This is a genomic window from Dyadobacter sp., assembly GCF_039919315.1.
Taxonomy (GTDB): Bacteria; Bacteroidota; Bacteroidia; order Cytophagales; family Spirosomataceae; genus Dyadobacter.
Window position 1 is genome coordinate 1 of the sequence record NZ_JBDSFX010000090.1, and the last position, 56830, is coordinate 56830.

The 56830-nt window shown below is 45.0% G+C and carries 61 protein-coding genes and 1 pseudogene (1 of these 62 cut by a window edge); 36 read left to right on the plus strand and 26 right to left on the minus strand.

Annotation, left to right across the window (positions count from 1 at the left end):
- Together ABIO93_RS25585 and ABIO93_RS25590 are read right to left on the minus strand one after the other, a co-directional pair.
- Positions 1 to 429: pseudogene (locus ABIO93_RS25585) on the minus strand (sensor histidine kinase); the annotation flags it as partial.
- A 9-nt stretch (positions 430 to 438) separates the two neighbouring features.
- Positions 439 to 1140, minus strand: a complete 702-nt coding sequence (locus ABIO93_RS25590) for a response regulator transcription factor (RefSeq protein WP_348072844.1) — start codon at positions 1138 to 1140, stop codon at positions 439 to 441.
- A gap of 140 nt (positions 1141 to 1280) precedes the next feature.
- On the opposite strand from ABIO93_RS25590, the gene ABIO93_RS25595 reads away from it, so the two are divergent.
- Entirely contained in the window at positions 1281 to 2582 is a 1302-nt protein-coding gene (locus tag ABIO93_RS25595; RefSeq protein ID WP_348072845.1) for a spondin domain-containing protein, read from the plus strand.
- A 92-nt stretch (positions 2583 to 2674) separates the two neighbouring features.
- Positions 2675 to 3208, plus strand: a complete 534-nt coding sequence (locus ABIO93_RS25600) for an NmrA family NAD(P)-binding protein (RefSeq protein ID WP_348073102.1) — start codon at positions 2675 to 2677, stop codon at positions 3206 to 3208.
- 257 nt (positions 3209 to 3465) lie between these two features.
- On the opposite strand, the gene ABIO93_RS25605 is transcribed toward ABIO93_RS25600, so the two are convergent.
- Complete coding sequence (locus tag ABIO93_RS25605) at positions 3466 to 4998, minus strand: M57 family metalloprotease (protein ID WP_348072846.1); 1533 nt, start codon at positions 4996 to 4998, stop codon at positions 3466 to 3468.
- A gap of 332 nt (positions 4999 to 5330) precedes the next feature.
- Between ABIO93_RS25605 and ABIO93_RS25610 the strand changes: the two genes are divergently transcribed.
- From ABIO93_RS25610 to ABIO93_RS25630, 5 genes are all read left to right on the plus strand, one after another.
- On the plus strand, positions 5331 to 6617 hold the full coding sequence (locus ABIO93_RS25610) for a hypothetical protein (protein ID WP_348072847.1): 1287 nt from the start codon (positions 5331 to 5333) through the stop codon (positions 6615 to 6617).
- Positions 6618 to 6873: 256 nt separating this feature from the next.
- Complete coding sequence (locus ABIO93_RS25615; protein WP_348072848.1) at positions 6874 to 7236, plus strand: hypothetical protein; 363 nt, start codon at positions 6874 to 6876, stop codon at positions 7234 to 7236.
- A 43-nt stretch (positions 7237 to 7279) separates the two neighbouring features.
- The gene (locus ABIO93_RS25620) at positions 7280 to 8122 is read left to right on the plus strand and encodes a hypothetical protein (RefSeq protein WP_348072849.1); all 843 of its coding nucleotides are present in this window, start codon (positions 7280 to 7282) and stop codon (positions 8120 to 8122) included.
- A 10-nt stretch (positions 8123 to 8132) separates the two neighbouring features.
- The gene (locus ABIO93_RS25625) at positions 8133 to 9170 is read left to right on the plus strand and encodes a S41 family peptidase (RefSeq protein WP_348072850.1); all 1038 of its coding nucleotides are present in this window, start codon (positions 8133 to 8135) and stop codon (positions 9168 to 9170) included.
- Positions 9171 to 9277: 107 nt separating this feature from the next.
- Positions 9278 to 9517: a hypothetical protein gene (locus ABIO93_RS25630; RefSeq protein WP_348072851.1), complete on the plus strand. Its 240-nt coding sequence runs from the start codon at positions 9278 to 9280 to the stop codon at positions 9515 to 9517.
- A gap of 172 nt (positions 9518 to 9689) precedes the next feature.
- Here the strand turns inward: ABIO93_RS25630 and ABIO93_RS25635 are convergent, their stop codons facing one another.
- Both ABIO93_RS25635 and ABIO93_RS25640 read right to left on the minus strand, forming a co-directional pair.
- Entirely contained in the window at positions 9690 to 10460 is a 771-nt protein-coding gene (locus ABIO93_RS25635) for an SDR family NAD(P)-dependent oxidoreductase (RefSeq protein ID WP_348072852.1), read from the minus strand.
- Between the two features lie 177 nt (positions 10461 to 10637).
- On the minus strand, positions 10638 to 10955 hold the full coding sequence (locus ABIO93_RS25640; RefSeq protein WP_348072853.1) for a zinc-binding dehydrogenase: 318 nt from the start codon (positions 10953 to 10955) through the stop codon (positions 10638 to 10640).
- Between the two features lie 103 nt (positions 10956 to 11058).
- Here ABIO93_RS25640 and ABIO93_RS25645 point away from each other — a divergent pair, with 103 nt between their 5' ends.
- A complete protein-coding gene (locus ABIO93_RS25645; protein ID WP_348072854.1) occupies positions 11059 to 11478 on the plus strand; it encodes a helix-turn-helix domain-containing protein in 420 nt (139 codons plus the stop codon).
- Positions 11479 to 11678: 200 nt separating this feature from the next.
- Entirely contained in the window at positions 11679 to 12773 is a 1095-nt protein-coding gene (locus ABIO93_RS25650; RefSeq protein ID WP_348072855.1) for an adenylate/guanylate cyclase domain-containing protein, read from the plus strand.
- Between the two features lie 103 nt (positions 12774 to 12876).
- On the opposite strand, the gene ABIO93_RS25655 is transcribed toward ABIO93_RS25650, so the two are convergent.
- Entirely contained in the window at positions 12877 to 13521 is a 645-nt protein-coding gene (locus ABIO93_RS25655) for a Crp/Fnr family transcriptional regulator (RefSeq protein WP_348072856.1), read from the minus strand.
- A 209-nt stretch (positions 13522 to 13730) separates the two neighbouring features.
- Here ABIO93_RS25655 and ABIO93_RS25660 point away from each other — a divergent pair, with 209 nt between their 5' ends.
- The 13 genes from ABIO93_RS25660 (at position 13731) to ABIO93_RS25720 (ending at position 24638) form a co-directional block, all read left to right on the plus strand.
- Positions 13731 to 14531 carry a sulfite exporter TauE/SafE family protein gene (locus ABIO93_RS25660; RefSeq protein ID WP_348072857.1) on the plus strand — a complete coding sequence of 267 codons (801 nt, stop codon included), beginning with the start codon at positions 13731 to 13733 and terminating at the stop codon, positions 14529 to 14531.
- 140 nt (positions 14532 to 14671) lie between these two features.
- Positions 14672 to 16093: an MBL fold metallo-hydrolase gene (locus ABIO93_RS25665; RefSeq protein ID WP_348072858.1), complete on the plus strand. Its 1422-nt coding sequence runs from the start codon at positions 14672 to 14674 to the stop codon at positions 16091 to 16093.
- Positions 16094 to 16110: 17 nt separating this feature from the next.
- Complete coding sequence (locus ABIO93_RS25670; RefSeq protein ID WP_348072859.1) at positions 16111 to 16683, plus strand: YeeE/YedE thiosulfate transporter family protein; 573 nt, start codon at positions 16111 to 16113, stop codon at positions 16681 to 16683.
- Between the two features lie 4 nt (positions 16684 to 16687).
- A complete protein-coding gene (locus ABIO93_RS25675; protein ID WP_348072860.1) occupies positions 16688 to 17308 on the plus strand; it encodes a class I SAM-dependent methyltransferase in 621 nt (206 codons plus the stop codon).
- A gap of 5 nt (positions 17309 to 17313) precedes the next feature.
- Positions 17314 to 17823 carry a DUF6691 family protein gene (locus tag ABIO93_RS25680; RefSeq protein ID WP_348072861.1) on the plus strand — a complete coding sequence of 170 codons (510 nt, stop codon included), beginning with the start codon at positions 17314 to 17316 and terminating at the stop codon, positions 17821 to 17823.
- 367 nt (positions 17824 to 18190) lie between these two features.
- Positions 18191 to 19069 (plus strand): helix-turn-helix domain-containing protein, encoded by an 879-nt coding sequence (locus ABIO93_RS25685; protein ID WP_348072862.1) that lies wholly within the window; start codon positions 18191 to 18193, stop codon positions 19067 to 19069.
- Between the two features lie 91 nt (positions 19070 to 19160).
- On the plus strand, positions 19161 to 19700 hold the full coding sequence (locus ABIO93_RS25690; protein WP_348072863.1) for a hypothetical protein: 540 nt from the start codon (positions 19161 to 19163) through the stop codon (positions 19698 to 19700).
- 129 nt (positions 19701 to 19829) lie between these two features.
- On the plus strand, positions 19830 to 21011 hold the full coding sequence (locus ABIO93_RS25695; RefSeq protein WP_348072864.1) for an MFS transporter: 1182 nt from the start codon (positions 19830 to 19832) through the stop codon (positions 21009 to 21011).
- Positions 21012 to 21108: 97 nt separating this feature from the next.
- Positions 21109 to 22200, plus strand: a complete 1092-nt coding sequence (locus ABIO93_RS25700) for an alpha/beta hydrolase (RefSeq protein ID WP_348072865.1) — start codon at positions 21109 to 21111, stop codon at positions 22198 to 22200.
- A gap of 40 nt (positions 22201 to 22240) precedes the next feature.
- Positions 22241 to 22756, plus strand: coding sequence for a cyclophilin-like fold protein (locus tag ABIO93_RS25705; protein ID WP_348072866.1), 516 nt, complete (start codon positions 22241 to 22243; stop codon positions 22754 to 22756).
- Positions 22757 to 22852: 96 nt separating this feature from the next.
- Positions 22853 to 23353: a cupin domain-containing protein gene (locus ABIO93_RS25710; RefSeq protein ID WP_348072867.1), complete on the plus strand. Its 501-nt coding sequence runs from the start codon at positions 22853 to 22855 to the stop codon at positions 23351 to 23353.
- Between the two features lie 182 nt (positions 23354 to 23535).
- A complete protein-coding gene (locus tag ABIO93_RS25715) occupies positions 23536 to 23964 on the plus strand; it encodes a cupin domain-containing protein (protein WP_348072868.1) in 429 nt (142 codons plus the stop codon).
- A 254-nt stretch (positions 23965 to 24218) separates the two neighbouring features.
- The gene (locus ABIO93_RS25720) at positions 24219 to 24638 is read left to right on the plus strand and encodes a type II toxin-antitoxin system antitoxin SocA domain-containing protein (RefSeq protein WP_348072869.1); all 420 of its coding nucleotides are present in this window, start codon (positions 24219 to 24221) and stop codon (positions 24636 to 24638) included.
- 558 nt (positions 24639 to 25196) lie between these two features.
- Here the strand turns inward: ABIO93_RS25720 and ABIO93_RS25725 are convergent.
- From ABIO93_RS25725 to ABIO93_RS25735, 3 genes are all read right to left on the minus strand, one after another.
- The gene (locus ABIO93_RS25725) at positions 25197 to 26510 is read right to left on the minus strand and encodes a hypothetical protein (protein WP_348072870.1); all 1314 of its coding nucleotides are present in this window, start codon (positions 26508 to 26510) and stop codon (positions 25197 to 25199) included.
- A 439-nt stretch (positions 26511 to 26949) separates the two neighbouring features.
- Positions 26950 to 27819 carry a HEPN domain-containing protein gene (locus ABIO93_RS25730; RefSeq protein ID WP_348072871.1) on the minus strand — a complete coding sequence of 290 codons (870 nt, stop codon included), beginning with the start codon at positions 27817 to 27819 and terminating at the stop codon, positions 26950 to 26952.
- A gap of 97 nt (positions 27820 to 27916) precedes the next feature.
- The gene (locus tag ABIO93_RS25735; protein ID WP_348072872.1) at positions 27917 to 28816 is read right to left on the minus strand and encodes a helix-turn-helix domain-containing protein; all 900 of its coding nucleotides are present in this window, start codon (positions 28814 to 28816) and stop codon (positions 27917 to 27919) included.
- A 222-nt stretch (positions 28817 to 29038) separates the two neighbouring features.
- Here ABIO93_RS25735 and ABIO93_RS25740 point away from each other — a divergent pair, with 222 nt between their 5' ends.
- The 8 genes from ABIO93_RS25740 to ABIO93_RS25775 all read left to right on the plus strand — a co-directional run bounded on the left by ABIO93_RS25740 (position 29039) and on the right by ABIO93_RS25775 (position 39142).
- Positions 29039 to 30022 carry an aldo/keto reductase gene (locus ABIO93_RS25740; protein ID WP_348072873.1) on the plus strand — a complete coding sequence of 328 codons (984 nt, stop codon included), beginning with the start codon at positions 29039 to 29041 and terminating at the stop codon, positions 30020 to 30022.
- A 79-nt stretch (positions 30023 to 30101) separates the two neighbouring features.
- Positions 30102 to 30845: an SDR family oxidoreductase gene (locus ABIO93_RS25745; RefSeq protein ID WP_348072874.1), complete on the plus strand. Its 744-nt coding sequence runs from the start codon at positions 30102 to 30104 to the stop codon at positions 30843 to 30845.
- Positions 30846 to 31105: 260 nt separating this feature from the next.
- Positions 31106 to 31750, plus strand: a complete 645-nt coding sequence (gene paoA / locus ABIO93_RS25750) for an aldehyde dehydrogenase iron-sulfur subunit PaoA (RefSeq protein WP_348072875.1) — start codon at positions 31106 to 31108, stop codon at positions 31748 to 31750.
- Positions 31751 to 31800: 50 nt separating this feature from the next.
- On the plus strand, positions 31801 to 32751 hold the full coding sequence (locus ABIO93_RS25755) for a xanthine dehydrogenase family protein subunit M (RefSeq protein ID WP_348072876.1): 951 nt from the start codon (positions 31801 to 31803) through the stop codon (positions 32749 to 32751).
- Between the two features lies 1 nt (position 32752).
- Positions 32753 to 34951 carry an aldehyde oxidoreductase molybdenum-binding subunit PaoC gene (paoC, locus tag ABIO93_RS25760; RefSeq protein WP_348072877.1) on the plus strand — a complete coding sequence of 733 codons (2199 nt, stop codon included), beginning with the start codon at positions 32753 to 32755 and terminating at the stop codon, positions 34949 to 34951.
- A gap of 290 nt (positions 34952 to 35241) precedes the next feature.
- The gene (locus ABIO93_RS25765) at positions 35242 to 35874 is read left to right on the plus strand and encodes a 2Fe-2S iron-sulfur cluster-binding protein (protein WP_348073103.1); all 633 of its coding nucleotides are present in this window, start codon (positions 35242 to 35244) and stop codon (positions 35872 to 35874) included.
- Positions 35871 to 36890, plus strand: a complete 1020-nt coding sequence (locus ABIO93_RS25770) for a xanthine dehydrogenase family protein subunit M (RefSeq protein WP_348072878.1) — start codon at positions 35871 to 35873, stop codon at positions 36888 to 36890. The genes ABIO93_RS25765 and ABIO93_RS25770 overlap by 4 nt, the downstream gene beginning before the upstream one ends.
- Before the next feature lie 2 nt (positions 36891 to 36892).
- Entirely contained in the window at positions 36893 to 39142 is a 2250-nt protein-coding gene (locus ABIO93_RS25775) for a xanthine dehydrogenase family protein molybdopterin-binding subunit (RefSeq protein WP_348072879.1), read from the plus strand.
- A gap of 50 nt (positions 39143 to 39192) precedes the next feature.
- Here the strand turns inward: ABIO93_RS25775 and ABIO93_RS25780 are convergent, their stop codons facing one another.
- The 7 genes from ABIO93_RS25780 to ABIO93_RS25810 form a co-directional block, all read right to left on the minus strand.
- Entirely contained in the window at positions 39193 to 39603 is a 411-nt protein-coding gene (locus tag ABIO93_RS25780; protein ID WP_348072880.1) for a hypothetical protein, read from the minus strand.
- Between the two features lie 216 nt (positions 39604 to 39819).
- Entirely contained in the window at positions 39820 to 40374 is a 555-nt protein-coding gene (locus tag ABIO93_RS25785; RefSeq protein ID WP_348072881.1) for a methyltransferase dimerization domain-containing protein, read from the minus strand.
- Between the two features lie 161 nt (positions 40375 to 40535).
- Entirely contained in the window at positions 40536 to 41168 is a 633-nt protein-coding gene (locus ABIO93_RS25790; protein WP_348072882.1) for a cupin domain-containing protein, read from the minus strand.
- Positions 41169 to 41262: 94 nt separating this feature from the next.
- Entirely contained in the window at positions 41263 to 42102 is an 840-nt protein-coding gene (locus ABIO93_RS25795) for a helix-turn-helix domain-containing protein (RefSeq protein WP_348072883.1), read from the minus strand.
- A 67-nt stretch (positions 42103 to 42169) separates the two neighbouring features.
- Positions 42170 to 42562 carry a helix-turn-helix domain-containing protein gene (locus ABIO93_RS25800; RefSeq protein WP_348072884.1) on the minus strand — a complete coding sequence of 131 codons (393 nt, stop codon included), beginning with the start codon at positions 42560 to 42562 and terminating at the stop codon, positions 42170 to 42172.
- A 110-nt stretch (positions 42563 to 42672) separates the two neighbouring features.
- Entirely contained in the window at positions 42673 to 43224 is a 552-nt protein-coding gene (locus ABIO93_RS25805; protein WP_348072885.1) for a cupin domain-containing protein, read from the minus strand.
- An 82-nt stretch (positions 43225 to 43306) separates the two neighbouring features.
- Positions 43307 to 44005 carry a hypothetical protein gene (locus ABIO93_RS25810; protein WP_348072886.1) on the minus strand — a complete coding sequence of 233 codons (699 nt, stop codon included), beginning with the start codon at positions 44003 to 44005 and terminating at the stop codon, positions 43307 to 43309.
- 292 nt (positions 44006 to 44297) lie between these two features.
- Between ABIO93_RS25810 and ABIO93_RS25815 the strand changes: the two genes are divergently transcribed.
- Positions 44298 to 44735, plus strand: coding sequence for a VOC family protein (locus ABIO93_RS25815; RefSeq protein ID WP_348072887.1), 438 nt, complete (start codon positions 44298 to 44300; stop codon positions 44733 to 44735).
- A 39-nt stretch (positions 44736 to 44774) separates the two neighbouring features.
- Here the strand turns inward: ABIO93_RS25815 and ABIO93_RS25820 are convergent, their stop codons facing one another.
- A complete protein-coding gene (locus tag ABIO93_RS25820) occupies positions 44775 to 45593 on the minus strand; it encodes a DUF1080 domain-containing protein (protein ID WP_348072888.1) in 819 nt (272 codons plus the stop codon).
- A gap of 249 nt (positions 45594 to 45842) precedes the next feature.
- On the opposite strand from ABIO93_RS25820, the gene ABIO93_RS25825 reads away from it, so the two are divergent.
- Together ABIO93_RS25825 and ABIO93_RS25830 are read left to right on the plus strand one after the other, a co-directional pair.
- Positions 45843 to 46400, plus strand: a complete 558-nt coding sequence (locus ABIO93_RS25825) for a hypothetical protein (protein WP_348072889.1) — start codon at positions 45843 to 45845, stop codon at positions 46398 to 46400.
- A gap of 2 nt (positions 46401 to 46402) precedes the next feature.
- The gene (locus ABIO93_RS25830) at positions 46403 to 46714 is read left to right on the plus strand and encodes a helix-turn-helix transcriptional regulator (protein WP_348072890.1); all 312 of its coding nucleotides are present in this window, start codon (positions 46403 to 46405) and stop codon (positions 46712 to 46714) included.
- Position 46715: 1 nt separating this feature from the next.
- Here the strand turns inward: ABIO93_RS25830 and ABIO93_RS25835 are convergent, their stop codons facing one another.
- The 5 genes from ABIO93_RS25835 to ABIO93_RS25855 all read right to left on the minus strand — a co-directional run bounded on the left by ABIO93_RS25835 (position 46716) and on the right by ABIO93_RS25855 (position 49906).
- Positions 46716 to 46838, minus strand: coding sequence for a hypothetical protein (locus tag ABIO93_RS25835; RefSeq protein ID WP_348072891.1), 123 nt, complete (start codon positions 46836 to 46838; stop codon positions 46716 to 46718).
- A 202-nt stretch (positions 46839 to 47040) separates the two neighbouring features.
- Complete coding sequence (locus ABIO93_RS25840) at positions 47041 to 47730, minus strand: hypothetical protein (RefSeq protein WP_348072892.1); 690 nt, start codon at positions 47728 to 47730, stop codon at positions 47041 to 47043.
- Positions 47714 to 48778, minus strand: a complete 1065-nt coding sequence (locus ABIO93_RS25845) for an AAA family ATPase (protein WP_348072893.1) — start codon at positions 48776 to 48778, stop codon at positions 47714 to 47716. The genes ABIO93_RS25840 and ABIO93_RS25845 overlap by 17 nt, the downstream gene beginning before the upstream one ends.
- 409 nt (positions 48779 to 49187) lie before the next feature.
- On the minus strand, positions 49188 to 49406 hold the full coding sequence (locus ABIO93_RS25850) for a hypothetical protein (protein ID WP_348072894.1): 219 nt from the start codon (positions 49404 to 49406) through the stop codon (positions 49188 to 49190).
- 83 nt (positions 49407 to 49489) lie between these two features.
- A complete protein-coding gene (locus tag ABIO93_RS25855; protein ID WP_348072895.1) occupies positions 49490 to 49906 on the minus strand; it encodes a helix-turn-helix transcriptional regulator in 417 nt (138 codons plus the stop codon).
- A 291-nt stretch (positions 49907 to 50197) separates the two neighbouring features.
- Between ABIO93_RS25855 and ABIO93_RS25860 the strand changes: the two genes are divergently transcribed.
- A complete protein-coding gene (locus ABIO93_RS25860; RefSeq protein ID WP_348072896.1) occupies positions 50198 to 50563 on the plus strand; it encodes a nuclear transport factor 2 family protein in 366 nt (121 codons plus the stop codon).
- A gap of 11 nt (positions 50564 to 50574) precedes the next feature.
- Positions 50575 to 51114, plus strand: coding sequence for a peptide-methionine (S)-S-oxide reductase (locus ABIO93_RS25865; protein ID WP_348072897.1), 540 nt, complete (start codon positions 50575 to 50577; stop codon positions 51112 to 51114).
- A 23-nt stretch (positions 51115 to 51137) separates the two neighbouring features.
- Here ABIO93_RS25865 and bla read toward each other — a convergent pair whose 3' ends face one another.
- Complete coding sequence (gene bla / locus ABIO93_RS25870; protein ID WP_348072898.1) at positions 51138 to 52013, minus strand: subclass B3 metallo-beta-lactamase; 876 nt, start codon at positions 52011 to 52013, stop codon at positions 51138 to 51140.
- 254 nt (positions 52014 to 52267) lie between these two features.
- Between bla and ABIO93_RS25875 the strand changes: the two genes are divergently transcribed.
- Positions 52268 to 52621, plus strand: coding sequence for a TfoX/Sxy family protein (locus ABIO93_RS25875; RefSeq protein ID WP_348072899.1), 354 nt, complete (start codon positions 52268 to 52270; stop codon positions 52619 to 52621).
- A 19-nt stretch (positions 52622 to 52640) separates the two neighbouring features.
- Here ABIO93_RS25875 and ABIO93_RS25880 read toward each other — a convergent pair whose 3' ends face one another.
- The 3 genes from ABIO93_RS25880 to ABIO93_RS25890 form a co-directional block, all read right to left on the minus strand.
- Complete coding sequence (locus ABIO93_RS25880; protein WP_348072900.1) at positions 52641 to 53825, minus strand: VCBS repeat-containing protein; 1185 nt, start codon at positions 53823 to 53825, stop codon at positions 52641 to 52643.
- A gap of 45 nt (positions 53826 to 53870) precedes the next feature.
- Positions 53871 to 54230, minus strand: a complete 360-nt coding sequence (locus ABIO93_RS25885; RefSeq protein WP_348072901.1) for a DUF4174 domain-containing protein — start codon at positions 54228 to 54230, stop codon at positions 53871 to 53873.
- A 78-nt stretch (positions 54231 to 54308) separates the two neighbouring features.
- A protein-coding gene (locus ABIO93_RS25890; RefSeq protein ID WP_348072902.1) for a VWD domain-containing protein crosses the window boundary here: on the minus strand, positions 54309 to 56830 show its 3' portion. It continues 136 nt past the right edge of the window; only the last 2522 of its 2658 coding nucleotides appear in the window; the start codon falls outside the window, past its right edge — the gene reads right to left on this strand; its stop codon occupies positions 54309 to 54311.

Consider the following 56830-nt stretch of genomic DNA (forward strand, 5'->3'; position numbering starts at 1 on the left):
ACCAGGCTCGTCAGGTTCTTTGGGATTATCGCCGAGTGGACGTTCGCTGCCTTTGGTGCCGAGCCATTGCTTTACTAATGTTATATTGACACGGTGCTGTCGAACCGACTTGTCAGGTACTACATAATCAGTAATGTTACCGGTGGTATCAAGCAAGTACACCTCTACACTTGGATTAGCCACCATAATAGAGTGGATAATATCGTGTGTGACGGTCGTGTCAGGTTTTCCATCTTTCAGCGGATGGGTGAAGGTGGCCAGGTGAGAGGCAATGTTTCCATAAAGCTGCTGATGCGCCGCCGTATAATAAGATCTCGAAAGCCGCGATGCGATGAGAATAAAGACAGTGCCAAGCACGATCAGCAGCGTGAAAAAAACGGCAGTTATTTTCCAGAATAACAGATTGCCGCGAATGGTTTTTACAGACATAACAGGGTATTATAATTCTTCATTAAACCGGTAACCTACGCCCCAAGAGGTCAAAATGTACTTTGGATTTGAAATATCCTCTTCAATTTTTCCCCGAAGCCTGTTTATGTGGGAGTTTACAGTATGCTCATAACCTTCAAAATCATAACCCCACACCAGGCTAAGCAATCGTTTTCTACTATAACTTTTCCCCGGGTTAGCGGCCAGTAACGCAATCAGGTCAAACTCTCGTAGGGTCAGATCAATCCTGCTCTCGTTGAGCATTACACGTCTTTTGTCAATATCAATTTCCAGTTCACCGGCGCGGATCAGTGACGCAGTAATGTCGCTTATAAAAGCGCTGCTTTCCTCCGTTCTGCGAAATATCACCTTCACACGTGCAATGAATTCCCGGATACTGAATGGTTTGGTAAGATAATCGTCTGCGCCTGTTTCCAGGCCGATCACTTTATCAATCTCTTCGGACTTGGCGGACAAAATCAGGATAGGTGTACGACGGTCGTTTTGTCTTATCCTGCGACAGATTTCCATTCCGTTGAGACCTGGCAGCATCAGGTCGAGGATGATCAGGTCAAAAGCCTGTGCCTGCGTGATCGCAAGGCCGGCCTGCCCGTTTCCGACCGAGGAGACATTACATGCCAGATCGTTCAGATGTATTTTCAACAATTCGACAATATTAGGGTCGTCTTCAATAATCAGTACTTTTTGCATGGAAAGGACCTGGTTAAAAGAAATCATCCAAAATTGAGAAAAAAAAGTACACAAACGGCGCCGTGATACTTTTGTTATAATTCCGTCATTTCTCTGAGACACCAATTGCGTTTGTTTGCAAAAACCAAAAAACGAATTCTATGAAACTTCGACAATTTTTCAGAGTACTTTCTGTGCCCGCCATGGTACCAATAATTGTCCTTACTTCTTGCTCTTTGGAAGACCACCCTGTTCAGGTTGAAAGTTCGACCATCACCATTGAAAATGTACTTCAGGCACAGCCGCTGGTCGAATCCGGGACTTTTAAAGGGGCCGGTACGCCTCCGGTTATTCTTCCGGGCGAATCGGTAACCATCCATTTTTCGGCTGCAAAAGGTGAAGCGCTCAGCTTCGCGACGATGTACGGATGGTCTAATGATTTGTTTTTCGCTCCTGAAAATCCCGGCATAGTCGTGTATCAGCCAGACGGCACCCCGATTGAAGGGGATGTTTCAGCGCAGATTAAACTTTGGGACAATGGGACCCGTCTCAACCAGGCACCTGGCGCGGCAGTAATGCACCCAGGCGTGCCTGATCTAAAAAATATCATGGAAGTGGTGGGTACAGACGCGCAGGGTAATGCCTACTTGCCCGTTTCCAAACTGATGAGTGCAACGCTGAAATATGACGGAAGCTCCTATTTTACACTTACTATTAAAAATATTTCCGGAGGTACGGCCAATGAGACTCCATTCAGCCCCGGCGTATGGTCAGTTTCGCATATAGCGGGCGGGAATCTGCTGAATGCAGCGCCCCTTTATAGCAAGGCACAGCCTACCGCCAATGGGCTTACGTCTATTGCTGAAATGGGGGATAATGGCCCCTTAAGTACCTATATAGCAGGTATCACCGGTATTTTTACTCCATTGTCTCCGATACTCGTGGTTGTGTATACCGGAACAGAAAGCCCCATCTTTAAAGACGGGGAAGCCGACCGGGGCGAAGGGTTGACGATGCTGGCACAACGAGGCAATGCTGATCCACTGGCGGCCGCGCTCAAAACCAAACCGAATGTGAAAGAAGTCTATGTTTTGCATGCGGATGGTACCAATGTGCTCCTTCCCTCCATTGGCGGACAGCCCGGTGGTAAGGTTTCCCAGGTGCTGAACCTGACAGCTGGCGACCGCATCGCAGTGGCGACCATGTACGGGTTTTCTAATGACTGGTTTTTTATATCCGAAGGCAATGGCGTGGATGCCGCAATGAAGGGAGATATTTCATCCATGATGGGGCTCTATGATGATGGTACCGCGATCAATCAGTTCCCTGGCGCCGGGATCACGCAATTCAATCTTGCCGGGACACCGCTAATGGAAAGCAAACCGATTGCGCCGGTTCCCAATCCTAACATGTTTACGACACTGCCTCCAGTAAACCAGATGATTAAAGTGACATTGCAATAAGAAATAGTTAATTAGTCCAAAGCATAACCAGCGAAGTGCTCCCGAGTTCGCTGGTTATGCTTTTTGACTAATTATTCTCAATTAGAAGTGGTATTGCATATACCTTCATCAGGCCTTCTTATTTCATGCAAAACCTGACAACGACGAAAAAAAACGACATTATCAAAATGGGCCGGATCGTTTTACCGGCCGGTGATGCACCGTTTTTGTGGGTCGATGTGGCTGATGTGGGGCGGTCCATTGCTATGGTACTCATGAACTTCAAAAGTCACAAAAACAGGGCTTACACCATCACGGGCGGTGAGCTGCTGACTTTGGGACAGATTGTGAACCAGTTATCCTCCCATATTAGGCGTATCATCCGCTACGTAAGCTCCAACTTGCTACGCTTCATTTGGACTAAACGGAAAGAAGGGACAGCTTGGGGATTAATCTCAGTACTGATAATGCTTCACATTTTGCCGAGGGTTCAAACGCCTCCCGCCTCAAACCTTGAACGTGTTTCATTTCGAAGACCTGGGTTCCACGTATTGGTCCGCAAATCTATAGCGGTATTGTTCTATCAGTTAAAAGTGCCCGGTAATGCCGCACCTAAGGTGATCAGGCCTCCGTTACTCCATGATTAATGGCCAATTGGTTGACCAAGAGCTTATCCTGAACCCTTTGATTACTGTAGTGAAGACCCAGCAAGCCAGGAAATTTCCCTGTCTTTGCGTGTAACCCTCGGACGTAAGTCTGATACCCTCGGTTGTATTTGGGTTGGCTGGGAAGCAGGCCTATCCAACAACAATTATTTATTTACGGGTGAAGAAACGCTATCAGACACATCTCAAAAAGCAGGCCTGCTCAGCTTTCGCGAACAGGCCTCGCTTCATCAATGATTCTAATACTCCTGTACAAACCCAAGATTGTCAATAATTACCGGTTGAGTGCCGGTGCCGTGTGCGGAGATAGCTACCCCGCCACCAGCTATTTGTACCCAACAATCTTTTTCAAATTTCTTTATCGAGTAACCTCCGGGAACTGCGGTTAAGCCGATGACGAAGATACTGTTGTTTCTCCCAGCCGCAATGTCTCTTCCAAAACCACCAGTCTCCACCATATTTACTCCGTTATATTGGAGTACTTTGTTAGCGGTGTCGATTACCCAGGCAAAACCATACGAAGATACAGCGATCCGCATTCCGCCTCTTCCCGGGATCTGTTCCCAATTATTGTTTTTCAACTTTTTAATCGCAAAACCACCTGGTGCTGGCGTCATGCTTACAATATATACAGAATTGTCAGCTCCAACGGCGATGTCAAGCGCAGTTCCTGGCAGCATTTGCCACTGGGAATTGACACGTTTAAATATTTGCCCAACGCTATTAACAACCCATGGAATACCATCAGGACCAACGGCTATGCGTACACCTCCCCCAGGAACCTGCGTGAACTTTTTATTAAAATAATCATACTGGTTAATTGTGAATCCGCCGTTGACTGGTACTTTGCTAATCATCCACAACGATCTATCCGATCCGGTTGCTGCGGCTACATCGGTGGCCTGGCTAGGTAAATATTTCCAGTCATGTGCCGGATAAAGGACCTCAGCTGCAATGAAGTCATAATATGTAAATCCATTCCAAGGCCGTACAAATGAGTTCATGACCGAGTATTTATCCATTGCGGGCGTGTTACAAACCTGAAAATCAAAATATGCTAAGAACGGCTCATCCGTGTGGGTGAGGCCAAAAGAGTGGCCCAGTTCGTGAACAATGGCAGACCTTTTTTCAGACATGGATAAAAAGTTCTCACCATTGTAATAAGTGTTGATCGTCATTCCACCACCAGTTGTGCCATCTGAATCCGGAATATGTTGGCGTGCTATCCAGTGGTCCGTGCCCGGCATTGGAAGTTCGAATTTTGTGTTTATAACCACATCGGGGTTGGAGGCAACTAATATTTCGTGAAAATTAACTTTTGTGCCTTCCATGCTGTTCCAGTCTGCAATAGCCTGGCGGATGGCCTTTTTCCAGTCTTCGGTAATATGCGGATAGATAAAAACCTTGATATCTTTAACATGATCGTCGCTTAGTAAAAATAATACCTGTCGTTGGTTCGCCTTGCCTGTCTTCCCGGATTTAAGATATCCTTCGGCAGTGCTTCTGTGAATTTGAATATCGCCATCAACAATGAACATTTTCTCTTCTTTCAAGTATTTGACTTTGTTGATAGGCGCACCTGTGAGCTCTGCTAAATAAGTGGTAAGTGTTTGCATTTGAGCATCGTCTCCACCCTGCTGATCAACTGCGGGCTCGGTTACGATGTCAGGATCTTTACAACCTTGAAACGATATCAGTAAAGCAATGAGCAGTATCGCCCGATACAGGTATGATGATCGCCTAGGCGTACTGGTTGAAAATAGATTTTTCATGGGAATGGCTTAAATTGTTATTAAAAAACGATTGATTTGTTTATGCCTTTTTTGTGAAAGAAACTTCTTGTTGAAGGCGATACAAACGTAGGGCAGATATTCGCAGACAGCAATTTTACGAGGTACACAAAATGTCATCGACCATCAAAAATGACGTGTACAATAGGTGTACATGCGCCAGGTAAGCTGTAAATGAGGTTTTTTTTTTCTATTCAATGTTTAAAGTAAGAAACTAGAAAATGGGATTTATCGGAGAAATGTGATTACTTGCGGACGCACAAATGAGGTAGGAAGCCGACGTACGCCCAGTCACTAAAATTTTCAAAGCGGATATGAGACAATGGATCAACAGGCTGTTTAATCCGGAGAACCCGGCTCCTGCTATCATTAAAAAAGAGGGTAATGTTTATCTGGAAGGCGACAAAGCCATTTACGCGCGCCAAGAAGGTTACCGGAAAACTGTGATTGATCTGGCCCAGCTTCAATACATTTATGTTTATACAACCGAGGGTTCCCAGAATCTCGTCCTTAATAATTACAGCCAGCATTTTGTCCCTTGCTCGGCCACCGGATTTCAAGCTTTTTTTCAGCACTTATCCGATCGGTTCTTACTGGATGAAAAGAAATTCTACGAAATTTTGGCGAGCAGCAAACCCCAGAAAGTGGAACTTTGGCGTGCAGATAGTCCCGACAATTGTAAAATTACGGATCATCCGGATTCAACCGAAAAAGGAAAATGCGAAGGTTTCTGGATCTGTTCGTCACCTCCCCAATGGATCAGCTGGGATATGACTTCGCAGGAATTGGTTGACTCGCCACTTACCACTCAAACTACCAATGAATACGGACTGACAGAGCTGCGATTTCATTTTCCGGTCCAGATCGGCAACATCATTCTTGACGACTGGCGTTACTTATTTCCCGGCCATCTGCGCCTCGATGTTCCGCTGGATGATTTTTATTCAAATGTGCGTATCAGCGGCAACGGCGATCAAAATTACAAATTGTTAAAAAAGGCACTCGAAACGATCTTGGGCGATGCTGAATCCATATACGAAAGAGATGACCAGAACTCCTGCCAATGGATGGTTAACGGAATAAAATTCGCATTGATTTACTGGTCTGACAGCCGCTATTCTTATGAGTCCGGATATGCATATTTCAATGTAAAAAATGAGCGCACATATCCTCATTATTTGACCGACCCTGCCTACGAATCCAACATTGAATTGAGCAAATACCTGTGCCTGGAACACTCATTTAGAATTGGTTCGGGTTTCAGACAATCCCGATATTTTCAGCAAACTCCGCAGAAAGTTGCCAATCAGCTAATCCTTTCTTCCGCCGGTTTTATTTTTTGGCGTGATACGCCTAACGTAAAAGTGGGTTTTGCTAACCGGGAAAATGCGATGATCTTCCCATTGGAAAATCTTGCCAGTTTCCATTGTGAAAATGTGTTTCCCGACCGTAGCAGCGGCGGGGCTTATTTGTCGGCAATCTTGAAAGAAGGTGTCCAGCAGTCCATCCTGATCGGTGATTGCAATTCTTTTGACGCATATATTTCCCATCTCACCGAAATGACCCAACTTCCCGTTACTGTGTCGGCCACCTCCGAGTAATCACTGAACTTCAGATGTATGTCATTTGAGATGATATGAATCGATGGTCAACTTCGGCTAAGTTGATCTTTCTGCCCCCCAAATTGGCCTAAAAACGCGTTTGTTCACCTTTTGTTTACCTCATTTCTGGGGCGAAGTACCTTTTGTACACGCCGGGAGCTTTTTGCTGCAGTTGATCCTCCCTACGTTTGTATCGCCTAACGACAACCCAGTCGAAGGGATCAAATCAGTATCTAAACTAATATTTCGAAACAAAATGTCAAACGTAAAAACAGTAATCGATCAATGGGCCGTAAAAGATCTTGAAGATGGCTCGTCATTAAATATCACAGTAACCGAATGTACAGAACTGGGAAATGGCTCGCTACCCGGGATACAAGTTTCATATATGGGACAAACGATCAATTTCGAGCCTGCTATCACCGAGCGTTGGGCTTATCAGGCCTCAAAATCGGGTGTAACTGATTTACTGTTAACGGATTACTCCTGGATGGTCCATGAAGATCAGTTTATCAAAAATTACCTGGTGGTAGGTGAAACATTAAAAGCAAAAATTGAGGTAAAAAGCCGGAGTTCAAAGGTCATCAGCAAAGAATATGAATTGCCTTTTTCATTCTAAACCCTTTGAGTCTTTTTTATCAAACACATTTTTACCTGCTGCCATGAAAAATAATATAATAAAACTGTGTCTTTCCTTTGCCTTCCTGCTCACTGCGATCCAGGCATATTCTCAGGAAAATGCTGAACCTGAACCTGATAGAAACCAGTTTCGGATAGGGTTAGGCGCCAATTACATCAAAACGCTCGATCTCTTATACTCCCCTTTAATGTATAAGTCGCTCAGAACAGACCTTCAACTGGGTTATTCGAGGAAGTCTGAAAATGGGATTTTTTCGTCTGATCTCAATGTCTTTATGGGTTCGTTAAAACCCAATTCCGGCGGTGCAGTTGTTATATATGCTAACGAAACAGATATTCACGGGGTTGAAACGACGGAGGATATGGTACTTCAAATGGTTCAGATCGGGTTCGACCTGCAAGTGGGGTATTTACGTGAAATGCAGCAGCTGCGGAGTGAATCCAAAGCGATTTACCTGGGTGGAAGTTTGGAAGAAAGTTTAACCTACACACCCGGATTTATGAATGTTGGCGTGATCAACTACAGTTCATTCAATGCCAAAGCGCGATTCGACTATTTTTTAAAAAATGGCAAACCGCTTATTTTTGAACTGGCAGTTCCACTCGTTTCGGTGATCACCCGGCTTCCCCATCATCAGTCGCCCGGCGAACCTGGGAAGTCGGATTTAGGCGCATTTTTTTCAGGAAATAATAAGGTTGCAACGCTCAATCATTTTCAAAATGCCCGATTTTCAATCAAGTATCCATTGCTGGTAAAAAGGCGTATCGCTGTGGAGATCAGGTACGAAGGATCCTGGATGCATTATTACAAACCGCGGCATCTGACGCAGGCAGGCAATCATTTATCCCTTGGTTTAACTTTTTAAAATAGCAATCATGAAAAAGCAAATAACAATACTCTCAGGAATTTTAATGACCGTCCTTTTTTCGCTCACCTCATGTCAGGAAACGATGGTCGGATATGAGAACAATAACTCCAGCGAAAGCAATTTCCAGCAGATGTGGGAAAAATTTGACAGTCACTACGGGTTGTTCCTGGTGAAAAATATCGACTGGAATGAGGTGTATGCTTCCCATTTACCAAAAGCCAGGGCTGCCAAGACAGATGCCGAATTGTTTGCTGTATTGTCTTCTGCGGTGCATACATTGGATGACAAACACATCAATATCTACACAAACAGCAAGCAGCTGACAGATTATAACAGCGGCGAAAATGGGCATATACCCGCTCAGGAAGGTTTTGATTTCAAAGTAGTCCGGGAAAAATACCTGACTGATTACCAGGAAATAACGGAGGATTTCGGTTATGGAAAGTTGACCCCAGAGGTTGGTTACATTCATATCGACGCATTCAAGGATAAATTGTCGGTTTTTGAAAATGGGATGGACAAAGCACTCAATGCATTAGCTTCCACGAAAGGAATCGTATTCGACATCAGGGACCACACAGGCGGCTCCGACCATGTGAGTGCGTATATAGCAAGCCGTTTTGCGGGTTCGAGGAAATTATTCATGACAGCTAAGAAGAGAAATGGCCCGCGCCACGACCAGTTTGCAGCCCCAGTAGAATGGTATATCGAGCCAACGGGCAAAACACAATATACAAAACCGGTTATCTTGCTGACCACATCCACCACATTGAGCGCCGGAGAAACTTTCACATTTGCGATGAGAGAAAATGCCAATGTTACCCACATGGGCACCAAAACAGCAGGCGCATTTTCCGATGTGATCGCCCATCAATTACCGAATGGCTGGATAGTCACCATTGGTGTAGGCGACTATCGCGGCTCAGACGGTAAAAGCTATGAAGGGATCGGTATTACGCCGAAAATTGTAAGTTTAAATCAAAAATCAGACGTGCTGAGAGGTGTAGATAAAACGCTCGAATCAGCCATTGAAAGACTTAGGTAAGTGTCAGGAATCAAAATTTTTCTGTTTCAATTCGTATATATAATGACTGTTTTGTCCGGCATTATTGCCCTGTTTGGCTGCTCGGAAATGACCGCTCATTTTATGCAATGGTTAAAGAAAACTACCCGACTGCTATCATTGAAAGTACAGATGAGACCGGAGATCTGGTTGTGACCAGGTTTAGGATCAACGGAAAGGTAATGACCTTATATGCCAATTTGCAGACGAAATCACTTACACTTATTGATTCGGATAAATTAATGGTTAAGACTATCGGTGAACAGTTTGATCGGAAATTGTCCGAGGGAAAATTCCAGGATAGTTTTGGGCAAATCAACTTGGATTAATTCATGTACGCACACCCTCCCTCAATCAGTTACGCATTAAACCACATTAGTATCGCAAAAGTGGCAACCACGTGGGTATACGCGTCCCGGATTACGCCGCCGCCGTTAAATGGCACAAAGGGAAAGGGGGTAGTGGAATTACAAGCCGCCCTTATCCATCATCAAGGTAATACTAGGACTTTAAGAGCGGGCCATTAGCTTTTGCAGGATTTAAAAGTTTGTTTGCGAAGCCAGGAAAGAACCTGTTTAGATAATAGATCGCTTTGGTAAGCCCTAACCGGATGGTATATGTATCGTTTCTCAAACTCGAAATAAGTCCTTTTACCAAATCCTCGGGCGACATTTTATCACTCTGGAAATCTTTGGTCATCTCGGTAGCAACTACCGGAGGTTGTAATTCAAACACTTTCACGTTACTGTTAATCATTTTCAGGTGATCACGCAGGGCAACTGTGTAAAAGCGGACTGCTGCTTTGGATGCAGAGTAGGTTGGGGAGAGCGTCAAAGGCAGGTGACTTAAAAAAGAAGATACATTAATGATCGCCGCTTCATTCCTTGATTTGAGCATATCCATAAACAAATTGTTCATATGGATTACTCCTAAATAATTGATGTCTATTTCTTCTTTTGCCTTTTCATAATGGATATCGCTGCTCACACCCAGATTATCGGGCTTGCCGAAAATGCCTGCATTGTTATAAAGAATGTCAATGCCTCCCAAGTCGGCTACCTGCGCTAACAGTGATTTTGCATCGCTAAAATTACCTGCGTCGCTGTTAATGGCAACTATGCCAGGATATTTTCTTTTGGCTTCATCCAGTTTAGCCTGGTTTCTGCCCGTTACAATCACCTTGCATCCTGCTTCTAAGAACTGCTTTACTGCTTCTAACCCTATGCCGGCAGTTCCGCCAGTGATGAGTATTGTTTTACCTTTTAATTCCATGATTATGTTTTTTTTAAATGTTAAACTTATGCTCCGAATTGCCTGAGATAATAGTCAATGTGGGTTGTAAATAGCCTTCCCTATTGTCTTGGGGAGTTTGGTGTGATACGGATTATCCTGCCGATCAAGACTTCCGCTCCATTTTGATGCAACGTTCAAAAAATGAAAGATTAGGGTTTAATTCCAGGGAGTCAGCACCGCTTTTCCGGTTGAATGACGTCCTTCCACCAGACGGTGTGCTTCTGCGGCCTGTGAAAGTGGCAGGACTGCGCCAATCTGAAGGTTTAGTTTACCCACCACTTCTGCACCGAGTGAGTACGATGGAGCGGTTTGCTCAGGATAATAGGTGCCTTTCCTTCGGGTAATATCTGCAAAGTTCACCCCTGCCGCTTCAACCCGGATTAACACTTCTGATTTTGCTGGCTGTGGCGTAGGTACTTCTTCATATTGGTGAACTTGTGGGCCGCCGGTTTGGTGAAATACTATCGCTTTCATTTTTTTGTTTGTCTAAAACACGCTAAATTAGCTTGCTAATTGCAAGTGGATATGCAAATGTACAAACAACTTTTAAAATGCAAGTTGATTTTTGAAATATTTTATGGGAACAGTTAAAAAAAGGTCGAATTGTCTGTTGAGCAGCTCACTTGATATTTTTGGAGACAAGTGGTCATTGTTGATTATCAGGGACTTAATGTTTAATAATAAGAATACCTATAATGACTTTTTGAAGTCAGCAGAAGGCATTGCCACCAATATTCTGGCTTCCAGGCTCAAAGGACTGGAAGAAAATGGTTTGATTGAAAAATCGGAGCACCCAGGCAGTAGAGCGAAGATTCTGTACAGGCTTACTCCAAAAGGAATTGAGCTGCTACCCGTGATTATTGAAATCCATTTATGGGCAGAAAAGTATTTTACAATACCCTCAGGCATCGAGCCCACGCTGAAAGAGGCAAAAAAAGACAGGGAGGCACTGATAAAATCGATAACAAAATCGCTTATGGAAAATATCAGCTTGTAGTTCTAATCAATGAAGTGTCCGATAAAACATCGAGTGAAAAATGAATGATCGGTTTGAAATGCAATAATCTATATAAATACTTGCTACTCCACTTGACAAAAAATGAAGACATAGCAATAATTTATATTTCCCTGTGAATAGTAAGGGTTTGTTTTGAAGATTTAGGTTATTTTGATGACTATTCCACAATAGCTCAATCCATGATGTCACCGAAAACCAAAAGAAATGTTGCCCGTGTCATTCCTTTTGGAGTATTGTGGTTTATTTTTAGCCTGATTTATTGCGTGCTGGAAAAAGGAATTCTTGGAGATCTGGACCGCTATCCATCTACAGGCAATCCGTATAAATTTGCAACAAACATTTTTGCCATCCCCGCTGCGGGCCTGATGATGGGTCTGGTTACCGGAATTCTGGAAATCGGTTATTTCAGCAAGTGGTTTATAAAAAAGAGTTTTACAAGGAAGATCGTATTTAAATCCCTCCTTTACCTGATCATTGTTAGCATTTTTCTGTTTGTCTTGCTGTTGAGCAATGCACTTTATATACACAGTACGGACTCTTTTGAAAACCTGTTATCACCAGCAAGGGCATTTTTTACTGACTACGCTGTGGTCGGTCTGATGCTGTACATCGCTGTCTTGATCCTGATTACGCAATTTTATGCTGAATTTAGCCAGAGTATCGGACCAGGCACATTGAGTAATTTTTTCTTGGGGAAATACCATCATCCCGTAGAGGAAGAAAGAATATTTATGTTTCTGGATATGAAGTCCTCGACCACAATCGCGGAAAATCTTGGCCATGTCAGGTACTTCGAGATGTTAAAGGAGTATTTTTTTGACCTGTCCGTTGCTGTTATTGACTATGGGGGCACGATTTATCAATACGCTGGCGATGAGATGATCGTCAGCTGGAAACTGAAAGAAGGATTAAAAAATAATAATTGTATAGAGTGCTTCTTCGCTATGAAACGGGCCTTGCAGAATCAGGCGGAAAAGTACAACCGCAAGTTCGGCGTTTTACCGGCGTTTAAAGCCGGGTTGCATTTTGGTATGGTAACTGCCGGGGAAATCGGATCTCTGAAAAAGGAAATCATCTTTACAGGTGACGTACTTAACGCTTCTGCAAGGATCCAGGGACTTTGCAATCATTTCGATGCTGACTTGCTGGTATCGGAGGACCTTGTTAAAGTCCTTCGGCTTCCGGCCACATACGTGATAAGATCGGTCGGAGAGAACCTGCTGAAAGGCCGAAGTAAAACATTGGAGCTATTTTCCATTTCGGCTTCTCACTAACGCTCATTAATCGTTACGGATGCTGTCTGTCTTCGGACGTATTTGCAAAATTATATAGCTAGACTTAGCTTATTCAAGCGTCAAACTAAGTGGTTATTTTCGATTACATCCGGGCTAGCCATTCGATACTATTTCTCAGTAGTTTGATTTTTCTGTCCTGTTCCATTTTCTTTAACAATCTTGATATAACCTCCCGCGAAGTATTCAGATCATTGGCAATTTCCTGATGGGTGATAAAAATCTGGCTCCCCTTGCTGTTCGAAAATTGGTTTTTCAGATAAAATTCCAGCCTTTGGTCCATGCCCTTGAAGACTACATTGTCAAATACCAGCAGCAGTTCTTCAAAGCGGGCCCGGTAGTTGGCGATGACAAAGTAATACCAGGTTTTATATTTCTGCATCAGCTCGTCCATCAACTGGATCGGTATCATGACCGCAACAGTATCTTCCACTGTTTTGGCCATGATCTCGCTGGCCTCTTGTCTGGTATTACAGATCATTGACAATGCGCATGCATTTCCTGGTTCCAGATCATAAATGAAAGCTTCCTGGCCATCGTCACCCTGACGATAAAGTCTTACCCTGCCGCTTCCAATGAGCAAGGTGTGTTTGATATATTGTCCGGTTCTCATGATTACCTCCCCGGCCGGAATAGTTTTCAGGATACAATCCTTGATCAAACGTTCTTTTAATTCAGGTTCAAAATCCGGAAAAACGGAATCGAGATAGTACGAAATATCTTCACTCATGGTTAGCGAAATGATTAAGCGATGCGTAATGTGATAAAATAAACCCAGTCCAAAAAGGTTCCCCAAGGCCTTTTAGCAAAAGCATTCAGGGAAATCCCCCAATTTTCATCTGTGGCGAAGTTCACCATAACAATATTTCATGTATGTGATCTTTGTCACTTTCAAGGTGATCGACACTTCTGATTTTTGTAGTGTAATCAATACAAAAAATGGAAATCATCGCTTATATAGCTTCTGTATTTATTGGTATTTCGTTGGGTATGATTGGCGGGGGCGGGTCCATCCTGACTGTGCCGGTCCTGGTCTACATGTTTGGCATTAGTCCTTTGGTATCGACATCCTACTCGCTGTTTATTGTGGGGTCAACGAGCCTTGTCGGGGCATACAGCAATTACCGGAATGGTGCGGTCAAAATTAAAACAGCGTTGCTGTTTGGAAGCACATCGATCACAACGGTTTTCTTGACGCGTAAGTTTTTAATTTCTTTGGTTCCTCATGAACTTTTCAGCCTTGGCGCATTTCGTATCACTGAACCTTTATTAACGATGATGCTTTTTGCTGTGCTGATGGTAGCGGCATCGGTGGGCATGATCAAAAGCAAGGAGCGTAAACCGGGGTGTATGAAGTGTGATTTAAAGGGTAATATTACCCGGATGCTTTTAAGTGGCATTGGCATCGGGCTTACTACCGGTTTTCTGGGAGCCGGGGGCGGGTTTCTGCTGATACCCACCTTGGTGTTAGTGCTCGGTATGCCCATGAAAGAGGCTGTTGGTACTTCGCTTCTGATTATCGCGCTGAATTCTCTTGTCGGATTTGCAGGGGACATAGGACATCTGATTATTGACTGGGCTTTTTTACTAAGAATCACTTGTATCGCTATGGCTGGTATTGTGATCGGGGGCATCCTAGCCAAAAGGGTAAACGCTGGGTCTTTGAAAAAAGGGTTTGGCTGGTTTGTGCTGGCGATGGGAATTTACATTATATCCACAGAGCTGGTCCATCTTCGATAAAGCTCGCACGCACATACCCAAAAAATAAGAATCGTTTTAATTTTCTTTTGCAATGTGACAGATGTCACTGACCAGCCAGCTTAACATCCCGAAATTTGTATAGTTCATTCAAATAGGATTGATCAATAAAGACAACAAGTATGAAACTCGAACAAATCTATACCGGCTGCCTCTCACAAGGCGCTTATTATATTGAAAGTAATGGGGAAGCTGTGGTGATCGACCCGCTCCGTGAAGTGGGGCCCTATATCAACCGTGCTGAAAGAGATGGAGCAAAAATAAAATATGTGCTAGAAACACATTTTCACGCGGATTTCGTGTCTGGCCATATTGACCTCGCTGAAAAAACAGGTGCGCAGATCGTTTTTGGTCCAACCGCAAAGCCCGGCTTTGATGCGCTCGTAGCAGTGGACGGTCAGGTGCTGAAAGTGGGCGATGTTTCACTAACAGTACTGCATACGCCAGGGCACACTATGGAGAGCTCCTGTTATCTGTTAAGTGATGAGCAGGGAAAGCAGGTCGGCATTTTTACGGGAGACACCTTGTTCATTGGCGATGTCGGGCGTCCTGACCTGGCCCAAAAGGTATCCGCCGAGTTGACGCAGCAAAAGCTGGCAGAGCATCTTTTTGATTCGTTACGCGATAAGATTATGCCACTTGTTGATGAGATCATTGTTTATCCGGCCCACGGCGCAGGAAGTGCGTGCGGTAAAAACATGAGCAAGGAAACAACCGATACGCTGGGTAGCCAGAAAATCTCTAATTATGCACTTAGGCCAGATATGACCAAGGCAGAGTTTGTCAAAGAAGTCACCCATGGGCTGATGCCGCCCCCGGCTTACTTCCCCGAAAACGTTTTGATGAATATTCAGGGGTACGAAAGCATTGACAGGGTTCTCGAGCGCGGAGCCCGCGGGCTGGATGCGGCGGCTTTTGAGGCGGCAGCAAACGAAACCGGCGCACTAATGCTTGATACCCGGGATGCGGAAATCTTTGCAAAAGGATTTATACCTAACTCGATCAACATCGGAATTAACGGTGGCTTTGCTCCCTGGGTAGGGACGCTTATTCCCGACATCAAACAGAACATATTGGTAATCACTGAGCATGGCAGGGAAGAAGAAGTAGTGACCCGCCTTGCGCGTGTTGGCTATGACCATACGATCGGATATTTGAAAGGCGGGATCAATGCTTGGGTAAAAGCCGGTAAAGAAGTTGGTCGGATCCAGTCAGTAACCGCTGACCAGATGAGTGAACGCTTGAAAATGGACCCCACCATGGGGGTGCTGGACGTACGCAAAGAAAGTGAGTTCCTCTCAGAGCATATCGTGGATGCCGAAAATGTCCCGCTGGATTATATCAATGATCACCTGGCGCAGATCGATAAAAACAAAACGTACTTCGTACACTGTGCCGGCGGTTACCGGTCAATGATTTTTAACTCTGTACTCAAAGCAAGGGGATATGACAATCTGATCGATGTCGAGGGCGGTTTTAAGGCAATAAAGCAGTCAGATAAGTTAGAAGTAAGCAATTATGTTTGTCCAAGTACACTATTATAAAAACTGTTATGGGAATTATGTCATTGTTGTTGGAAACTCTAAAACAGCCCTGGCCATGGTATGTGGCCGGGCCGCTGATTGGGCTTACAGTGCCTGCACTTTTAATACTGGGTAATAAGTCCTTTGGGATTTCATCATCGCTCCGACATGTTTGCGCCATGTGCGTCCCATCGAAAATCCCGTTTTTTCAATACGATTGGAAAAAGGAGTTGTGGAATATGTTTTTTGTGCTGGGCATCTTTTTCGGAGGGATGATCGCGGTGACATTTCTGGCCCACACCGCACCAATCCAGCTCAACCCGTCACTGGTAAAAGAGCTTAGTGTTTATGGTATAACTGATTTTTCGTCGCTCGTGCCTGTTGATCTGGTAAGTTGGAATAAGCTTTTGACGCTGCCCGGATTTATCATGATGGTTGGTGGTGGGTTTTTGGTAGGTTTTGGCGCGCGTTATGCCGGAGGCTGCACGAGCGGCCACGCAATTATGGGGCTTGCTACCTTGCAATGGCCCTCACTAGTGGCAACAATCTGTTTTATGATCGGCGGATTTGTAATGGCAAACTGGATATTGCCTTTCATATTAATGATGTAAGCAGATGAAAGATTACTTGAAAGCACATTGGGAAAATATTTATAGTACTAAGTCACCCGATCAGTTAAGCTGGACAGAACAGAAGCCAGTGCAGTCTCTCACCCTGATCAAGGAGACAAATACAGCAAAAGACAGTGCCATCATTGACGTTGGAGGAGGAGACAGCCTGCTTGTAGATTATCTATTGCTGGACGGTTATTCGGATATAACGGTTTTGGATATTTCGGCCAAAGCGATCCATAAAGCCCAAAACCGACTGGGAGAAAAGTCTAAGCAGGTTACCTGGCTGGTGGGCGACATACTGGATTTTAAACCGGAAAGGCAATACACAATCTGGCACGACAGGGCGGTGTTTCACTTCCTGACCACTGCTGAGCAGAAAGCCCAATATAAGTGCACCGCTGAAAACTCGGTTTTAAAAGGGCATATGATTCTGGGCACTTTTTCTTTGTCTGGCCCCTCGGAATGCAGTGGGTTGCCGGTGAGTCAGTATGATCTGGCCCCACTGGCCGATGTCTTCAAAGATTCGTTTTCGGTAAAATCTCATTTTTATGCAGCGCATGTTACACCTTTTCAAACAAGTCAACACTTCCTTTTTGCGGATTTTATCAAAACAAACGACTAGAAAGTATGGAAAATTTATCAATAGCTCCCAGGGCACAAAGCGAACATGACATCCGGGCAACGGATTCCATTTGCATCAATGAGAGTCAAAAACAACACAAATGGTATTACAACTTGAAATATCTTGTGGTAGGACTACTTTTCGGAGTACTTTTCGTGAAGGCAGAAGTGATCAGCTGGTTTAGGATCCAGGAGATGTTTCGGCTGCAATCGTTTCATATGTATGGTATTATCGGAAGCGCCGTGCTAGTCGGAATGATTTCAGTTTGGCTTATCAAGCGCTTTGATATCAGAACCATTTCAGGGGAAGTTATCACTTTCGCCTATAAGAAATTCAACAAGGGACAGATTTACGGAGGGTTATTGTTCGGGCTGGGCTGGGGTTTGACCGGCGCTTGCCCGGGCCCCTTGTTTGCACAGATTGGTATGGGTGCTACCGTTATAATTGTCACATTGGTTAGTGCAGTTACAGGCACCTGGGTATATGGCAGGTTCAGGGATCAATTACCTCATTAGGTTTATTAAGAGCTTGTTAAGGAGAATATTGTATACAGGTCCAACAGTTTGAAGATCAATTTTTTGGCACATTACAACTGTCTGACTCCAATCCAGGTAAAGGGTTTCGGTCGGCTGCACAGTGCAGCAAGAACCCATGCAAGCAGAGATCAATCTTCCTGAAAAAACTTCGGGGAACTTAGTTTGGAAGGGCAAATCAATCCCGTTGAAGCCGGGAAAAAATTCGCTGAAAATACAGTAAAGTCATTTTTAGCGTGCTTTTCACAAAAAGAAAATTTAACTTCTGATTATGAATATCAAACAGTCAGGTTTTGCCGTTACAAAATGAACTGTTGATATTTCTGTTTGATAATCATAATAGTTAACTATGAAAGATCGTAACATTCCATCCATTTCCGAATTTGGTGCTGAGTTAAGGAACCAGGGATTCAAGGTTTTTGAAATTAAGGCTGGTGAAAATGTAGTCAGGACTTATAACCGGAAAGATTTCTATAAAATTTGCCTCGTTACAGGTCGGAGCGTTGTGCAATACGCAGACCGTGGAATTGAAATCGATGCAAAGACCTTATTCTTTGGTAATCCCCATATCCCATACTCCTGGGAGATTATTTCAGAGGAATTTACCGGGTACACTTGTTTGTTTTCGGAAAGCTTTTTAAAGGCTAATGAACGTTCGGAAAGCCTTCAGGAAAGTCCGTTATTCAAAATAGGAGGGACGCCCATTTTTACATTATCAGAAGAGCAGCGGAGCTTCATTGCTACGATTTTTCAGAAAATGATTGCTGAAGATGCCACCGGTTACTTGTTTAAGCATGATCTGATGCGCAACTACATCAGCCTGCTAATTCACGAAGCGTTGAAAATGCAGCCTGCCGAGAATTTCTTTAAGCATAAAAATGCGGCCGAGCGTACAGCTTCACTATTTTTTGACCTTTTGGAAAGACAATTTCCCATCGAAAGTATAGATCATCCGATGCAGTTTAAAACTGCCCAGGAGTTTGCCAACCGGCTATCTGTGCATGTTAATCATTTGAACCGCTCCGTGAAAGAAATCACCGGCAAGCCCACCAGTGCCCACATCGCAGAAAGGATCATTACCGAAGCAAAAGCGCTTTTAATTCACACCGATTGGACCATTGCCGAAATCGGCTATGCGCTTGGGTTTGAGTATCCTGCCTACTTTAACAACTACTTCAAAAGGCTCACCGGCACTGTGCCATCTTCGGTGCGGACGCAAACTGCGTGATTTCCATAATAATTGGTTTGATAATCATCATTATAGGGTTGTAACCCGGGGCTACCTTTGTAAACGAAGGCCAACGAGTTATGATCCAGTTATGAGAAATTGCAATGCTTCAGTTCCGGAGAATGTCGGCAATACGAAGCAAAAACTTTTTAAGGTTTATAAAACAGGTTTGGGGTTGGATATTCAGCCGACCTATACGCGCAGGGATTTTGCTAAAATTTACCTTATTACCGGCAAAGCCCATATTTGCGCCAGAGGAAAAGCAATTCATACCAATGAGCCTATCCTGCTTTTCGAGCCGCTTGCGCCTTACTCTTTAAATGAAGTTCAGGGCACCGATCTGAGTTTTGCTTGCCTTTTTTCCAAAGACCTGCTTCAATCTGAATTGTGTTCAAATACTTATCACAAATTGATGGCATCTGCTGCCAAGTCGGGGCCCATATTTTTCCGCCTGGACAACAAACAGAATAACTTCATCGCTGGTGTGTTTGAGCAGATCATTCTGGAACAGGATACGTCCTACTTATTCAGCCATGAGCTATTCTGCAATTATATGAACCTGATACTCCACGAGGTTCTTAAAAAAACGACTGCGAACATCACAGGTTACCAGCCTTTCCATCTCAATTAAATCTTAATCCATTTTACTACTAGCATTGGTCAGTTGTTTGATATCCATAACCTATGGTTTGGTAATCATTATCACAAATGGTGACTAGAGATATAATTTTGCAACATTATAATCATTCGCTTAACCACTATGACAGAAGAAAAATCAATCACAACAGTTCAGGAGCCAAGATGGATTGCGGTGTATTCCATAGCACTTGCAGTAGCCGGACTAATTACCTCCGAATTCCTTCCGGTAAGTATCCTGACCCCGATCGCGCGGGACCTTCAAGTGACAGAAGGGATGGCCGGGCAGGCAATCTCGGTTACGGCATTAATTGCCATGTTTTCCAGTTTGTTTACCGCAATACTGACGAAGAAAATTGACAGGAGGTGGGTACTGTTATCGTTTTCGGTATTACAGATCATTTCAAATATTCTTGTGTCACAGGCATCCTCTTTTGCTGTACTAATGGCTGGCAGGGTGTTGCTCGGTGTGGCAGTAGGTGGTTTTTGGGCCATGTCTACAGCCACAACGATGCGGCTGGTACCACAGCATCTGATCTCAAAAGCCCTTTCCATCGTATTTGCGGCTGTTTCTTTTGCGACCGTACTCGCCGCGCCCCTGGGTAGTTTTTTGGATGAAATTATCGGCTGGCGTAATGTATTTCTGCTGGTATCTGGCATTGGTGTTATTGCGCTGGTTTGGCAGGCTATCGTACTCCCGCCGATGCCGCCAAGCAGCCCTTCGCAGTTGCATACATTGATTTCGGTATTCCGGCGCGAGCATGTAAAAAGAGGAATGCTGGGTGTTACATTTTCATTTGCGGGTTATGCCATTTTCTTCACCTATCTGCGCCCTTTTCTGGAAAACATTACACATGTGCCGGTGGCAATTCTGACAACCATTCTCCTGTTTTACGGTGCCGCCAACTTCTTTGGAGCCATTATTGCCCGGTTTATGATTGACAAAAACCTTTCATTCACCATGGTAGCGATGTCCTTTTTGATGTCCATTGTCACTGCGTTGCTCATTTTCCTGGGAGGTAATATGATCCTTGCGTCGCTGTTTATCGCGGTTTGGGGCTTTGCGTTCGGAAGTGTCCAGGTGGGCTGGCCGACCTGGATTACGCTTGCAGTTCCCGATGAAGCCGAAAGTGGTGGCAGCGTCCTTGTGGCCACAACACAACTTGCCATTACGCTGGGTGCAGGCCTGGGTGGGCTCGTATTTGACCACGTAGGGATTGAAGGCACATTCGGGCTGGGGAGCCTGGTTTGGCTTTGCGCTGCATGGGCAATAGGACGTGCCATGAAAGGGCGTGTACTTGTTTGATATTCATAACATATCGCTTGATATCCATTGGACTTCCTGGTAGATATCCCGCTAATTTTGAACCATTGAAAGATAAATCAAAAAACAAAACTTTAATATGAACAATCTAAAACGGCTCGGTAGCATTGCCATAGCCATCATAGCAATGATAATTAATAGCAAAAGCGCAATGGCTCAGGACTTGTCCAATGGAGCCGATAATTTTTACAAAAGCGACAAAGTGACGATCAAAAAGGTCACTTTCAAGAATCAATACAATATGAAGGTGGCGGGCAACCTATTCACACCAAAAGATTTAGATCAAAAAACCAAAAATGCCGCGATCATTGTCGGTCACCCGATGGGGGCTGTCAAGGAGCAAAGTGCAAACCTTTATGCTACTAAAATGGCTGAAAAAGGATTCGTTACTTTATCGCTGGACCTGTCATTTTGGGGAGAGAGCGAGGGAGAGCCGCGGAATGCGGTCGCCCCGGATATTTATGCCGAAGATTTTAGTGCTGCGGTGGATTACCTGGGTACGCAGGCGTTTGTGGACCCGGAGCGGATTGGTGTGCTGGGGATTTGCGGGAGCGGAAGTTTTGTGATCAGTGCTGCAAAGATCGACCCACGCATGAAAGCCATTGCAACTGTCAGTATGTACGACATGGGAGCGGCTAATCGCAATGCGCTCAATCATTCATTGACCCTGGAAAAACGCAAAAAAATCATCGCCGATGCAGCCCAGCAGCGCTATGCTGAATTCACAGGCAGCGAGCCGAAGCTTACCGGCGGAACGGTTGATGAGCTTACCAAAGCCTCGAACGCTATTGAACAGGAGTTTTATGATTTCTACCGCACAAGACGCGGGGAATATACACCAAAAGGATCCAGTCCGAAATTGACTACACACCCGACGCTTGCGACCAATACCAAGTTTATGAACTTTTACCCCTTCAATGATATCGAGATGATTTCGCCGCGGCCAATGTTGTTCATTGCGGGTGAAAATGCCCATTCCATTGAATTTAGCCAGGATGCTTACAAGCTTGCCGGGCAGCCGAAGGAACTTGTGATTGTACCCGGAGCGGGACATGTTGATCTGTATGACCGGGTAAACCTGATCCCCTGGGACAAACTGGAATCCTTCTTTAAAAAGAACCTTCAATCCAAAACAGAAGGCACAGTTGGACTGCTGCCGGAAAGAAAGTAGTGGCGTAATTTTTCGAATCAAAATATAAATAACACAGCATATGAAACAATCAAGAGTACTCCTGTACCCTTTGCTGATATTTATTCTGGCGATCATGGCATGTAATTCAGACGGTAGCATGGATCCAATTCCCAATAGCGACACAGATCCGGTGAATCCCGGGCAGGAGAATCCCGGCACCGATAGCAGTAACGTGGACACTTCCAGCAACGGTTTGAAAATCATCATTGGTACAAGAACATTCAACGCCACCTTGGTTTCAAACCCCACGGTTACGGCCTTCAAAGCCAGGCTGCCGATGACGGTGAACATGACCGAGTTGAACGGCAATGAAAAGCTTTACAATTTCAGTAGCGCCTTGCCAGCCAATGCTTCCAATCCGCGCAACATCGCAACCGGCGATCTGATGCTTTACGGGTCTGCCACAATGGTGCTCTTTTACGAGTCATTTCCTACTTCATACAGCTATACCAGGCTTGGGAAAATAGACAATCCATCCGGTCTTGCTGCGGCTGTCGGTAACGGTTCGGTTTCTGTGCGTTTTGAATTGGAGTAGAGTGGCGTCGTAAATAGCTTCAAATGAACAGGGAAGAGCTGCCAAGCTGCTTGGTAAATCTCAAATTATTATGATGTCTCACCTAACAATCAACAGATGAAAAAGACCAGAGATAACATTGCAACAAAGCTATTATTGACTTTGGCTGCGGCTGTACTAATCACTTTCCAAGGATTTTCGCAGACGAAAGCTAATGCGGACGCTGAAAAAGCCATTTTTCCGAAAGGCGAACAGGGGCCTGCGTCGAACTTTACAGGTAAAGCCTTCAACTATGGGCTGGTAGCAAATGATTCCACTTATAATACAGTCGTTGGAAATGTGCTTTTTGAGCCTGGTGCGCGATCTAACTGGCACAGGCATCCTGCTGGTCAGATCCTGATCATTACGGCTGGCGAGGGCTATCACCAGATAAAAGGAAAACCGATAGAAAAAATGCGGAAAGGCGACGTCGTGAAATGTCCGCCTAATGTGGAGCATTGGCACGGCGCTAGTCCCGACAGCAGTCTGCACCAAATGTACATCATCCCCAATACCGAAAAAGGGATTGTTGAATGGCTGCAACCAGTCACCGACAAGGAATACAATGCTTTTAAATAACATCTCAGCACCAAAAAATTTATCCTAAGCTAAATGACGATTGCGAAGCAGACCTGGCGTTCAGGTCTGCTTTTGCCAAATGAGAAAACAAGTGCAATTGCTTTGACGTGCAGAAAAGATTACCTGGAAAGACTGCCAGCGGCCTATCAGGAATCAACTAAACTTTAACAAGGACTAGAGATATGGAAATTACAAAAATAGGTTCTCAACCATCCGGTGTCGGCCCCGAAGATTGGTTTACCGGAAAGGTCCGCATTGATGCGTTATTTCAACCAAACGAGTTCAGGCGGGCTCAGGCCGCAAGCGTCACTTTTGAGCCAGGAGCACGCACTGCCTGGCATACCCATCCCTTAGGACAAACACTCATTGTGACGTCCGGAGCCGGCTGGGTGCAAAGGGAAGGTGGTAAAGTGGAGCAGATTTTTCCGGGGGACATTGTTTGGTTTAACGCAGGAGAAAAGCATTGGCATGGTGCAACGGCTACAACCGCCATGACACATATTGCGATCCAGGAACAATTGGACGGTAAAGTTGTAGAATGGATGGAAAAGGTGAAAGATTCTGATTATATAAACCACGAAACGCACCATGGTTTTGACGCGCAGTTATGATTGGCTCGGAATTTTAACGGAGCCTGCCCTCAATCCATTTCACGGTCTTCTTATAGGCGCTACTCAACTTTGAAATTCTGAATGGAAACATCTTGCAGGAAATTTCGTTAATTTGGCCCGAGGATTTGGACTTGTATGTTGACTTGAAATCCGAAACTATACGAAAACACTATACTATGATTGAAATTGATAAGATGCTAAATAAGATTGATTCAGCTATTTTATGCGAGTATATTTTGCAAACCTTTGGAGATATGTCTCATTTGAAGTTGCAAAAGCTGCTTTACTACACCCAAGCTTATCATCTCGCATATTTCAAAAATCCTTTAATCGATGATGATTTTGAGGCATGGGTTCATGGACCTGTATCAAGGAAGGTCTTCGACTTACTGAAAGACAAATCGCTGTTGTACGTTGACCTGAAATATACCGCCGAGGAGAATAACCAATCTCCTGTCGAACATGTACAGTCGAGCTTGACGAGAGAGCAGTTCGATTGGGTTAATTATGTACTCGGGGAATTCAGTACTTTAACCGGCCCGGAACTGGAAGCGCTGACACATTCCGAGGCGCCGTGGATTGATGCAAGGAAAGGCTTTGGGCCCGCCGACCGCTGCAATAACATTATTTCCAAGCCAGCAATGGCCGAATACTATCGGCAGCAGCTTTACTAATGGGACAGCCTAAAATTAAAAGGCATGATATCCAAAGCCCAATAAAGCAAGTTCTGGCAAAAGCAAAGGATGCATCAGCGAAGGATCTCGCGGGGGACGATTGACATAATTCTCTCACCCGGCGCATGTCCCTAGAAGTAGTAAATGACCAGATCGGTTTTGATTTAGAAAGCATCAGGCAGCAAATCTGTTGCTTTTTTCGTTGTTGCGCAGAGGATTGTCGACTTATCGCCGGAGCATGCTGAGAAGAAGCCTGTAGCAGAAAAGGTCGCGCTAGCGCAACCTTTTCAATTCCTTAGGGGTACGGAAAATACTTATTACACCTTGTCAGACATAATAGAGGTAAATTCCGATCCCCCTTTCTGTATCTTTGCTAACACTGTACAACAGCCTCGCTTAGAACAAACATACACTTATATTCACACTTATGCAAAAACGCAACTTAATCTCCAATTGAGTGGATTTACACCAAACTTAAGTTTAGTTCTCAATCACTATACCTCGCACTTTCCCATTTTCAAAGTATATCTACCAAATTTTCTGAATGCCGATGGGGCATTATATGACTTCTGTTAGGTCGTCCTTTAAAATTATTAATTCATCTGGATATATTCCAAACATCTGCTTGAAATCTTCTATAATAACTGATGTTAGCTCATGTACTGGCTTGTTTGAAAGCCATTTATAGTCATACGAGAATTCGCCTTCTTCACTTACCCACTTGTTGACCATATCGAAGAGAATTGAGTATTGAAAAAATGCGTTAAATGTTTGTGAGATTGCATTTTCGTTTTTTCCTTCAAACATTACTGGTTTAACTTCGTCATCGTAGTCATCGATAAACAGAGCATGATGCTTGTTAAAAAGAGAATTTACAATGTCGAAGTCAACGTTTTTGCTGCGGGAGGATCCATAAATTCCAAACCAACAAAAAATATTGGGATGAATAAACTTATCCTCTTGAAATCGTATATACTTGGAAAATAGTACACGAACTGGGAAATTGTAATTCACATAACTGTGATTTTGCTCTTCTTCTAACAGTTTTAAAATGGAATCATTATTGCACCAATCTAGCACTGTCTCTATCGTTCTGTATGATGATTTACATCCGATTTTTTCGCATAGGATACTTTCTATTTCAATATACTCATCTTTTGAGTAGTCCGTGATCATGTTCAAAAAATCTTCTTCACTTTGATGAATGGCATTGCAGAGATTTGTAAAACGAATTCCAGGATCATTTTTGTAGATAAAATTCTCGTAGTCATAAATTTCAATTGGGAATCCGTTTGTCGGATTGATTGCGATGTCACATAGTATTAGAAACAAACCTACAACAGGCTCCAACAAGCTTTCCGGCTTCTCATATTTTGTTATTGTCAGAAACAGCTCAAAAGCCTCCAAATAAATGCCATGCAGCAAGCCTTGATCTTTAAAATCAGAATATGATAAATCCTCATCCAAGGTAAGTGTTAAGTACTGCATCTGGTTAAATGAAGCTTGTCCTTCAAAAATTGCTCTAATTCCAATTGGCGAGATTGACATTGTGGACTCTATGTAAAACCCATCGACCTTATGATTTGCCAAGTCTTCAAAGCTTCTTCGCCATTCGTTTGTCTTAGGAAGAAAAGAGAATTCGCGATCAATCGTGGATGCCACCGTGTTTATTGCTTTGTTCCAGAACTCATGAAAACAGTGGCCCATATTGAGAAAAAATCGATGATCCTTTTCAATATTGTATATATTCAAATTGTTAAATAGAAATTGCTTTGCATATTCAATATCGTGATATGTATTTAAGATAAAATTCAATTCTTGAATATCAGCTTCATTGTGTTTAGCAACATATAGCTGATCAAACTTTTTCAATGACTTATATTTTAGACCTTTATTAACCAGAGTTTTTAGGGGATCAAAACACAAAGAAGAGAACGATGGACCGGCCAAACTGAAAAGAAAACCTAAATTGGACCCTATATGTTGCCACCAATGAATGTTTTCGTGTATTGACGTAGAATTTGCCCGAATTGCGTCTTCATTGAACTCTTCGTTTTGAAGAGAGCTGCGTACGTCATCTCTTAATCGTAGTACGAATTGAAATGTGCTATATGATCCTTTCGTTGAACTCCCGTTTAGCCTTGTGAAAATATTTCATCTGGCAATAGTTCGTCAGGATTTAGTTTCATTTTTTGCCAATTTATTTGATAATTAATGATAGGTCTTTAGCAAATTTATATAGTTTGATTAGGTACTCTGATTTGAAATCCGGATATAATCTCCAAAAGTTCTTAACAGATCAACAAAAACATTAACCATCACCAAGCCCCGCAATCCGCTCCCGACAAATCCGCTCCGTCAAATCCCGCAACAACGCCACCCGACCACCCAAATACTCCAACTCCTCCTTCTCAATCTTGTAATTCCTATTATACCTCGCATCAATATACGCCTTTTTCAAAAGTACAAACAGCCGCTTCTCTTCCTCAGTCTTCATTGGAAAAACAGTCGCAAACTCAGCATGTTGCTTGATGACCTGATTTCCCAAAATTTCAATGTCGTGAATTCTAGGCTTATAATCGGTGAATACTAGGAGAATAGCTGCATAGTATCTTTCCGTAGCTTGATGAAGTTCGAATGCTGCATTATTATAATATGCTGACCTGCCAGCTGCTTTTTGACACAAAAAGTCGAAGGTTTCCACAAATAGATTTGCACTTTCAAACCAATGCTCAAATTCCTCAGTCGATTTCTCGATACGTTGTGTGCGATTAAGGTCTTTGGGTTCGGATAAGGAGAATTTTCCGGAATCAAAAAGCATGATTCCTTCTTTCAAAATATCGACAAAGAAGTAGTAATTGCGCTCGATCTTGTCGTTTACAAAACCAATGCTGTGATAGATGACGCTAGTCCTGGTAATGTCCTCATTGGCCATGAGCTCTTTGTCGAGATCCCACCATTTCTTGCCTTGCTTGGCTGAGAGCCTGTCTTTGGTGACAATAAGGATGTCAAAATCGCTCACATACTCATATTTTTCCTGGTAATCCTCGACCCAGTCGCCCCGCGCATAGCTGCCGAAGAGGATGACCATTTCAGCCGGGACTTTATCGATGACAATTTTGGTGAGCGCTTGTAACTGGTCTTGCTTGTTTTGTGGTAGATGAGAGAGGGAAATCTTCATTCGTGTGTGGGGGTTTTAGAATTTTTGGAAAGATACAAAATTTCAAAAACCATTTATGGCATGCGCTAGTATCTCATCGTTTGTGATCATATGCATGCTAATTCAAATTTTGAAGTCCGCGAAATGCATTAGGCGTTTGTCCCACGCGCTGTTTGAATAGCCTTGAAAAATGCTGGGGATATTTGAACCCCATTTCAAATGCGATCTCGCTTACTGATTTCGTCTGGTCAAAGATTCTTTCTTTGGCTACATCAATCAGTTTTGCCTGAATATAGTCCTGAGCGGTTTGGCCGGTTTCTTTTCTGACCAGATCCCCAAAATACTTTGTTGACAAGTTAAGTTCAGTCGCGAAATACGCCACCGAGGGTAATCCGATGATACTGGGCTTATCTGACAAAAAGTAGTTGGTCAGAAGCGTTTCAAAACGTTCAAGAATACCTTTGTGCACCGTATCGCGGGTAAGAAATTGCCGGTCGTAAAAGCGTTTGCAGTAATCTAAAAACAGCTCTATATTGGAAACGATCAGCTTCCTGCTATGGTGATCGAGCGCATGTTCGAGTTCATAGTTGATTTTTGCAAGACAGTCCAGCACAATCTGCTTTTCCCGCTCGGAGATATGCAAAGATTCGTGGGTCTGGTAGCTAAAAAAGCTGTATTCATGAATGTGCTGGTTGAGTGAAGTACCGTGCAGAAGATCGGGATGAAAGACCAGCGCATAGCCGTTAGGCCTGTATGTTTCATTTTCAATACTCACCACCTGGCCAGGCGCAAAGAAAACGAGCGTGCCTTCCTGATAATCGTAATACTGCTTGCCATAGTGCAAGTCGCCGCATGCTACTCCTTTTAGCATGACAAAGTACAGCCCCAAATACATGGTTTTGATCCGCCGCGTGTCAGCTTTTGATAGGTCTACAACCGTCACCAAAGGATGCAGCGTTTCGTGCTGATTGAATGCATTGTATTCACTTACCGAATCAAAGCGGACCTGATTTTCCATTATCTTTTTTGTTAACTGATACCAAATTACAGATTTCAACAGCGCTTCGCTAGCTACCGATTATGAATCTGGAACATTGGTATAAATATCAGGAATATGTATACAAAGTGATTGTGAAAATGGCCGGAGCTTTGTGATACAATAATCGGAGCTTGATGGCAAAGATTATGGCAGTCTTCTAATTGGCTGGCGATTTGAATGATGAATTCGGTAATTAAAAATATGGAAAAGCGAATATTAGGAAAAAGTGGGCTGGAAGTTTCAGCAGTTGGCCTGGGATGCATGGGGCTGAGCTTCGGATATGGGCCAGCAACTGAAAAGCAGGAAGCCATTAAGCTGATCCGCAGAGCCGTGGAGCTAGGTGTTACTTTTTTTGACACAGCCGAGGTGTATGGACCATTTGCCAATGAAGAATTGCTTGGCGAGGCTTTGGAGCCATTTAGCAAGGATGTGGTGATCGCGACAAAATTTGGCTTTAAGAACGGGTTGCCAATGTTAGGACTCGACAGTCGGCCTGAAAACATCCGCGCCGTCGCCGAAGCATCATTAAAACGTTTGCGTACGGACGTAATAGACCTGTTTTACCAGCATCGGGTAGATCCCAATGTGCCGATTGAGGACGTTGCCGGTGCCGTAAAGGATTTGATCAAAGAAGGAAAAGTGAAACATTTCGGCCTTTCGGAGGCGGGCGTTGCGACCATTCGCCGCTCACATGCCGTCCAGCCGGTTGCCGCATTGCAAAGTGAATATTCGCTTTGGTGGAAAGAACCTGAGGCAGAAATACTGCCTACATTGGAAGAGCTGGGAATTGGCTTTGTGCCATTCAGCCCGCTGGGGAAGGGTTTTCTTACCGGTAAAATCAATGCCGACACCACGTTTGACAAAACTGATTTCCGTAATAAGGTCCCTCGTTTTGCAGAGGAAAACAGGAAAGTAAACCAAAATCTGGTGGATCGGCTGGGGCATATTGCAACCCAAAAACAAGCAACTGCTGCACAAATTGCATTGGCCTGGCTGCTGGCCCAAAAAACGTGGATCGTCCCCATTCCGGGAACCACAAAACTCCACCGCCTCGAAGAAAACCTTGGTGCTGTTAATATTCAATTGAGCGAAAATGATCTGAGCGAAATCAATGCGGCGGTTTCGCAGATTGAGATTATGGGTGCGCGCTACCCGGCCGAAATGCAAAAACAAGTTGAACGATAACGCACCGCAATTTTCGTTGGACGCAGTTGGAGAATAGCATTATAAATCAGTAAAAAGTAAAATCGGATTGTCAATAATAATGGAAAATATCAAAGGAAAAGTAATTGTAATTACCGGCGCAAGCAGCGGCATGGGCGAAGCAGCCGCAAAGCATTTGGCAAAGCTGGGAGCATCCGTTGTGCTCGGCGCCAGAAGAGCAGATAAAATTGAAAAGCTGGCAAAAGAAATCAATGACAATGGCGGGAAATCGCTTGCAATCGCCGTGGACGTGACCAAAAGGGATCAGGTAAAGCAATTAGTCGATTCAGCAGTTAAGCAATTCGGACGGGTGGACGTGATCCTTAACAACGCAGGAATAATGCCGTTATCACCGATAGACCGCCTCAATGTCGAAGAGTGGGACACCATGATCGATGTGAACATCAAGGGCGTGCTCAATGGAATTGCCGCTGTTTTACCTTATATGAAAGAACAGAAGTCAGGCCAGATTATCAAGACATCCTCGGTGGCAGGACATAAAATATTCGGCGGTTCTGCGGTTTATTCCGCTACTAAGTTCGCCGTGCGGGCATTGACCGAAGGTTTACGGATGGAGGTGAAGCCCTACAATATCCGCACCACAATCGTTTGTCCCGGCGCAGTGAAGACAGAGCTGCTAGAACATATCACAGAGGCCGATATCCAGAAAGCAAATCAGGATTATGTAGGAACCGTCGGAATCAGTCCCGAAAGCTTTGCGCGTGTGGTTGCTTTTGCGATCAGTCAGCCGGACGACGTAGATATCAATGAAGTGATCTTCCGCCCAACGGCCCAGGAACTATAACAGTGCCAGTTGGGCGGCTAAGCAGAAGTATATGAAATTAGGCAAAATGGTTTTACATCCTGGTCATGAGACGGTCGGTAGTTTGATATTCATAATCAATTATTTGATATCCTAAATTCTCGGCAACCAGATTAGTTCATATTGCGGATATTGAAACAGTGCAGAATACTCACGGTTTTGTGATAATTTCTGATGAACTAAATAACTTATTACGATATAGCTAATGTTAGTTACCGAGTTTTAGATAAAAGGGCGAAACTATGAAAGATGAAAATTCAGCGGGCAGCATGAGCAGGCGCGAAATGCTGGCCGGGACTGCCATAGCGGTTACTGCTCTGGCCATTACGAAGGTAACCGGACTGGAGGCGGAGCCTGCGGCACAGATAGTTACACCAGTTGTCTCGGCCGGAGTTTCATTTACTGTGAACGGAAAGGTCCAAAAACTGGAAATGGATACCAGAACAACCTTACTGGACGCGCTCAGAGAGAAGTTGTTTTTGACCGGAACTAAAAAAGGTTGTGACCATGGACAGTGCGGTGCCTGTACGGTGCTTGTAAATGGAAAGCGCATCAATTCATGCCTTTCGCTCGCATTGCAACACGAATCGGACTCGATCACTACGATCGAGGGGCTCGGAACACCTGAGCAGCTGCATCCTATGCAGTCGGCATTTATAAAACATGACGGATACCAATGCGGCTATTGCACGCCTGGTCAGATTTGTTCAGCCGTGGCTGTTCTTGAAGAAATAAAGGCAGGTATTCCCAGCCATGCCAGTGCTGATCTGAATGCGCAGATGGCTTTTACCAACACGGAATTCAGGGAAAGAATGAGCGGGAATATCTGCCGGTGCGGCGCATACTCCAACATTGCCGAAGCTGCGGCGGAGGTTGCAGGCGCGTGAGGCAGATAAAGCCTTGCTGCATCATTTTCACGTAATAGACATTCAACCCAATGAAATCATTCACATACGAGCGCGTTACCACGCTGGCCGAGGCGGCCGCAGCTGTTGCAGCTAAGCCAGGTGCTAAATTTTTGGCAGGAGGTACAAACCTGCTTGATCTGATGAAATTACAGATCGAGACGCCAGCCCACCTGATCGATATAGGCCGGATCGGGCTGGACAAAATTGAACAGACAACTAATGGCGGTGTAAGGATAGGAGCGCTGGTCAGTAACACGGACCTTGCAGCAGACCCACATATCCGTAAAGACTACGGCGTTTTATCCAGGGCATTGCTTGCCGGAGCTTCCGGTCAGCTTCGCAATAAGGCAACCACCGCTGGCAACCTTTTGCAGCGCACGCGTTGCCCCTATTTTTATGATACCAACCAGCAATGCAACAAACGGGTGCCCGGCAGCGGGTGTGCCGCAATTGCCGGTTTCAGCAAACAACTTGCTGTCATCGGGAGCAGTGACGCCTGCATAGCGACTTATCCCGGCGATATGGCCGTGGCCATGACGGCCCTGGACGCAGTGGTTGAAACCATCAATCCAGCTGGCAAAACCCGGATGATCCCCATTTCGCAACTTTATCGTTTGCCGGGAAAAACCCCACATCTGGAAACTAACCTGGAAAAGAATGAGCTGATTACCGCCGTAGTGTTGCCTGCCCCGGTCGGAGGCACGCATATCTATCACAAAGTCCGCGACCGGGCATCTTACGCATTTGCACTGGTGTCGGTTGCCGCCATTTTGTTTAAAGGTGGAAGTGGTAGGATTGCCGTTGGGGGTGTTGCTCCGAAGCCCTGGCGTGTTCCGGGCGCAGAAAGCCTGTTAACATCGAGTGCTAAGACATTTACTGCAAAACTGATGGAAGGCGCCAGGCCGACCAAGGACAATGAATTTAAACTCAGCCTGGTAGAGCGCACCATTGAACTAGTCTTAAAAGAAGGGAAAAACTGATATGAAATTCGACAAACCAGCAGGGCAAAACCCCATCGATCAGTTAAAGGTCGTTGGCAAGCCAACCGACCGTGTTGAAGGCCCTTTGAAAACAACAGGTACTGCCAAATATGCTTATGAATACAATGAGGAGGTTACTAATCCTGCTTACGGCTATATTTTAGGTGCCGCCATCGCGCGCGGGACTATTACGCGCATTGACCAGTCCGCCGCCAAAGCTGCGCCAGGTGTATTAGCAATTGTAACCGCTGCTAATGCCGGTCCGTTGCAGGCTGGCAAGTTTTACGTCAGCCGTTTTCTGGCCGGGCCGCAGGTTGATCATTACCATCAGGCCGTTGCCATTGTTGTAGCGGAAACTTTCGAACAGGCACGGTCCGCGGCCGCGCTCTTGAAGGTTGAATACAAAAAACAATCAGGCAGTTATGACCTGGAAGCTTCAAAAGACAGTGCCGGGCCTCCTTCGCCAGGTCCATACACGCCCCCGGCTGAAACGCGTACAGGCGATTTCGAAGGTGCATTTGAAACGGCCCAGGTAAAATTAGATCAATCTTACTCTACACCTGATCAGGCGCACGCGATGATGGAGCCTCATGCAACCATTGCGAAATGGGAGGGGGAAAAGCTCACCTGCTGGTGTACCATACAGCAGCTCAACTGGGGCGTGCGCGACCTTGCGTTTATTCTGGGAATACCCAAAGAAAATGTGCGGCTTATCTCAGCTTACATCGGCGGAGGCTTTGGGGGAAAAGGTACGGTGCTTTCGGATCTGGTAGCGGCAAGTCTGGCGTCTCGTGCCGTTGGTCGGCCGGTAAAGCTGACGTTGCAGCGTCCCTTGATGTTTAACAACACAATCCACCGTCCCAAAACCATCCAGCGGATAAGGATCGGGGCAAAGACTGATGGAACCATCACGGCGATAGGTCATGAAAGCTGGTCAGGGAATCTTCCAGGGGGCATGACCGAATCAACTATCGCATCAACGCGACTCCTATATGCTGGCGCCAACAGGCTCACCAGGCTCCGGTTGGCTGTTTTACACCTTGTTGAGGGCAGTGCCATGCGCGCACCAGGAGAGGCATCGGGTATGATGGCTCTGGAAATAGCAATGGATGAAATGGCTGAAAAGCTGCAAATGGATCCAGTAGATTTCCGGATCAAAAATGATACACAGGAAGATCCCGAAAAACCGGGACGTAAATTTTCCACACGTAAACTAGTGGAATGTCTGCAGACTGGAGCCGACAAATTTGGCTGGGAGAAACGGAATGCCAAAACAGGTGCAATTAAGGAAGGGGATTGGCTCATCGGAATGGGCGTAGCATCTGCTATGCGTGGAGCGCCCATTACCAAGTCAGCAGCACGTGTACGCCTTGACAATAGTGGTAAGATTACTGTAGAAACAGATATGACCGATCTCGGTACGGGCACCTACACCATTATCGCACAGACAGCCGCAGAGATGATGGGTGTTGGGATCGATCAGGTTAAGGTAAAGCTTGGTGATTCGTCCTTCCCGGAATCATCAGGGTCTGGCGGGCAATTGGGCGCGGCGTCTTCGACTTCCGGGGTGTATGCTGCATGTATGAAACTGCGTGAAGCAGTGGCTAATAAGCTTGGTTTTGATGTAGAGAAAGCGCGGTTTTCCGATGGACGTGTTCAGGCTGGTGATCGCAGCGCTGCCCTGGGTGAGGCTGCCAAAGATGGGGAGCTTGTTGCGGAAGATGAGATGACGTACGGCGAACTTTCCAAACAATTTGCACAGGATACATTCGGGGCCCATTTTGTTGAGGTGGGCGTGAATGCATTTACATTTGAGATCCGTGTAAGAAGAATGCTGGCCGTATGCCACGCAGGGCGGATACTGAACCCGAAAGCCGCTCGCAGCCAGGTAATTGGCGCAATGACGATGGGCGTTGGAGCGGCGCTGATGGAGGAAATGGTGGTTGACAAGCGGGTGGGCTTCTTTGTAAATCATGACCTGGCAGGTTACGAAGTTCCTGTTCATGCAGACATCCCGCACCAGGAAGTAATCTTGCTGGAAGATATTGACCCAACGATGTCACCCATGAAAGCGAAGGGGATTGGCGAGCTGGGCATTGTTGGCGTGGCAGCGGCTGTGGCCAATGCGGTTTACAATGCGACTGGAATCAGGGTTCGGGATTACCCTGTTACACTGGACAAGCTTTTGAGAAAAGTTTGATAGATAAATAGGGACTGAAAATAAATCACGAGACGCACCAGAGCGAAAATATCATTCTTAAATCACACCATTTATAACGGTTAAGTGCCCCATGATCAGGTAATGGGCCTATCGATCTACAATTTAATAATATCTGCGGCCGGGATTGCCAACCTTAAAGTGACCACTTATGAGCATACAGCAGAAGTAGACCGTGTCATAATCACAGAACGTTCGCATGATTTTAGTAATAGTGTAAAAGCATTTGCCCAGTCATGATAAGAACTGAGTCATATACCATCAACATCACCATGGAGAACGAAAATAATGCCGGGGAGCCGGAAATCACTGGTGCATCGCGGCGTGCATTCCTGAAACAATCGTCCGCGCTCGCTGCCTTTGCGCTGACTCCGCCCGGCGCGGTACACGCCGTTGAAAAGGGGCTGGACGAAAAGGTGGCGGTAGCTTTTGAACAGCAACCACTTCGAGTTGAGATCAACGGTGTAGCCCAACAATTGTCCGTAGAGCCACGGGTGACTTTGCTGGACCTGCTTCGCGAACAGTTAAACCTTACCGGCACCAAAAAAGGCTGCGATCACGGTCAATGCGGGGCCTGCACGGTGCATGTCGATGGCCAGCGCGTCAATTCCTGTCTCACACTGGCACTTACCACGGAAGGAAGCAAAGTCACGACGATCGAGGGATTGGGTAGTGTCGACAAACTGCATCCGATGCAGGAAGCATTTATCAAGCACGATGGATTTCAATGCGGCTATTGCACGCCCGGCCAGATCATGTCGGCCGTTGCCTGCATTAATGAAGGGCACGCGAATTCGCCTGACGAGGTGCGGGAATATATGAGTGGAAATATCTGCCGATGCGGCGCATATGCGAACATTGTGGAAGCTATTATGGAAGTTAAATCGAAAGGAGGCCGGATATGAACCCATTTCAATTCACGCGTGCAAACACGCCCCAGGCAGCAGTATCAGCCGTTTCAAAGGAAAGCGGAGCCTACTTTTTGGCCGGTGGAACAAATCTGATCGACCTTGTTAAGAGGGAAGTTATCATTCCCGAGCGGCTCGTCGACATCAACCGTTTGCCCCTGGCGACGATTGAAGAAACTACGTCCGGTATCCGCATCGGCGCGATGGCGAAAAACTCGGTGGTTGCCGATCATGCACTCATCAAAAAACATTTCCCATTGTTATCAATGGCCTTAAATGCTGGCGCTTCTGCCCAACTTCGAAATATGGCTACTGTGGGTGGAAATATGATGCAGCGCACACGCTGTCCCTATTTTTATGATCATTCCATGCCTTGCAACAAACGCGGTCCGGTTCAGTCGGGGCCGTCGAAAGGCCAGCCCAATGGTCCGGCGGGATGCGGCGCGATCGGCGGTGTTAACCGGATGCACGCGATTTTCGGTACTTCGGAAAAATGCATTGCCGTGCACCCCAGCGACATGTGCATTGCGCTTGCAGCACTGGATGCGACGGTCAATGTGACTGGGCCGAGAGGCAACCGCAGCATTCCTTTCGCCCAATTCCATCGCCTGCCGGGTGATGCGCCGCAGAAGGATAACACGCTGTCGCCGGGGGAATTGATCCTTTCAGTAGATATCCCTAGGAATGAATTCGCGAAATACACGCATTATCTTAAAGTACGCGACCGCACTTCCTATGCATTCGCGCTCGTGTCAGTGGGGGTTGCCGCGGATATGAAAGGCAAGACGATCCAGGATATCAGGCTGGCCATGGGCGGCGTTGCGCATAAGCCCTGGCGGCTGGCCGACTCGGAACGTTTTCTGAAAGGGAAAGAAGCTACCCTCGAAAATTTCAAACAAGCCGCCACGCTGGCCATGCAGGGCGCGAAAGGTTATGGCGAAAATGATTTCAAACTAACCTTAGCTCCAAATTCCATTATTGAAGCACTTCAAATCGCTACTCAAACCGTGTGACCATGAAAAAAGATACAAAGAATCCACCGCTTGACCGGGTTGACGGGCGAATGAAAGTGACAGGCGGGGCCAAATACTTTGCCGACTTCGCCATTCCGAATATGACCTATTGTGTCATCGTAGGCAGTGAAATCGCGCGTGGAACCATTACCAGTATAGATACTAAAAAAGCGCAGGGCGCTCCTGGCGTACTGGGCGTATTTACCCACCAAAATATGCCTCCGATCCCTGGCTGGGATGCGCCGGCAAGCAAGCAGGCGGACGGACCGCCACCCAAACCTGATACCGAAGAAAAGTACCGCATGCTAGGCAGTCCCAAAATCCTGTTCGACGGCCAGCCTATTGCCATGGTTGTCGCCGATACCTACGAACGCGCGACCTACGCCGCATCACTGGTCAAAGCCATTTACAGCAAACAAACTGCCCGGACGGATCTTGAAAAACATAAAAAAGAAGAGATCACGCCCAAAGGCGGTGATTATTCGCGGGGTAATGCAAAAGCTTTCGAATCGGCGCCGGTGCAGCTGGAATCAGCATATACAATTCCGATTGAAGTGCATAACCCAATGGAATTGCATGGGATTGTTGCGCACTGGACCGGCGCGGACCAGCTGATGATCTATGCCAAAACGCAGGGCGTCAATTCAACCCAGCAGGCGATGGCGCAGGCATTTAAACTAGACCCGAAAAACATCCATGTGCACACCGAGTTTATGGGAGGCGGGTTTGGAATGGGATTACGCACCTGGCCGCAGGAAACCGCGACCGTGGCCATTGCCAAAAAAGTAGGGCGACCGGTAAAGCTGGTGATGAACCGGAGCCAAATGTTTACCATGGTCGGCCACCGGCCTTACACGGCGCAGTCCATTCAAATGGGCGCAGACAAAAACGGCAAGCTCGTCTCCATTCATCACGCAGCCACGGCGGAAACGGCTAAATACGAAGACTTTACGGAAGCGACCGTCAACATGACAAAGTTTATGTACGACTGTCCGAATGTAAGCACGCGCTACCGCCTGGTGCGCCTCGATCGCAGTGTGCCGATCTGGATGCGCGGGCCGGGCGAAGCGACCGGTGCATTTGCATTGGAATCGGCCATGGATGAAATGGCGCACAAGCTTAACATGGACCCGATTGAATTTCGACTTAAAAACTACACTGAAACCGATCCAGAACATAACCGGCCGTATTCAAGCAAACACCTTAAGGAAGCCTACGAGCGCGGTGCAGAGGCTATCGGCTGGAAAGAGCGGAAAAACGAGCCGGGCAGCAGTAAGGAAGACAACTGGCTCACAGGTTATGGCATGAGCACGGGCGTTTTTAATGCATTCAGATGGGAAGCGTCGGCGAGAGTGGTGCTCAATGCGGACGGGTCGCTGGTCGTGCAAAGCGCGGTGACCGATATCGGTCCGGGAACGGGTACAGCTTTGACGATGATTGCGCACAATGTGCTGGATGTTCCTTTCGAGCGTATTAAGGTAGAGTACGGCGACACGTCGTTGCCGAAAGCGCCAAGCCAGGGCGGTTCGGCGATTGTGTCCGCGGTAGGCTCTGCTGTTTTTGATACTTGTACAAAAATCAAAAATGAGCTATTTGAACTTGCAACAAAAGCAGGTGCGCCGCTTGCGGGTAGCAATGCCGCCGACCTTTCAATCGAAAGCGGAAATGTTTTTATCTCAAACAGTCCTTCAAAAAAGGTGGCGGTAATTGAATTAATGAAAGCCAATGATCTGCCTTTAACTGCCCAAACCGCCGACTCGAAAGGGAGCGCGGAGCTGGAAAAATATTCGATGTATTCGTTCTCCGTGCATTTTGTAAAAGTAAAAGTCAATGCGCTCACAGGTACTGTTGGTGTGACCAAAGTGGTCAGCGTAGCCGATTCGGGCCGCATTATTAGTCCAAAAACAGCAGCTAGTCAAATGATTGGCGGCGTGACGGGCGGAATTGGAATGGCGCTGACGGAAGAAGCGATTATTGATCACCGCTTTGGCAGGTTTGTCAACAACAACCTGGCCGATTATCATGTGGCCGTGCACGCTGATGTGCCCTCGATCGAAACCATTTTTATTGATAAACCCGACCCGATCATTAACCCGATGGGCGCAAAGGGAATGGGTGAGATTGCATTGATCGGATTTTCTGCGGCGGTTGCAAATGCGGTTTTTAATGCAACTGGTAAGCGGATCAGGCAGTTACCAATCACGCCGGATAAGGTCATGCCGGGTTGGGAATTCCGTGCTGTGGGCAATTGATTTGCGGTTCCCAGTTTTAAAAAAACGTCCACCAGAATGTACGTCATTGGTCAGCGTTGATGACAAAAAGAAAAAATGAATATATGATTATGTAGGCTGGGTTCCGTCCTGCTTTTCATGATCTTTTTCCAAAGATATTTTTCAGCTGTCTCTATCATTGTCCTGTAAGAATCTGCATTCGCCATTTGCTCATTGATTGTTTTGATTTCGTTCCCGATTACTGTTTCCGTATCCAGGTACTGGTCCGTAAAGTTGGCAAGAGGGACTTCGAACATCTGATACATGGCGCCGGGTTCAAAAACGCCTTTCAGCATCAGGTAATTATCTGCCAAATGCAAGTTCAGCCTCGATATCTGCTGTCCTGACAAATAATTGGAGGTTCGGCGATTGATTTCACCGGTTTGCTGGTTGATACTGGTCAGCGTGGCCCTGTGATTGAAGGTAAGGCATTGTTTCAACACAGAGAGGATATGATTTGATCAGTTGCGGGGCGTTGCGATTCACCCTAAAATGAAGCAGCAGATAGTGCTTTACGTATGAAAGTAAGTGCTTGGAGGGTTGAATATGCTTATAGATCATTAGCTATGGCATTATCTTGAAAGGTTAGTCAAAAAGGAAGTGCCTTACAAATCAGTGAGGGTACTGCGAAAATGACAAGAAGCTTCCACCCATAGCAATTAAACAGCCACGGCCTCAATGACAGTGTAAGGCGACATGGTAGGTACGATTCGGGTCACTACGGCCATACTTGCACCCATGCTCAGGCTTGTCATGCCTTTGTTGAAGAGCGCGCCTACTTTGGGATTTGCAGCGTAATATTCAAAAACGGGCGTACCAAAAACGTGGTCAAAAGTAGGGTCGCCAGTCCGGACGCTATGCGGCAACTCAGCCCACATCTGAAACTGGGTTTCATTTGTGAGCATTTCAGCAAAATTCTTCAGGCTTGCGGGGTTATCGCTGCGAAGGAATTCAGCGAGTGGGGTCAAACCAAAACGATGGCTGGAATCTTCTGTAAAAATACCCACGCTTGCACATGCCCTTAATAACCGGTAGAGGGAACGGGGGTGGGAACCGGTTTGGGTCGCCAAATCGTCGGCTGTCTTAGATTCTTCTTTTACCAGATCTGCAATACCCAGCTCTGCGGCCACACCGATTGAACGTGAAATCGCATAGCCGAAAAGCATCCGCATCAGGATAGCCTCAGGGGGGAGTTGTTGGGATTGGGTTGTCATAGATTTTGCGTTTTTTGTATATGCAAAAGTGCGATGACCGACGGCCAATCATTGGGACGAAATGGCAGTATTTATTTTTCTAAAGCTTCATGTGTGAAGCTGTCAGCAACTGGCTCGTCTCAGCATTGCCAAATGCCCGTTCCGGTGCTTCGAATTCGACCTTAAATCGTTAACCCATATTTTTTAACAATGTCCTGGTAACGGGGATCATCCATAAAGTAAACCACGCCAAAGCGTTTATCCAACTCCTGCAGGCCGACCTGCATTCCTTTTACAAACTCAGGTGTGTTGGGTTTAATGCCTTGTGCTATCAGCTTTGCAGGAATATCCTTGAACATTCCTTCCAGATATACTTCAAAACCCTGGTTGGGGAACATATCAATAAAACGTAACGGTTTATCGGTAGGATTAAAAAAGGTATGTACTAAACCATGTGGGCGAAAATTGAAACTGCCGGCTTCGATAATGGAGATTTCCCCGTCGATCATGACACCTGCAGTGCCTTCGACTACATACATGAGCTCATCCGCCTCTTTATGCACATGGATTGGGGGGCCTATCCTCTTCGGTGCAACATACACTTCTACACAACTGAAATGATTGTTGGTCTGGCTTTGCCGGATCATTGTCCGAACCAGATTTACGCCATTGCCAACTCCAATATCTGTTGGTTTTGACGCTGGAACTGTGAAGGGACGAAGTGGCTTATCTTCCGACATTTCCAAGGTTGTTTGTTGTTCCATGAGGGGTATGCCGCCTGCGAGGCTGGTTAGTAAAAAATTTCTGCGTTCCATTTTACTGATTTGTTAGTGTTGAACATATCTTGCCGACTGGCCAACAAAACTAGCGTCAATGGGGAATCATTTACTGGTAAAAAAGTGACATTTATTAAAGATAATGTAAACCAAAATGACGTTCGGGAGCATTCTGATCCAACAGTGAAAAAGCGTTGGGGTTTAAGAATGTGAAATTCTTACAATCCTTAGAGAAATGCTGATGATCGTAGTAGCCGCAGTCAATGGCAACGGAAAACCAATCAAGTAAAGGATCCAGATTATGCATCCGGTAAGCTTTGTCAAAACGTACGATCCTGGCAAACTGTTTGGGGCTGATCCCGATCCTGGCCTCAAAGTTTCGGATAAACTGTCTTACGCTCAGGCAGGATTGGTCCGCAAGGTGATCGAGGGAAAAAGCACCTCGTTGTTGGAGCAAATATTGACTGGCACTGTCAATAGCCTGATGTTTTATACGAACAGAGTTGGTCAATTGGATTAAAAATAATTCAATGGAGGATACCATATCTTCCAGGGAATCATTTCCTTCTAATTGCTCTGAAACCTGACGAATCTTGCTGTTCCAGATAGCTTCCGCGTCGACGAATGAATTGGCTAGCTCGGTTAGTGGTATCCCGGTTAACCGGAATATCGCAGCAGGTTGAAAAACTACCCGTATTGCCAGGAAATCGTGACCGCCATAACGAATAATGGGAACATTGTAAATACCATTGACGACTGCTTTCGGATAGGTTGTAATGGCTGTTGCACCTGCAAAGCTAAACCTTTGGGCATCCCTGGGATAAAAAGTCAGTGAATGTTCAGGCCTCGGAACATGATATTTTGATGGGGGTGATACCGCTTTGTCAAATACGAAACGGAAAATTTCATATCCACGGACAAACTCGGCAAGTGCCTGGTGCTTAAACTGTCCTTTGTGAAGCATCGTTTTCATAGCAGCCTAAAACAAATTTATGCTCAAATGTATTCTGCAAATTCGCATATCGCTAATTTATAGTGGTTTAAGTCTCTGTAATGCCGAATACCCGTTCAGGTGATTTTTTATCGGTGTCAATAAAAGTATTTGGTGTGAGTTGTGTGAATTTTTTGAAGTCATGTGCAAGGTGCTGATGATCGTAATAGCCCGTCTTGATTGCAACAGTCAGCCAATCCGGGGATGGCTGGGCATTTTTCAGCTTCATTGCATTTTCGAATCTGGCAATGCGGCTAAACAATTTGGGACTAACGCCTTCACTTTCTACGAACTGCCGGTAAAACTGCCGTTGTGACAAACAAGCTTGATCTGCCAGCCAGTCCAGGCCCGGCCCAGGATTGGCCCGGCCAGGATTGGCCCGGCCTGGATTGGCTGGACTTGAGACGGTCTTTTTGATTGAATATTCCCATGGGATGTTCAATCAAATACCGGCCTAATTTGTCTATGGCCCGTAAATTCGTCCATTATGTTAGAGCCTATAAGATGAGAGATGCTCATGTTACATGTCAAATGCTTTAAGTTGGCTGTCTGTTATCTGAGCGAAAGGGGCGGGCCCAGTACGCTCATTCCATACGATTCATGCATTCTTTTAATCGATTCTTCGGTTGGAGCTTCTTTCAGCTCATTAAGCGCAAGAAAAAAATCTTCTAATTGCCCGGCAGGCTGCACCATATAAACTTGTATACCCTGCGCTGACAATTGGATCCATGTGTGTGGTATGCCACGCGGGGCAAAAACAGTATCGCCTGCTTTTACCGTAAATTTCTCGTTCCCGACCTGAAAAAGGTATTCGCCATCGATAATAGAAAATATTTCGTCCTGGTCATGATGCACGTGAAGGGCCGGTCCGATCATTTCTTTTCCAATATACTCAAAAACAGCCAATTGTCCGTTTGTATCTTTGCCTGATATTTTGACATCGTTGGCATTTACTCCCCGATATGGCGGGTGAACTCCGAACCTTGCATCACCCGCCTTTACCACAAAATGCTTGTCTGCAGTACTTAAATTGCCAGCTTCCACTTGCGTCACCATGCAGGATGCGATGGCTGTGGCATCCAATAAAAATGTTCGTCTTTGCATATCCGTTTTTTGTAAAAAGTGTATGCAAAGATTATCCTGGTGCCCAATGATTTGGTGGTAAGAATCGGACATTCTCTCACATTTAGAAAAGCCCGTGAACAACTGCATGTGCGAACCCTTGCCACATGGAGGATGCGGGGACCCATGGAAAGGCATAATGGAAAGCAGCACAGATTAGTAAGGATATCACGTAGGGATAGTAATACTTTTCTTTAACGTATTCATAAATCAGTAACCCTACCAGGAATGCATCACAAAGGGCAAAGGCGAACATGACGGCAGTATTGAAATCTGCAATGCCAAAATTGATCCTACCTACGCCCGGGCCGAGTAATGCGACGGCAGAAGCGATCATGTAGCGCATGTGCTTTGGCGGTTGTTTTCGGAATGCAATGGCTAAAATATATAGAGTCACAAAAGGGATCAGGGCCGCGGTTGGAAGGTACAGAAATGCCAGGCTCTGTGCTTCAGGCATTTGGGGTAAGAGTTTGAAATACTGGTTTTTCATCGCGGCCAGCATAGACAGTACAATGAGTGGAAACAGTACGTAGGACAATTTTCCGATAAACCGGTGCATATCCGGTTTCTTTTGATAGATAAGTATCGGTTGGGTGATCAACATAGCAAACCATAGCAGCAGAAGTAACGTATGGGCATGATGGACATAAGTTAACCCGGTAAAATTTGGGAATCGGCTGAAATAGCTATTGTAAAAACCAAAAACCAGAATGGCAAGTATGACCACAAAGAAGTAGCTAACGTGTTTATAAGTACGTTCCATGTTATGAAGCATTAAAGTGAAATTGAGGCTACTGCCACCGGGATGGCGGCAAATCAGATCATGATTTGAACAAAAGTGGTCATTAGATTAGATGATTTGGTGGTAAAAAAACGCAATTGTTGCTATCGCCTGACGGCTTTGGTTGATATAATAGCTACTCATTGCCAGCTAAGCAGTATCAAAACATTTTAAAGTATTGCAACAATGCGAATTGATTAGGAAATTGTGAAGTACATTGACACGGTAATGCTGAATAGCGTGAATAAAAAATTAAAAACTAAAAAATAAAGTGATGAGGACAATTAATCCCTGGATCAACTTCAACGGAAATGCCGAAGAAGCATTCACTTTTTACAAATCAGTTTTTGGCGGAGAGTTTACAAAGATCGTCCGCTTCGGGGACCTGGCAAGCGATGAATTTCCGGTACCCGAAAATGAGGCCAACAAAATAATGCACATTGCTTTGCCTATTGGTAAACACAATGTGTTGATAGCCAATGATGTTCCCGAATTTATGGGGCCGGTAAATGAGAACGAAAACAGGTCTAAAATAGCGGTTAGTGCGGAGAGCAGGGAAGAGGCCGAGCGGATATTTAGCGGCCTATCGGCAGGTGGAGATGTGGAAGGCCCCATTGACGACAGTCCCTGGGGTACATACGCCGGCATGTTTAGAGACAAATATGGTATTGAATGGATTGTGGAATTTGACCCTGAGCTACTCACCGACTGACGCGAAGTCATAGCTGTTCCAGGCAATAATGAGGTAATTTCAGTTCAATTTTTTGATCCACATATTGCGGACGGAAACTTTGGTAGTCGCTTCGATTTCAATCCCGATCATACCGGTCTGGTTATTGGATGATTTTGGATCGTCGTCAATCATGACGGCCATGACCGCGCCATTCAGAATGTGAATAAAAACCCCGCCCCGGACAATCACGGTGTATTGGTTCCAATCATTCATTTTGATCACGTCGCCCAATGCTTTGCGGTCGCCCACGTTTCCCATCAGGCGTTTGCTCTTTTCACCGTAACCTTCCACTACTTGCCCGCGCCAGGCCAAAATTCGCATCGGCGTGTTTTCGGAGTAAAATTGTCCCGTCCAAACCGGCGAGCTCGGCCAGAAATCCGCCTGCGGCCCTGTCATCATCCAGTCCAGATTGACCGGGCCAACATTAGCGGTCACATTGTCAGCAATTTTTGCCAGCCAGGGTACGCCTGTAATACTACGGTACTGGATCCCGCTCCCGCCTTTTCCTTCGACTTTGATCTCAAATTTCAGCGTAAAATCTTTGGCCTTCATATCCCTGTTTACAATGTAGCTGTTGCCGCTTGGGTTTTGAGCCGTTGACTCGCCGACGATCGCACCATCTTCGACGCGCCAGAATTTGGGATTTCCATCCCAGCCTTTCAAACTTTTTCCGTCAAATAACGACACGTATCCCGCATGGTCATTGAAATCCATTGAATCGGGTTCGGTAAAAGACATCCCACCCGGTTTGGGTTTGGCGGGCGCAGTTTGCTGAGCAGAGACCACTCCCGAAATCATTGTAATGGCACACAGCATGATAAGATTTTGAAGATTCATACCTGATTGTTTAATGGGTTTGGTTTAGGAATTGAGAGCGTGCATTGCCAGTTGTGGGCAGTGTAAATGTCTGTTAGACAAAAGGGTATGTGGTGTGCGGTTTACTCCTGTTTGGCACAAGACGCTGGTCCCACGCAAATTTAAAAATAAGGTTATAATCTGATTTTTAGCGAAATTTTGCTAGCTTTGAAAGCTAGTACTTGTCAGTACGTACACACATTATCGAGCCGCAAACGTGCGGTAGTATCCATGAAGATTGTTGAGCTTACACGCATTGTTCCCGAGACGCTTTGGGCGGCACGGTTTGAAGGAAATGAAGAAAGCGAATTTGACCGCACATTCAACTGCTGGGACAATTCGGAGTATTTGGATGCATTCTTTACCGCGCATGAGCAGGATCTTGTGAAAGACTTTTACGGCTATTGCTCAGTAAGCCAGGCTGTTTCGATCACAATGTCAGAAGCCGATGCATTTGAAAAACAGTTATTGAGCGTAGCGCAAGGACAGGATTTGGAAAAGAGACTGGGAGATATTTTCAAGCCACTTGACAAAACTGTGAGGATGAAAATCGTAAATGAAAAGAGCAAAGCCTATGGTACAGGCGCAAAATCGTGGCTCAGAATTTATGCTGTCAGACTTAACTACGACTTTTTTGTAATCTCCGGCAGCGCCATCAAATTGACAAAAACAATGAATGAGCGCGAGCATTTGAAAGAAGAACTCGAAAAGCTAAATGCGCTCGTGAGATTTTTGAAAGAACTGAATATTGAAACCGTAGAAGATTGGGGATACATTGATTTTGAATGATTATGCAAACGAGAGAAGATATATTACAAAAATTAGAGTCTGTCACAGCCGCCGAACCAAGCCAGTGGAAAGAACGCGCAGCCCGCAAAGCGGAAAATCCGAAAGCGCTTGAAAAATCAAGAATTATTTCGATTAATATTCTTGCCCAATTGCGAAAACTTGGGATGAGCCAAAAGGATTTGGCGGAGAAATTGCAGGTAACGCCTCAGACTGTGAATTCCTGGGTGAAAGGGAATAGCAATTTTACGATTGATACGATTGTGCGGATTGAGGAGGTTTTGGGGGTGGAGTTGATTGGGGTTAGGGTTGGTTGATTCAATTGCTACGCAAACTACTTGTCTTCAAAATGCCCTTCGCGGCAATTACGAAAACGGTTACAGTTTCTTCGATAATCTGGTAGAGAAGTCGATGCTTCTTGTCAATTCTCCTCGACCACAATCCGGAAAGATTGTTTTGAGCTGTTCGGGTTTGCCAATTCTGCTGTACCGATTTTCATCAAGCTCCTCGAAAATGCGTTCAATGCGTTTGACGAGTGCTTATAGGTGTTACAATGTTAGCGGACGTTTATACAGTAACAAATAGATAAAATCAGCTAGATTAAGCCTGTATTTAGCACTATAGTTAGCCAGTAATCATTTTATCATACTACTAGCGCGAATATCGCGTTTCCAACTCTTTGTATAAAGTTAACTGAATCAATAGCGTCCTGTTCAGAAATAACATTTCGATTTCCCGTTTGTGCATCTATATCCGCTTCATGTACTATCAAATTTCTCCTAGCAATGATGTTCCTCAAGGTTATTTGGGCGACACTTTCGTTTATTCCCATAGATGCAGCGATTTGCTGCCACTTATGATTTTCTGGCCAAATTAAGCTTAACCCATCACTAATTTTGGCCGGATCCTGAAAAGAAAGAGCTTTGTGCTTTGTAATTATTTCTTGTTCAAACCAATACCATGGAGGTGGTATCGGGATGTTTTGTGCTGGTTGGGCAGGGGTATTTTGTGGGGGCTGGGCAGGGTTATTTTGCGCGGGCTGGGCAGGGGTGTTATAAAATAAAAGTATGTTATTTAGCGTATCAAATGACAACGTATATCCATTAAATTTACTAGTCTTTACTCGTGTACCATTGAATGCTTGAATCATTCCAATTCGTATAAACTCATGTATCATTTTATCTAACGCACTTACTGAGTACACAATTTCAGCCCGTAGTAAATCTGACAAATCAACCAATAAATTTAGATCATTACTTAAATGCCTATAAAGGGTATTTAGATTTCTAACGTATACGATATTTGTCGAAAATTGATCAAATGCCTGTTGCATGCTCCTTTATTATAATAATTTGCCTCGCAATTCTTTGAAAATCTTGATAAAAACTATCTCGCATAGTTTTATAAGTATCTAAAACTGTTCCTACTGTTGGATTTTCACTAACTGATGTTGGATCTCTAATTTGAGCATCCGATAATGCAAAAACGGGTACACCTCTTGCATAAGATTTATGAATTATTCCTTGGAAATCAGGAATTTCAGCTATACAGAAATCAGCATTAATCCCTGCATCACGATAAACATCGTCAGAAAAAAGCATATTATGATCTCTAAGCTTAGGAATCAGACTTGTTATTACTTCATCCTTAATTCCTGCTATTGGAACTTGTGCTTGTCTAGTAGCTCCTCCTTTTCGAATATTAAATCTTTGAATTATTTCACCAATAAATTTTGGCCTGCTGTCAGATAACTGATACGATGCATCTTGAAACAACGGCCTCATTCTGTCAGACCATTCTACCCATCTTGGTAAAATTGAAGACAATGAGTTCAATGCCATTATAGAAAAAGGGTCTGGATTAGTTGGTATTATAAAAGCGTCGCTAGAGATGAATAGGTTTTGGTTAATTGCGCTTAATCCTGGGTTTAAATCTATCAGTGTGTATTCAATTTCATATGCTTCAGCAGTTTTTTTAATCAGTTCATTGAATGCCCCCGGCAAGTTTTGAAGTGTTGTAATTGCATTATTAGATGTTTGAGCAAAACTTAGTGATGCGTCATATTCACTCAAATTAGGGTGTCCGGCGAGTAAAAAAATATTTCTATTTGCGATGGGACTATGGCAAGTAACTGCCTCAATAGGAGCGGGCTTACCTTCAAAAGCAACTTTTACTCCGTCTTTAATATTTTGGTATTTTGTATCATCCTGTGTATAATAATCATCAAATGAATCGCCTAATATTAAACTTGTTAAATTGCATTGTGGGTCTGCATCAACAAGTAATGTTCTTTTACCTAGTATGCCTAACATCCACCCTAAATTATATGCAGTAGTCGTTTTACTAACTCCTCCTTTGTGATTAAAAAATATTAGTTTCATTATTCTCTATGGTTTGAAAAAATTGTCTCATTGTTATAATTTTTGTATTCTGATAACCATTTAAAACTAATAAATCTTCATCGCCAGTAATTAAATAGTCGGCTTCGCAACTGTGACAAATTCCAAGCAAATAATTATCGTCGGCATCCCGAACAATATAATATCGGGCACAATCCTAATTTTAGTCTTTTTTAGGAATTTTAAGGCTATAATCTCGAAGCGGTTCACCTGCTTATGCGTAATAATTTTGGTGAATTTTGGTCGCTTTATTACATCCCTGAATTCCGTCATTAACTCGATTGAATAGAATACTTGTAAATCTGGATTTTTTAGGATATTATAATAAAGTGTTCTGCGGGATTTTCGACTGATACAAGCGAATACGTACCAATTAGCATCAAGGACTATGCTAAGCTTTTTGCTTTTTTTCATTTCGGTACGCATTGATTTCATCCTGGATCTCTTGGGTAGACATTTCGACATCAGGTAATTCTGCGTCGAGTTCTTCAAAGAGTTGATCAATCATGCGATCCTGTATTTTTTTTGCAATAGATAGCCGTGCCTTTGCAGGGAAGGCCTCAAAGGTCTTTATGAATTCAGTCTGTGTCATTGCATTACCTGTTCTCATTTCCCTCAATTTTATCATTCAGTAATGTAAGTTACTAGAAAAATAATTGTCATCGAACCGCAATATGATTTCTGTGCTGATTGTCAGCCATTCCCAATCAACCGCTCCAACCGCCCCATCATCTCATCCTTCTCCTTCAACATCCGCTCATACAAAGCAATCTTCTCCTCATGAAGCTGAATGAGTTTTTCTATTGGATGGAAGATGGGATTGTTATTCACCACAGCAGAATTGTTATTGAATGTGCTTGAAATAACGGTGATCGCTTGGTCCTCATCAAAATTCCGAATCGCCTCAGCCGGTATTTTCAGAACAGCGGCAACCTGCTCCAAAATATCCGAATCAATCTTTTCCTTCTGTTCGAGTAGAGAGATTTTTTGCTGGTTCCAGTCTTCGCCGAGCTCAAAGGCCAAGGCATCTTGCTTGAAGGATAAGAGTTCACGAAATCGCTTCAAGTTACGACCTTCGTGGATCTTTGGATTGGATGTAGTATGTGCCATGCGGAGAGGTATTTTGGTTAAAAAAGCAATTTATATAAATCTGGCGGGAAGTTGACGGATAACTTACATGCAATGCAATGTATCTTACCGGGCGGCCCGCGCAGGGCGGCCCGCGCAGGGCGGAGGTGTTGCGTACAGCTCGCGAGTTGTCCATTAGTATGATCGGGCACAGTAATTTCTGCATTGACCTTTAAGTTAGACAAACTTGGTCGTCGAATGTCGAGTCTCGCTCAGGCATAGAGGCAACCAAATTGCTTTTTTTGCAAATGGCAAACCAAACCAATTATCGATATGAACAACAAGCAAATATTGGAAACAGCAAATGCCGCAATCACAAAAGGTGACTACGAAGGATTTTTATCTTTCTGCGCAGATGACACGATATGGACATTTGTAGGCGAGCAGACCTTGCATGGAAAGGAAGCCGTCCGGCAATACATGGCTGCGACCTATCTGGAGCCGCCGAAATTTAGGGTTGAAAACCTGATTGCAGAAGGGGACTTTGTTACCGCATTGGGCAAGATCGACTTGAAAGACATCGCTGGAAATGTTACCAACTATTCATACTGCGACGTATGGCGATTTCGGGATTGTAAGATGGCCGAACTGACGGCGTTCGTTGTTGAAATCACTTCATCTCAAATTTCCCAATCATAAAGTTCAACTGCATGTCTGCCATTGAAAAAATCGGACTAGGCGGAAGTTGCCATTGGTGTACCGAAGCGATATTTCAATCATTAAAGGGAGTGATTCACGTAAGCCAGGGTTGGATCGAGCCCGACGACAGCGCTGCTGAATTTTCAGAAGCCGTTGTCGTTGAATTCGACCCGATTTTGATTTCTTTGGAAAGCCTCATTGAAATTCACCTTCACACGCATAGCTGCACTTCCGAGCATTCCATGCGATCCAAATATCGATCTGCGGTTTATACTTTCAGTCAGGAACAGCTAATCTCAGCAAAACAGGCCATTGATAAGTTGCAAACTGATTTTGAAGGTATGGTGATCACAAAGGTGTTTCCATTCAAAACCTTCAAATTGAACAATGAAAAGTATCTGGATTATTATTACAAAAACCCTGACAAGCCTTTTTGCAAAACATTCATTGACCCGAAATTGAAGATTCTTTTGCATCAATTTTCAAGTCATGTTAATGAGGATAAAATGAAGCCAGCTGATTGGACGGCCGACCGTCGGACAGAGATTTAATACAATTTTATCGCCAGTTCAATTCATTCTTTCAGGCGCTTCTTGTAGGTTTCCTCAATCCCAGCCAGTGTTTTATCATAATCTGCCCGGCCAGAGAATGCTTCGGGACGGTATGGATCGCCCGGTTTGTGTTTTTTTTGAAGGTTAAATTGACTCGCGTGAGAGGCAAGCCAAATGTCGAATTGCTCTTTTTTCATCACCGACAATGTATAACCATAATCTTTCCCTACCTGAGGATAACCGGGCATGCCCGAGAGCTTGGTTTCTTCGAGGATCGACGGAATGTTGGCGATCAGGACTTTGTAGGAACGTTTCTGGTCTTTCACGGTCAGTGAAAAACTGCTGGCACCGGGCGTGTGTCCCGGGTGGTGCAGCAATTTGACGGAAGCGCTGCCGAGTGTTACTATTTCCTGGTCCTTCAAGATGCGGTCAGGAGTAATCGGTGCGAAGGTAGCACCATCCTTGCCGAGTACTGAGTCTGAGGCGCCGCCGTCTTTCATCAGCTGAACATCGGCCTGTTGGATCATTAACAAGGCGCCGGTAGCCTTTTTGATCGCCGCCATTCCCGCCACGTGATCGTAATGAGCATGGGTCGCCAGGAGGATTTTGATATCAGAAAACTTAAAACCTAACGTCTCTATATTCTTTTTAAGCTGCGGGACCGACTCTTCCAAGCCCGTATTGATCAAAATGTGCCCTTCTTTCGTGGTCAGCAAATAACTCGCTAAATCGTCTGTTCCAACGTAATACAAATCCCCGACAATGCGGAAAGGAGGATAATCTTTTGTCCAGGCAGCCTGCATGAAGGGCAGCTTGTATTGCTGGGCAAAACCCACAACTGGCGCGACGGCTAGCATCGCTAAAAGGAACATTTTGAGCACGTTTTTGATCAAGGACATAAAGTGAAAGTTTGTGCCCCGAAGATACTTCTTTTAGATTTTGACTTGACATGGCCCAAGTATAAAATATTTGTGGCTTCTGAGCGGGCCTTACATCGCGTAAAGTACGATGTTTGCTAGTAGCCAAATATTGACCGATGCTAAAAACCCCACTTCTGCTCACGATAACCTTTTTGGTACCATATTTTGAGTAATTTGGGCGTCTTTGTAAGATCTTCACAACCAGACATCGTCATTATTAATAAAACAATTATATGCCATACGACAACAATCTTGCCGACCGTGTCCGGGAATATTTAAGCAAAATGGAAGACTTCGATATTGTTGAGAAGAAAATGTTTGGCGGACTAGCATTCATGGTTAACGACAAAATGTGCATTAATGTAGGTGAGCAACAGCTCATGTGCCGCTTTGATCCTAAACTTACAGAAGAGCTTTCAGAAAGAACAGGCTTTTCACCGATGATTATGAATGGGAAAGTATATAAAGGCTACTGTTATGTTGACTCTGTCGGATACAAAAACAATAAGGATTTTGAATTTTGGATTAAGCTCTGCCTTGATTATAATGACAAGGCCGTTTCATCAAAAAAGCAGCCAAAGAAATAGTTGCTCCTCCACTTGCCATTCATTTAGATTTTGACGTAACACGGCCAAAGTATAAAATATTGGTGGCTTCTGAGCGGGCTGCGGCGATGTCTGGCATTCCATCTTCATTGAAATCAGCGATCGCAAAACCATATACGTCACCTTTTGAATCACCGAACGAAATGGCTTTAAAATGGAGGCCTGTTTCGTCGTTAAAAAATACTTTTGACTGTGCTTGTTTGTGGCCGACAACGATATCCATTTTCCCGTCGCGGTTCATATCGGCAATCGCCAATGCATAAGGGGTCGGATTGGGACCAGATAAAGAAATACCCGCAGAAAAGTTGTTATTCTTTTGTCCAAAATAGAGATTTACTCCCTTGAATTCGTCTATCGTTACAATGTCTGGTAGGCTATCTGCATTAAAATCTGCAACTGCCGCTGCGCGAATGCTGGCGTCAGGCGGACCGAACGCAATTCGATGCGTATCCGAAAAAGCCATATCCGAACTGCCAGGGTACAGGTAACTCTGGCCACCATCACGATGCGGGACGGCAAGATCAACAAACCCATCTTTATTAAAGTCAGCAGGAGTGATGGTTGTGGCAGGATACGGCGCAAATGCGATGGGGCTGCTGTTAAATTTTCCTTTGCCCTTGTTGAGACAAATATAATTTGACGTTGGAGATTTACCCCTGTTCGCTAAAATCAGATCCGGCAAACCATCCTTATTGATATCAGCAATAGATAAATTTCTTGTTGGCCATTCCGGACGCCCGAATTCGGATCCAATTGTAAAATTGCCTTTACCATCATTCAGGTAAATCAGTTTCCGGTTCGGGGCATCATTACTGATCGCGATATCAAGAAAGCCGTCCCCATTAAAATCAGACAGGCCGCCCGTGTAGGAGCGGTCTGCTATTGAACCCAGGCTATAAGATTTGCGTATTCCGCCCGATCCATCGCCTAGAAGGACCCTGTCAATGATAGGCCAGTGCCTTCCCTTCACCAACAGGATATCGAGATAACCATCGCCATCCAGATCACCAAAACTAACATTCGCGGTTGTATCAGATTTGGATTCCAATAGTAAAGTCTGATCGAAGTCAGGATAATCATTTCCCTTCTTTTGCCGCTTTTGATTGGCGGTACCCATATTCGCCTGGGCAATCGCTGTTTGAGTAATAATGCTGACAAAGCATAAAATAAAAAAGAGAGATTTCATGAAAAGTATTTAGCGATAAGGTGTCGTGAGAAGGTTTCTGTATCATCAATTTTTTTTCACTTCCTGTTTCCGCATGGGCATGGCATCGATCAGGCCGAATAATTTTCCGGGAGTCACTACTTCGCTTGATTTTAGTTTTTCACCGCCGTCGCGCCCGATCAGAAGAAATGTGAATGAATTCGTACTATCGATTTCCCATTTGTCCCATTCTGAGGCATTTGCCTTTGAAAATGGGAAGGATTTTACTTCAATGTCACGTTCCCGGACATCCTTCTGATGCCCTTCGAGTGCTTTCACCTGCGACTTCCATTTTTCTAAACCATTTTCGGTATAAAAGAGCAGAACCCTTCGGGGCTGGTCCGCTGTGAGCAATGCCATCATGAATAATGCTAGTAGTGTTTTCATAACAGAGCTACATCAAATACTCTGCCAGCAAAATAACAGCAAAATGGTGATAACGCATCCTCCGCCGACAGATTTCTGCTATTTAGCCCTAAAAGTCCAGTTATACACCTGGAAGTCCCAGGCAGGGTCACCGTAAGCGCTTAATTGCAGATATCTGAGATCTCCCGTAGAACCGTACGTGTCGAGAACGGATTTACCTGAACCAAACACTCCCGAAGATTGGTAAAGTAATTTTTCATCGAGAAATAAATTGGTTAGCACGACATTGTTACCGTTTGTGCGACTGACTACAATTCTTACATGATGGACTGCGCCATCGAACACAGACGGGCCAGGTTTGTCGACAATGACAATGCCGTCGTTCCGATCATTCGGCACATTGCCTTTTGTTGCATTAGGTCCGCATTCCAACCCGATTCTGCGGACAGCCGAATAGAACTTTGCCTGGGCAATGTCGAAGCCAATGTTCTGGCCGAGCTTAGCCGAGAAATCAAAACTGACCTCGAATCCCCGAATCAGATCGACGGGCGTGGATGAGCCTAAAATTGAAACCCCAGTAGAGCCAGGTTTATTGGTAAAATGGACATTTCCACTGGTTATGGCTGCATTACCCACGTAATCCAACGGTATGGAAGGCGCATTGAAATTTCCTATTGAAAATGCGCTGATCACCTTGGATTGCTGCTGATCAGTCAGGTGACGGGTTGCGTAGGAATTGTCGCCGGTTGAAGCAACGTCAACAATGCAATTTTCCAGTAATACAGGGTCTGTTATCCCTTGTCGCTCACATATTGACTTTGCGTTTGCCCTGTCCACGGCATTGATAACGACCTGAACTTTCGGATAATCCAAATTGGTAAATGAATGGGTGTTTTTCCCATTTTCGTAAGTAAAAAGAGAGGTCTTAACACGCCAGCTATTGGCAAAAGCGGGATACATTTCCGAGAAAACTTGCGGATTAACGGTTTTCCCACCAGCATGATGAACATCATTCGCACCATTTCCATCAAAATTCCCGAACAGACCATCCAATTTTGCACGGCGAGCGTTTACCGGAATAATGTAGTAGTCGAGGTCAGAGGCAAATAACAGCACTTTTATACGGTCTCCCGCAGGCGTATTGACAATCGCTACCCCCTCAGTAAAGTCAATAAAGCCTCCATGTGGAAGCGACAGCGATCCTTGGGAAGGCAGCGAGGTCGGCGAATGATTTACAAAAAATTGTTTGTTGGCATGAAAACTGACAATGTCTGATCCGGTATTGATCGCAATAGCCGTGTTGAACGATACAGTGGCCGTGGTATTTTTTGACTTGTTTTCTTCCTGGCGAACCTGCACTTCAAATTTATCGGTCAAAGACTTCGTCCCAACAAATTCACCGACCGCCATGAAGCTGTACCTGGCTCCATCATAGGTGGTTAGGTGCGGGTCGGCGGTGCTTCTGGCAGCGGGCTGCGGTTCGACTTTGCTTGTTGAATCTTTCTTGGTGGTATCTGTTCCGCAAAGATCATTGTCTAGTTTCAGCTTTATCTGTCCAAATTTGATATCGGCAGAAGAGGCCTTATTGGCTTTGATCCCGAAGAGGTCGAAAGTTACAAATGCAGAATTCACTGCCCCTCCGGTAATTGAAATATCTGCCTTTCCTTTGCCCTCTAAACTACATTCGCCTTCCAGCCTTGCAAATAAAAGCGCTTCATCACCGATTGTAGTAAAGTTAAGGTCGTAAAATGAGACTGATAACGTTGTTTTGAAACCTGTCTGCATGTAACCCTTTATCTTACCCGTTATGCTTCCGGAATTATTTTCGGAGTTTTCCATTGTAGCAATGCCATAAGCTCCCTTTGCAATCTCGTATCCTGCGCCAAGTTCCCCTTTGATATTGACATCAAGTGCATTGAATGTGACACTGCCTTCTAAGCCAGCCTCTCCGGTAACCGCCATTTGTACTTTGGGAACAAATAATATAGGAAAGAGAATTGGCCCGACGGGCACGAGCGCAACCCACACGGATTTTTTAGTCAACACCGGCACTTCCATTTCGCCGGTGGTAATTTTACCGGTTGCCACAATGGATAAGTTAACCTTTGGATTTACGAAAACCTTGGCTTCAATTTTTTTGAGCGTATACTCCTTTACCTCAATGGGGATTTCCAGGCCATAGGAGACGGAAGCGCTGCCTTGTGTTTTCAATTCCGCACCCGTGCCGTTCTCTCCTGTTGACCGGCCAATAGTGTAATCCAGGCTGGCGCCATGTTCGAACGACTTTTTGATCGTGAAAGATGCGTTTTTAAAGATGTCTTCCAGTGTGGCATCCTCCGTATCAATCTCGATCTCCGTTCCATCTTTCGATTCACGTACACCTGTAACCTTGCGGTTGAAGCCCTCAGGTGTTTTACTCGTTTTGCCAGCCGCCATGATTTCTCCGGACTTGACTTCCGTTGCCGCTACGCCACCGGTTCTCCCACCCCTTAAAATCGCCCCTTTTTTAATGACAATCTTATTTCTCGTCACGGAAACAATCTGGCTGCTTGTCTCTTCATCAAAAATATAGACTCGCGTCCTGAATTCCGGCGTATCCCCGGAAACGATCACCTGCACGC

Bases quoted from the DNA above. Each gene is read 5' to 3' on its own strand.
- ABIO93_RS25795 (WP_348072883.1), bottom strand. From the start codon at position 42,102: ATGAAAACGATGCTTCACAAAGGACAGTTTAAGCACCAGGCACTTGCC.
- ABIO93_RS25670 (WP_348072859.1), top strand. From the start codon at position 16,111: ATGTCATTGTTGTTGGAAACTCTAAAACAGCCCTGGCCATGGTATGTG.
- ABIO93_RS25815 (WP_348072887.1), top strand. From the start codon at position 44,298: ATGAGGACAATTAATCCCTGGATCAACTTCAACGGAAATGCCGAAGAA.
- ABIO93_RS25730 (WP_348072871.1), bottom strand. From the start codon at position 27,819: ATGAAGATTTCCCTCTCTCATCTACCACAAAACAAGCAAGACCAGTTA.
- ABIO93_RS25770 (WP_348072878.1), top strand. From the start codon at position 35,871: ATGAACCCATTTCAATTCACGCGTGCAAACACGCCCCAGGCAGCAGTA.
- ABIO93_RS25630 (WP_348072851.1), top strand. From the start codon at position 9,278: ATGGTTAAAGAAAACTACCCGACTGCTATCATTGAAAGTACAGATGAG.
- ABIO93_RS25805 (WP_348072885.1), bottom strand. From the start codon at position 43,224: ATGCAAAGACGAACATTTTTATTGGATGCCACAGCCATCGCATCCTGC.
- ABIO93_RS25715 (WP_348072868.1), top strand. From the start codon at position 23,536: ATGGAAATTACAAAAATAGGTTCTCAACCATCCGGTGTCGGCCCCGAA.
- ABIO93_RS25885 (WP_348072901.1), bottom strand. From the start codon at position 54,230: ATGAAAACACTACTAGCATTATTCATGATGGCATTGCTCACAGCGGAC.
- ABIO93_RS25680 (WP_348072861.1), top strand. From the start codon at position 17,314: ATGGAAAATTTATCAATAGCTCCCAGGGCACAAAGCGAACATGACATC.
- ABIO93_RS25695 (WP_348072864.1), top strand. From the start codon at position 19,830: ATGACAGAAGAAAAATCAATCACAACAGTTCAGGAGCCAAGATGGATT.
- paoC (WP_348072877.1), top strand. From the start codon at position 32,753: ATGAAATTCGACAAACCAGCAGGGCAAAACCCCATCGATCAGTTAAAG.
- ABIO93_RS25610 (WP_348072847.1), top strand. From the start codon at position 5,331: ATGAGACAATGGATCAACAGGCTGTTTAATCCGGAGAACCCGGCTCCT.
- ABIO93_RS25830 (WP_348072890.1), top strand. From the start codon at position 46,403: ATGCAAACGAGAGAAGATATATTACAAAAATTAGAGTCTGTCACAGCC.
- ABIO93_RS25675 (WP_348072860.1), top strand. From the start codon at position 16,688: ATGAAAGATTACTTGAAAGCACATTGGGAAAATATTTATAGTACTAAG.
- ABIO93_RS25825 (WP_348072889.1), top strand. From the start codon at position 45,843: ATGAAGATTGTTGAGCTTACACGCATTGTTCCCGAGACGCTTTGGGCG.
- ABIO93_RS25865 (WP_348072897.1), top strand. From the start codon at position 50,575: ATGTCTGCCATTGAAAAAATCGGACTAGGCGGAAGTTGCCATTGGTGT.
- ABIO93_RS25620 (WP_348072849.1), top strand. From the start codon at position 7,280: ATGAAAAATAATATAATAAAACTGTGTCTTTCCTTTGCCTTCCTGCTC.
- ABIO93_RS25655 (WP_348072856.1), bottom strand. From the start codon at position 13,521: ATGAGTGAAGATATTTCGTACTATCTCGATTCCGTTTTTCCGGATTTT.
- ABIO93_RS25790 (WP_348072882.1), bottom strand. From the start codon at position 41,168: ATGGAACGCAGAAATTTTTTACTAACCAGCCTCGCAGGCGGCATACCC.
- ABIO93_RS25660 (WP_348072857.1), top strand. From the start codon at position 13,731: ATGGAAATCATCGCTTATATAGCTTCTGTATTTATTGGTATTTCGTTG.
- ABIO93_RS25765 (WP_348073103.1), top strand. From the start codon at position 35,242: ATGGAGAACGAAAATAATGCCGGGGAGCCGGAAATCACTGGTGCATCG.
- ABIO93_RS25710 (WP_348072867.1), top strand. From the start codon at position 22,853: ATGAAAAAGACCAGAGATAACATTGCAACAAAGCTATTATTGACTTTG.
- ABIO93_RS25810 (WP_348072886.1), bottom strand. From the start codon at position 44,005: ATGGAACGTACTTATAAACACGTTAGCTACTTCTTTGTGGTCATACTT.
- ABIO93_RS25615 (WP_348072848.1), top strand. From the start codon at position 6,874: ATGTCAAACGTAAAAACAGTAATCGATCAATGGGCCGTAAAAGATCTT.
- ABIO93_RS25850 (WP_348072894.1), bottom strand. From the start codon at position 49,406: ATGAGAACAGGTAATGCAATGACACAGACTGAATTCATAAAGACCTTT.
- ABIO93_RS25650 (WP_348072855.1), top strand. From the start codon at position 11,679: ATGATGTCACCGAAAACCAAAAGAAATGTTGCCCGTGTCATTCCTTTT.
- ABIO93_RS25820 (WP_348072888.1), bottom strand. From the start codon at position 45,593: ATGAATCTTCAAAATCTTATCATGCTGTGTGCCATTACAATGATTTCG.
- ABIO93_RS25845 (WP_348072893.1), bottom strand. From the start codon at position 48,778: ATGAAACTAATATTTTTTAATCACAAAGGAGGAGTTAGTAAAACGACT.
- ABIO93_RS25595 (WP_348072845.1), top strand. From the start codon at position 1,281: ATGAAACTTCGACAATTTTTCAGAGTACTTTCTGTGCCCGCCATGGTA.
- ABIO93_RS25735 (WP_348072872.1), bottom strand. From the start codon at position 28,816: ATGGAAAATCAGGTCCGCTTTGATTCGGTAAGTGAATACAATGCATTC.
- ABIO93_RS25635 (WP_348072852.1), bottom strand. From the start codon at position 10,460: ATGGAATTAAAAGGTAAAACAATACTCATCACTGGCGGAACTGCCGGC.
- ABIO93_RS25685 (WP_348072862.1), top strand. From the start codon at position 18,191: ATGAAAGATCGTAACATTCCATCCATTTCCGAATTTGGTGCTGAGTTA.
- ABIO93_RS25605 (WP_348072846.1), bottom strand. From the start codon at position 4,998: ATGAAAAATCTATTTTCAACCAGTACGCCTAGGCGATCATCATACCTG.
- ABIO93_RS25775 (WP_348072879.1), top strand. From the start codon at position 36,893: ATGAAAAAAGATACAAAGAATCCACCGCTTGACCGGGTTGACGGGCGA.
- ABIO93_RS25590 (WP_348072844.1), bottom strand. From the start codon at position 1,140: ATGCAAAAAGTACTGATTATTGAAGACGACCCTAATATTGTCGAATTG.
- ABIO93_RS25645 (WP_348072854.1), top strand. From the start codon at position 11,059: ATGGGAACAGTTAAAAAAAGGTCGAATTGTCTGTTGAGCAGCTCACTT.
- ABIO93_RS25755 (WP_348072876.1), top strand. From the start codon at position 31,801: ATGAAATCATTCACATACGAGCGCGTTACCACGCTGGCCGAGGCGGCC.
- ABIO93_RS25665 (WP_348072858.1), top strand. From the start codon at position 14,672: ATGAAACTCGAACAAATCTATACCGGCTGCCTCTCACAAGGCGCTTAT.
- ABIO93_RS25625 (WP_348072850.1), top strand. From the start codon at position 8,133: ATGAAAAAGCAAATAACAATACTCTCAGGAATTTTAATGACCGTCCTT.
- ABIO93_RS25705 (WP_348072866.1), top strand. From the start codon at position 22,241: ATGAAACAATCAAGAGTACTCCTGTACCCTTTGCTGATATTTATTCTG.
- ABIO93_RS25740 (WP_348072873.1), top strand. From the start codon at position 29,039: ATGGAAAAGCGAATATTAGGAAAAAGTGGGCTGGAAGTTTCAGCAGTT.
- ABIO93_RS25720 (WP_348072869.1), top strand. From the start codon at position 24,219: ATGTCTCATTTGAAGTTGCAAAAGCTGCTTTACTACACCCAAGCTTAT.
- ABIO93_RS25690 (WP_348072863.1), top strand. From the start codon at position 19,161: ATGAGAAATTGCAATGCTTCAGTTCCGGAGAATGTCGGCAATACGAAG.
- bla (WP_348072898.1), bottom strand. From the start codon at position 52,013: ATGTCCTTGATCAAAAACGTGCTCAAAATGTTCCTTTTAGCGATGCTA.
- ABIO93_RS25855 (WP_348072895.1), bottom strand. From the start codon at position 49,906: ATGGCACATACTACATCCAATCCAAAGATCCACGAAGGTCGTAACTTG.
- ABIO93_RS25860 (WP_348072896.1), top strand. From the start codon at position 50,198: ATGAACAACAAGCAAATATTGGAAACAGCAAATGCCGCAATCACAAAA.
- ABIO93_RS25745 (WP_348072874.1), top strand. From the start codon at position 30,102: ATGGAAAATATCAAAGGAAAAGTAATTGTAATTACCGGCGCAAGCAGC.
- paoA (WP_348072875.1), top strand. From the start codon at position 31,106: ATGAAAGATGAAAATTCAGCGGGCAGCATGAGCAGGCGCGAAATGCTG.
- ABIO93_RS25880 (WP_348072900.1), bottom strand. From the start codon at position 53,825: ATGAAATCTCTCTTTTTTATTTTATGCTTTGTCAGCATTATTACTCAA.
- ABIO93_RS25840 (WP_348072892.1), bottom strand. From the start codon at position 47,730: ATGCAACAGGCATTTGATCAATTTTCGACAAATATCGTATACGTTAGA.
- ABIO93_RS25640 (WP_348072853.1), bottom strand. From the start codon at position 10,955: ATGAAAGCGATAGTATTTCACCAAACCGGCGGCCCACAAGTTCACCAA.
- ABIO93_RS25875 (WP_348072899.1), top strand. From the start codon at position 52,268: ATGCCATACGACAACAATCTTGCCGACCGTGTCCGGGAATATTTAAGC.
- ABIO93_RS25700 (WP_348072865.1), top strand. From the start codon at position 21,109: ATGAACAATCTAAAACGGCTCGGTAGCATTGCCATAGCCATCATAGCA.
- ABIO93_RS25785 (WP_348072881.1), bottom strand. From the start codon at position 40,374: ATGACAACCCAATCCCAACAACTCCCCCCTGAGGCTATCCTGATGCGG.